Annotated in this window: 47 protein-coding genes and 1 pseudogene (2 of these 48 only partly in view); 29 read left to right on the top strand and 19 right to left on the bottom strand. The window is 47.9% G+C overall.

The window, feature by feature from the left end:
• Positions 1-785 carry the 5' portion of an NnrS family protein gene (locus MHN33_RS04530; protein WP_239396255.1) on the bottom strand. 433 nt of this gene lie to the left of the window's left edge, so the window shows 785 of its 1,218 coding nt (coding positions 1-785); its start codon is at positions 783-785; its stop codon lies beyond the left edge, outside the window.
• Positions 785-1,009, bottom strand: coding sequence for a hypothetical protein (locus tag MHN33_RS04525; RefSeq protein WP_239396246.1), 225 nt, complete (start codon positions 1,007-1,009; stop codon positions 785-787). Before MHN33_RS04525 ends, MHN33_RS04530 begins: the two co-directional genes overlap by 1 nt.
• Before the next feature lie 118 nt (positions 1,010-1,127).
• Between MHN33_RS04525 and norR the strand changes: the two genes are divergently transcribed.
• From norR to MHN33_RS04475, 10 genes are all read left to right on the top strand, one after another.
• Positions 1,128-2,756, top strand: a complete 1,629-nt coding sequence (norR, locus tag MHN33_RS04520) for a nitric oxide reductase transcriptional regulator NorR (RefSeq protein WP_239396244.1) — start codon at positions 1,128-1,130, stop codon at positions 2,754-2,756.
• Between the two features lie 198 nt (positions 2,757-2,954).
• Positions 2,955-3,425 carry a bacterioferritin gene (gene bfr, locus MHN33_RS04515; RefSeq protein WP_010380638.1) on the top strand — a complete coding sequence of 157 codons (471 nt, stop codon included), beginning with the start codon at positions 2,955-2,957 and terminating at the stop codon, positions 3,423-3,425.
• A gap of 3 nt (positions 3,426-3,428) precedes the next feature.
• The gene (gene bfr, locus MHN33_RS04510) at positions 3,429-3,914 is read left to right on the top strand and encodes a bacterioferritin (RefSeq protein WP_239396242.1); all 486 of its coding nucleotides are present in this window, start codon (positions 3,429-3,431) and stop codon (positions 3,912-3,914) included.
• A 151-nt stretch (positions 3,915-4,065) separates the two neighbouring features.
• On the top strand, positions 4,066-4,902 hold the full coding sequence (locus MHN33_RS04505) for an ATP-grasp domain-containing protein (RefSeq protein ID WP_239396233.1): 837 nt from the start codon (positions 4,066-4,068) through the stop codon (positions 4,900-4,902).
• 40 nt (positions 4,903-4,942) lie between these two features.
• The gene (locus tag MHN33_RS04500) at positions 4,943-6,199 is read left to right on the top strand and encodes an adenylate/guanylate cyclase domain-containing protein (RefSeq protein ID WP_239396231.1); all 1,257 of its coding nucleotides are present in this window, start codon (positions 4,943-4,945) and stop codon (positions 6,197-6,199) included.
• 78 nt (positions 6,200-6,277) lie between these two features.
• Positions 6,278-7,495, top strand: a complete 1,218-nt coding sequence (locus MHN33_RS04495; protein WP_239396229.1) for an ABC transporter substrate-binding protein — start codon at positions 6,278-6,280, stop codon at positions 7,493-7,495.
• Positions 7,495-10,818 carry a PAS domain-containing hybrid sensor histidine kinase/response regulator gene (locus MHN33_RS04490; RefSeq protein ID WP_239396227.1) on the top strand — a complete coding sequence of 1,108 codons (3,324 nt, stop codon included), beginning with the start codon at positions 7,495-7,497 and terminating at the stop codon, positions 10,816-10,818. Before MHN33_RS04495 ends, MHN33_RS04490 begins: the two co-directional genes overlap by 1 nt.
• A gap of 145 nt (positions 10,819-10,963) precedes the next feature.
• Positions 10,964-11,404, top strand: coding sequence for a phosphate-starvation-inducible PsiE family protein (locus MHN33_RS04485; protein ID WP_239396215.1), 441 nt, complete (start codon positions 10,964-10,966; stop codon positions 11,402-11,404).
• Positions 11,405-11,568: 164 nt separating this feature from the next.
• Positions 11,569-13,749 (top strand): exonuclease domain-containing protein, encoded by a 2,181-nt coding sequence (locus MHN33_RS04480; protein WP_239396213.1) that lies wholly within the window; start codon positions 11,569-11,571, stop codon positions 13,747-13,749.
• Positions 13,750-13,829: 80 nt separating this feature from the next.
• Positions 13,830-14,210 (top strand): DUF1294 domain-containing protein, encoded by a 381-nt coding sequence (locus MHN33_RS04475; RefSeq protein WP_239396201.1) that lies wholly within the window; start codon positions 13,830-13,832, stop codon positions 14,208-14,210.
• A 65-nt stretch (positions 14,211-14,275) separates the two neighbouring features.
• Here MHN33_RS04475 and MHN33_RS04470 read toward each other — a convergent pair whose 3' ends face one another.
• A complete protein-coding gene (locus MHN33_RS04470; RefSeq protein WP_239396199.1) occupies positions 14,276-16,450 on the bottom strand; it encodes a cation:dicarboxylase symporter family transporter in 2,175 nt (724 codons plus the stop codon).
• A gap of 280 nt (positions 16,451-16,730) precedes the next feature.
• Positions 16,731-17,222 (bottom strand): malate synthase, encoded by a 492-nt coding sequence (locus MHN33_RS04465; RefSeq protein ID WP_239396197.1) that lies wholly within the window; start codon positions 17,220-17,222, stop codon positions 16,731-16,733.
• A gap of 304 nt (positions 17,223-17,526) precedes the next feature.
• On the opposite strand from MHN33_RS04465, the gene MHN33_RS04460 reads away from it, so the two are divergent.
• Entirely contained in the window at positions 17,527-19,020 is a 1,494-nt protein-coding gene (locus tag MHN33_RS04460) for a DUF3612 domain-containing protein (protein WP_239396195.1), read from the top strand.
• Here MHN33_RS04460 and MHN33_RS04455 read toward each other — a convergent pair.
• The 4 genes from MHN33_RS04455 to soxR all read right to left on the bottom strand — a co-directional run bounded on the left by MHN33_RS04455 (position 19,017) and on the right by soxR (position 23,229).
• Positions 19,017-19,478 carry a GyrI-like domain-containing protein gene (locus MHN33_RS04455; protein WP_239396186.1) on the bottom strand — a complete coding sequence of 154 codons (462 nt, stop codon included), beginning with the start codon at positions 19,476-19,478 and terminating at the stop codon, positions 19,017-19,019. The two genes, MHN33_RS04460 and MHN33_RS04455, sit on opposite strands and share 4 nt — an antisense overlap.
• Positions 19,479-19,768: 290 nt before the next feature.
• On the bottom strand, positions 19,769-20,743 hold the full coding sequence (locus MHN33_RS04450; RefSeq protein WP_239396184.1) for a hypothetical protein: 975 nt from the start codon (positions 20,741-20,743) through the stop codon (positions 19,769-19,771).
• Between the two features lie 174 nt (positions 20,744-20,917).
• Positions 20,918-22,705, bottom strand: a complete 1,788-nt coding sequence (locus MHN33_RS04445) for a DUF885 domain-containing protein (protein ID WP_239396182.1) — start codon at positions 22,703-22,705, stop codon at positions 20,918-20,920.
• Positions 22,702-23,229 (bottom strand): redox-sensitive transcriptional activator SoxR, encoded by a 528-nt coding sequence (soxR, locus tag MHN33_RS04440; RefSeq protein WP_239396180.1) that lies wholly within the window; start codon positions 23,227-23,229, stop codon positions 22,702-22,704. Before soxR ends, MHN33_RS04445 begins: the two co-directional genes overlap by 4 nt.
• A 68-nt stretch (positions 23,230-23,297) precedes the next feature.
• On the opposite strand from soxR, the gene MHN33_RS04435 reads away from it, so the two are divergent.
• Both MHN33_RS04435 and MHN33_RS04430 read left to right on the top strand, forming a co-directional pair.
• Complete coding sequence (locus MHN33_RS04435) at positions 23,298-23,759, top strand: NAD(P)H-dependent oxidoreductase (protein ID WP_239396178.1); 462 nt, start codon at positions 23,298-23,300, stop codon at positions 23,757-23,759.
• A 137-nt stretch (positions 23,760-23,896) separates the two neighbouring features.
• Complete coding sequence (locus MHN33_RS04430) at positions 23,897-25,855, top strand: hypothetical protein (protein ID WP_239396169.1); 1,959 nt, start codon at positions 23,897-23,899, stop codon at positions 25,853-25,855.
• A gap of 116 nt (positions 25,856-25,971) precedes the next feature.
• Here MHN33_RS04430 and MHN33_RS04425 read toward each other — a convergent pair whose 3' ends face one another.
• Positions 25,972-26,490, bottom strand: coding sequence for a hypothetical protein (locus MHN33_RS04425; RefSeq protein WP_239396167.1), 519 nt, complete (start codon positions 26,488-26,490; stop codon positions 25,972-25,974).
• Positions 26,491-26,712: 222 nt separating this feature from the next.
• On the opposite strand from MHN33_RS04425, the gene MHN33_RS04420 reads away from it, so the two are divergent.
• The 5 genes from MHN33_RS04420 to MHN33_RS04400 all read left to right on the top strand — a co-directional run bounded on the left by MHN33_RS04420 (position 26,713) and on the right by MHN33_RS04400 (position 31,109).
• On the top strand, positions 26,713-27,171 hold the full coding sequence (locus tag MHN33_RS04420; RefSeq protein WP_239396165.1) for a DUF4920 domain-containing protein: 459 nt from the start codon (positions 26,713-26,715) through the stop codon (positions 27,169-27,171).
• Positions 27,172-27,253: 82 nt separating this feature from the next.
• A complete protein-coding gene (codB, locus tag MHN33_RS04415; RefSeq protein ID WP_239396163.1) occupies positions 27,254-28,468 on the top strand; it encodes a cytosine permease in 1,215 nt (404 codons plus the stop codon).
• 85 nt (positions 28,469-28,553) lie between these two features.
• Complete coding sequence (locus MHN33_RS04410) at positions 28,554-29,771, top strand: multidrug effflux MFS transporter (protein WP_239396161.1); 1,218 nt, start codon at positions 28,554-28,556, stop codon at positions 29,769-29,771.
• A 106-nt stretch (positions 29,772-29,877) separates the two neighbouring features.
• Positions 29,878-30,855, top strand: a complete 978-nt coding sequence (locus tag MHN33_RS04405; protein ID WP_239396159.1) for a sterol desaturase family protein — start codon at positions 29,878-29,880, stop codon at positions 30,853-30,855.
• Positions 30,852-31,109, top strand: coding sequence for a hypothetical protein (locus MHN33_RS04400; protein ID WP_239396157.1), 258 nt, complete (start codon positions 30,852-30,854; stop codon positions 31,107-31,109). Before MHN33_RS04405 ends, MHN33_RS04400 begins: the two co-directional genes overlap by 4 nt.
• A gap of 100 nt (positions 31,110-31,209) precedes the next feature.
• Here MHN33_RS04400 and MHN33_RS04395 read toward each other — a convergent pair whose 3' ends face one another.
• Complete coding sequence (locus MHN33_RS04395) at positions 31,210-31,896, bottom strand: LipL32 family surface lipoprotein (RefSeq protein WP_046004635.1); 687 nt, start codon at positions 31,894-31,896, stop codon at positions 31,210-31,212.
• A gap of 118 nt (positions 31,897-32,014) precedes the next feature.
• Here MHN33_RS04395 and MHN33_RS04390 point away from each other — a divergent pair.
• From MHN33_RS04390 to MHN33_RS04380, 3 genes and pseudogenes are all read left to right on the top strand, one after another.
• Positions 32,015-32,164 (top strand): annotated as a pseudogene (locus tag MHN33_RS04390) (IS110 family transposase); the annotation flags it as partial.
• A 192-nt stretch (positions 32,165-32,356) separates the two neighbouring features.
• Entirely contained in the window at positions 32,357-32,680 is a 324-nt protein-coding gene (locus MHN33_RS04385) for a hypothetical protein (protein WP_239396155.1), read from the top strand.
• A 690-nt stretch (positions 32,681-33,370) separates the two neighbouring features.
• A complete protein-coding gene (locus tag MHN33_RS04380) occupies positions 33,371-35,506 on the top strand; it encodes a TonB-dependent receptor (protein WP_239396153.1) in 2,136 nt (711 codons plus the stop codon).
• Between the two features lie 374 nt (positions 35,507-35,880).
• On the opposite strand, the gene MHN33_RS04375 is transcribed toward MHN33_RS04380, so the two are convergent.
• Positions 35,881-37,944, bottom strand: coding sequence for a S9 family peptidase (locus tag MHN33_RS04375; protein ID WP_239396151.1), 2,064 nt, complete (start codon positions 37,942-37,944; stop codon positions 35,881-35,883).
• A 175-nt stretch (positions 37,945-38,119) separates the two neighbouring features.
• Between MHN33_RS04375 and MHN33_RS04370 the strand changes: the two genes are divergently transcribed.
• Positions 38,120-38,599: an isoprenylcysteine carboxylmethyltransferase family protein gene (locus MHN33_RS04370; protein WP_239396140.1), complete on the top strand. Its 480-nt coding sequence runs from the start codon at positions 38,120-38,122 to the stop codon at positions 38,597-38,599.
• Between the two features lie 123 nt (positions 38,600-38,722).
• Positions 38,723-39,601: an ABC transporter substrate-binding protein gene (locus MHN33_RS04365; protein ID WP_239396138.1), complete on the top strand. Its 879-nt coding sequence runs from the start codon at positions 38,723-38,725 to the stop codon at positions 39,599-39,601.
• Here MHN33_RS04365 and MHN33_RS04360 read toward each other — a convergent pair.
• From MHN33_RS04360 to MHN33_RS04350, 3 genes are all read right to left on the bottom strand, one after another.
• Complete coding sequence (locus tag MHN33_RS04360) at positions 39,558-40,784, bottom strand: threonine/serine exporter family protein (RefSeq protein ID WP_125717829.1); 1,227 nt, start codon at positions 40,782-40,784, stop codon at positions 39,558-39,560. The two genes, MHN33_RS04365 and MHN33_RS04360, sit on opposite strands and share 44 nt — an antisense overlap.
• A 134-nt stretch (positions 40,785-40,918) precedes the next feature.
• Positions 40,919-42,154, bottom strand: a complete 1,236-nt coding sequence (locus tag MHN33_RS04355) for a glycosyltransferase (protein ID WP_239396136.1) — start codon at positions 42,152-42,154, stop codon at positions 40,919-40,921.
• The gene (locus tag MHN33_RS04350; protein WP_239396134.1) at positions 42,155-43,168 is read right to left on the bottom strand and encodes a LacI family DNA-binding transcriptional regulator; all 1,014 of its coding nucleotides are present in this window, start codon (positions 43,166-43,168) and stop codon (positions 42,155-42,157) included.
• 306 nt (positions 43,169-43,474) lie between these two features.
• Here MHN33_RS04350 and MHN33_RS24010 point away from each other — a divergent pair, with 306 nt between their 5' ends.
• A complete protein-coding gene (locus MHN33_RS24010) occupies positions 43,475-45,955 on the top strand; it encodes a prolyl oligopeptidase family serine peptidase (protein WP_239396132.1) in 2,481 nt (826 codons plus the stop codon).
• Positions 45,956-46,008: 53 nt separating this feature from the next.
• Here MHN33_RS24010 and MHN33_RS04340 read toward each other — a convergent pair whose 3' ends face one another.
• Positions 46,009-46,857, bottom strand: coding sequence for a DMT family transporter (locus MHN33_RS04340; RefSeq protein WP_239396130.1), 849 nt, complete (start codon positions 46,855-46,857; stop codon positions 46,009-46,011).
• A gap of 261 nt (positions 46,858-47,118) precedes the next feature.
• Between MHN33_RS04340 and MHN33_RS24005 the strand changes: the two genes are divergently transcribed.
• On the top strand, positions 47,119-47,850 hold the full coding sequence (locus MHN33_RS24005; RefSeq protein ID WP_239396128.1) for a metalloregulator ArsR/SmtB family transcription factor: 732 nt from the start codon (positions 47,119-47,121) through the stop codon (positions 47,848-47,850).
• Here MHN33_RS24005 and MHN33_RS04330 read toward each other — a convergent pair.
• The 4 genes from MHN33_RS04330 to MHN33_RS04310 form a co-directional block, all read right to left on the bottom strand.
• Positions 47,847-48,632 (bottom strand): class I SAM-dependent methyltransferase, encoded by a 786-nt coding sequence (locus tag MHN33_RS04330; protein ID WP_239396118.1) that lies wholly within the window; start codon positions 48,630-48,632, stop codon positions 47,847-47,849. The genes MHN33_RS24005 and MHN33_RS04330 overlap by 4 nt on opposite strands.
• A 97-nt stretch (positions 48,633-48,729) precedes the next feature.
• Entirely contained in the window at positions 48,730-49,812 is a 1,083-nt protein-coding gene (locus MHN33_RS23820) for a methyl-accepting chemotaxis protein (RefSeq protein WP_343224809.1), read from the bottom strand.
• 168 nt (positions 49,813-49,980) lie between these two features.
• Entirely contained in the window at positions 49,981-50,817 is an 837-nt protein-coding gene (locus MHN33_RS04315; RefSeq protein WP_239396116.1) for a GGDEF domain-containing protein, read from the bottom strand.
• Positions 50,818-50,879: 62 nt separating this feature from the next.
• Positions 50,880-51,302 (bottom strand): DUF3429 family protein, encoded by a 423-nt coding sequence (locus MHN33_RS04310; protein ID WP_239396114.1) that lies wholly within the window; start codon positions 51,300-51,302, stop codon positions 50,880-50,882.
• 218 nt (positions 51,303-51,520) lie between these two features.
• On the opposite strand from MHN33_RS04310, the gene ahpC reads away from it, so the two are divergent.
• From ahpC to MHN33_RS04290, 4 genes are all read left to right on the top strand, one after another.
• On the top strand, positions 51,521-52,090 hold the full coding sequence (gene ahpC / locus MHN33_RS04305; RefSeq protein ID WP_239396112.1) for an alkyl hydroperoxide reductase subunit C: 570 nt from the start codon (positions 51,521-51,523) through the stop codon (positions 52,088-52,090).
• A 112-nt stretch (positions 52,091-52,202) separates the two neighbouring features.
• Positions 52,203-53,771, top strand: a complete 1,569-nt coding sequence (gene ahpF, locus MHN33_RS04300) for an alkyl hydroperoxide reductase subunit F (protein ID WP_239396105.1) — start codon at positions 52,203-52,205, stop codon at positions 53,769-53,771.
• A 294-nt stretch (positions 53,772-54,065) separates the two neighbouring features.
• Positions 54,066-54,599 (top strand): hypothetical protein, encoded by a 534-nt coding sequence (locus MHN33_RS04295; RefSeq protein WP_239396104.1) that lies wholly within the window; start codon positions 54,066-54,068, stop codon positions 54,597-54,599.
• Between the two features lie 10 nt (positions 54,600-54,609).
• Positions 54,610-57,671, top strand: the 5' portion of a protein-coding gene (locus tag MHN33_RS04290; RefSeq protein ID WP_239396103.1) for a carboxypeptidase-like regulatory domain-containing protein. Its footprint extends 274 nt past the window's final position; the window shows 3,062 of its 3,336 coding nt (coding positions 1-3,062); the start codon lies at positions 54,610-54,612; its stop codon lies off the right edge, out of view.

Raw genomic sequence — 57,671 nt, 5'->3', positions numbered from 1 at the left:
TGTAATAGCCCGGCCAGGATCAACAGGTAACCGGGCATGACAGTAAGCTGCATAAAGTGATGAGCAAAAAATCCAGCCACACCTGTCAGCGAAACAAGCAGCAGTAGTTTATCGAGCCGGGGAGTACGTTGTTGCTGTGCCAGTCCCAGACCTCGGGAGATGAAAAAGGGTATCACGCGGCCACCCAGTATACTGATCAGTATGGTGAACCCCAGAACAGCCATCTGACTGAGCAGGCCCGCCAGTTCAAAAGCTTGCAGATCAAGCACGACGATAAACACGATATTCAGAGTTGCCAGAAGGGCCAATACAGGAACAAACAGGTAGTTTTTGCTGTTATGAACCTGGACAACCACCCAGGTGAAATGACAAATGGCAATTAACCAGAAGGCACCTTGCAGGACAATTAGCCACAGCAAAGGCTGGGCTGACCATACCCCGGCAATCCGGGCACTGCTCCAGACCACACAGAGCCCCAGTAATGGCCAGCCGTTTAACGTACTGACGCCCGTCCAGTTTTTTGCCGCAGTAAACAAAAAGCCAATGGCGATTGCGCTGGCAAAGCCAAATATCATCTCGTGTGCATGCCACAGGGTTGCCGGATAGGGGGCAGACCAGTTCAGATAGCCACTTAGTATTGCAAACCACACCAGCATCGCGCTGCAGGCCCAGAGGCTGCCCAGTAAAAACAGGGGTCGAAATGCCAGCATCAGCACAGGTGCATGGTGTAATTGATACCATTTGGCTACGCGTGGAATCGGTTCATCAAGATTGAGCAGAGTCATCAGCACACCTCCAGGCCAAGGTTATACTGGCAAAAGCACCTTGCTACGTAGCTAACTTTGAGTAGGGTGGCAAATACAATAGTACTGATGTGGGCCGCAATTTGTGTCGATAAAGACAGTGAGTGGTCAAAGACATAACTGGCCATAATGGCCAGCACAAAACCAATCAGGCTGAGTATCAGGCATTGGTTGGCATAGGGGAGTGCACGATGATAAAGCTTCATAATTACCCTTGTAAAACACAGTGAGTCGAACTCCTTAGATAAGGGCATGAAATATGCCAATGTTTTTATTTTTATAAAACAAGGTGATATGATTTTTTAATTGCCGGCATGAGTCATAATGACTTACACTAAATGTGTCTTAAAAACTTTAGTGGGTCATATTGACGTGGATCAACGAACGCTATCACACCTGCTCGGTATCAGCACTGAGCTGGCTCAACAACTGCCACATGTTAAAGCGGGCGATATCGGGGCGTTTAGTCAGGCCCTGGTTCGTGTTGTAAAAAGTGTGGTGACGGCAGATGCCATTGCAGTTTTGCGCTGCGAGCAGGGGATTGCCTATCCGCTTGCGTGCTCAGGCCTTGCGCCAGAAGCTATGGGGCGGCGATTTGTTATCAAGGACCATCCGAGACTGGCCGCTATTGCCAGTGCTCAGCAGCCGCAGGTATTCGCGGCGGATTGTTCGTTGCCGGATCCTTATGACGGGATGCTGCTGGCCACTGCCGGGGCATTACCTGTACACGCCTGCATGGGGTTTTCGTTATATCAGGACGAGCAGTTGCTTGGCATGGTTACTTTTGACAGTCTGACGCCCAGCGCCTTTGAAGGCGTTGCGTTGCCAATGTTAGCGATGCTGCAGTCACTCATTGCAGCACATTTTGCAACAGCACTGAACCTGGTGACCTTGTCTGAACAAGCCCGGCACGGTATGGCGATGCTCAGAGAGATCAGTCACCAGAGTTTTACTATGATAGGCGACAGTGAGGTGATGCAACGGCTTAAACAGGATATTGATCTGGTTGCCAACTCTGAACTGAGCGTGCTGATCCAGGGGGAAACAGGCACAGGTAAAGAGCTGGTGGCAAGACGTATTCATGAGCACTCCTCGCGCTGTCAGGGTCCGTTTGTCCAGGTCAACTGTGCGTCTTTAAGCGAAAACCTGGCTGAGAGTGAGTTTTTTGGCCATCGTAAAGGCGCGTTTACCGGTGCCGACAGGCATCGCGAAGGTAAATTCTTGGTTGCTCACGGTGGCACTTTGTTTCTTGATGAAATCGGTGAGCTGCCACTGAGCATGCAAAGTAAGCTGCTGCGGGCGCTACAAAGCGGCGAAATTCAGCCTGTCGGCACAGACAAGCCTCAATACGTAGATGTCAGGATAGTCGCTGCAACTAACCGGGATTTACGTCAGGAGGTCGAAACCGGTCGCTTTCGCGCCGATTTATTTCATCGCCTGAGTGTTTACCCGCTCCAGGTTCCGCCGTTGAAAAACCGGGCTCAGGATATCGTGCCGCTGGCGGGTTTTTTTGTTGAACAACTGCGCAAAAAACTGGGGGTACGCCAACTGGTCCTGTCAGATCCTTTTGTGAAACAACTGCAAGCACACGACTGGCCGGGTAATGTTCGCGAGCTGGAGCATGTGCTCAGCCGGGCGGCGCTAAAAGCAAAACATGCCGCCCGGGAGCAAGATATTGTGCTGGTTGATATCACCCATGGTGCTCAGTGGCGAACTGATGTCGCGAGTGAGCTGACAGCTAGCCCGAATAGCGATACTTTGTCCGTGTCATTGCCAGCAGAGCAAACATTAAAGGCGGCTACGGAAGCATTTCAGAAAAACCTGATCAAGACGCGGTTACAGAGCAATGGGCTGAACTGGGCTGCAACGGCGCGTGAACTGTCTGTTGACAGGGCAAATCTGGTGCGATTGGCAAAACGCTTAGGGATAGAAACGTGCAAAAAGCTAAATTGATTGCAACTGGCGTTTTGTAAAATGAAAGTAGTTAAACAAGGACTGTTATTCGCAATGAAAATTGTTCTTACTAAGTTTATAAGTTATTTATTTTAAAAGGATATATTAAGAAATTTATTAGTTTTAATCGGTCTTGCTAAGTTGCAATTTTGTTCTAGGTTTATAAGGCGTCTAACTATTTCTTATTGAGGGGGCCCTATGCAGGGTAGCAAGCAAGTAATAGCAGCATTAAATCAGGTGTTAACACTCGAGCTGACATCCATCAACCAATATTTTCTGCATGCTCGTATGTGGAAAAACTGGGGCATTGAAGAGCTCAACGAGAAAGCCTACAAGAAATCCATCAAAGACATGAAGCAGGCCGACGACTTAATTGAGCGTATCTTATTTCTGGAAGGCCTGCCAAACCTGCAACATCTTGAAAAATTGCGTATTGGTGAGCATACCGAAGAAATGCTTAGTTGCGACATGGCCTTCGAAATGGAGCAGTTGCCGGTACTACGTAGTGCCATTGAGCTGTGTGAAAAAGAGCAGGACTATGTCAGTCGCGAATTGCTCGAGGATATTCTGGAATATGAGGAAGACTATGTCGATTGGCTGGAAACCCAGCAATTCCTCATCAAAAACTGCGGTATAGAAAACTATCTGCAATCGCAAATTGAGGAGTAAGACATGCAAGGTTCTCAAAAAGTAATTGATTTACTCAACAAGCAGCTGACTCTGGAGCTATCGTCAATGGACCAGTATCTGGCTCACTCCAAAATGTACGAAGACTGGGGGCTGTCCAGATTGCACCATAAGCTGGCCCATGAATATGAAGAAGAGCTGGATCATGCCAAGCGGATCACTGAACGTATTTTGTTCCTTGAAGGCACACCTGATACGGCGTCCAGAGCGCCCATTAAAGTGGGAGAAAACGTTCAGGAGATGCTTGAAAACGACCTGGCAGCAGAGATCACAGTCAAAGATCACCTTAAGAAAGTAATTGCGGTCTGTGAGGAAGAGCAGGACTATGTATCGCGCGAGATGCTCGAAGCCCTGCTGGACGACACTGAAATGGACCATATTTACTGGCTGGAACAGCACCTTGGGCTGATTAAACTTGTCGGCTTGCCGAACTATATTCAAAGTCAGATGTCGGGTGGCGACCCCAGCTAAGCAACGGATAACAACCCAATCTAAGGAGGCCTGGCCTCCTTTTTTATGCCGGGTTAAACTTAATCTGCAGGCTTGCCAAACTGGCTATTCGCAGAGATACTTGCCGCCACGAAAGGTGGTGGCACAGTGCTGCCGAAAACGGAGAGTTAAATTGGAGAGACAGGTCGCCTGCCTGATAGAGGCATGTAAACAACTGGATTTAAGGTACGAGTGTATCGACCATGAACAAAACCTGGTGAGGGTATACTTTAACCATAGTGTTGAGTATTTTGAGCTCAATAAAACCCCCTTTAACTCTGAATCCATCTATGGTCTGTGTCGGGATAAAATGCACTCATACCAGGCATTTAATCAAGCTGTCACTATGCCCAAGACTCTTTCTTTCCTCGACCCCAATGTACCGGACGAGTACAAGCACTATTTGCAGTACCAAACCATGGACGAGATTGTGGCGGCGGTTGAGGGCACATTTGGCTATCCGGTGGTCATCAAAAGCAATAGCGGTGCACTGGGTGTGAATGTTCACTTATGCCAGGATAAACCATCACTTGTTGCTGCCTTTGGTGAGATATTTAACGGTCAGTCAAAGCACTATGATTATCTGGCGCTGGCGCAGGCTTATGTTGAAAACAAGGCTGAATATCGTCTGGTGTGCGGTTTTGGTGAACCTTTGCTGGCGTATAAAAGAGGGATGGCACAGACATTTAATGTACGCTACTGGGAGAAAAATGAAGTCGCCACACTGGAGCAGGATGAGGCTTTGCTCACGGCCTTGTTTGAGTTTGTTAAGCCGGTGTTTGAGTTGGCAAATATCGGTTTTGTTGGCTTTGATATTATTCTTGGTCAGGATGATCGTTATTATCTGATTGAACTGAATTCATCACCCAAGTTCAATCATCTGATCATAGATAACCCGGAGCTTGGGCCTGCGGCGGTAACCAGGATGTATAAAAACATGCTACAAAAGCTAAATATTAGCGCGACTTAGGGCTAAACTGTTGGAAACCCTGTGAGCTGGCTAACTGACGATGAAGTGGTTAAAGGACATAGACAGCAGTTTTGATAAACTGCTGACTGATTGTTATCAAAGGCGTGAAATGGACATGGAGCGTCATGTCAATAAATTACGCTTTTTTGGCCTGGTAGCCTTGTTTTTGACTGAGCTGGCCATTGGCTTATACAGTATTGGATGGGATACCACGCTGGTGGTCGTTGACCTGATCACCCTCGCCGTGGTGACTTGCTGGTGCGGGTTAGTCGCGCACTGGGCACGCTCAGAAGGCTATAAACCCTGGCTCAAATATGTCTCTATCTTATTTGATTACGCCATCATTCTGACAGTGTCTGTTGAAGTTGAGTCTCTGGACGTTTTTAAACACTTTTTACATGACCTGCATCAGACCGAATTTGAGCTCATGCTGGTGAGTGTCCTGTTGTTGTTCAATATAATGAGTGCGTTTCGCCAGGGCAAGTTAATCATTTACTATTCAACATTCTGTTGCGTGGTGACCGGGACCTTAGTACTGGAGCACAGTCACACAGCCAGAGCCATAGAGCTCCACGAACAGGTGATCATTATCTGCTCTGGTTTTTTAGCATGGTCTTTGTCCAGTTATATCACAGGCACCTATACCAAACTGCGTCATCGGGAGCGTCTGCTACGCTACTTACCTGAGCAACTGGTAAAAGCGGTTGAACGGGGCGAGGTCGATATTGAACCAGGCGGTGAAAGACGTGATGTCACTGTGCTGATGGCGGATATCCGGGGTTTTACCAGGCTCTGTGAGCAGCATGATCCTGAAGTGGTCACGCAATTACTGAACCGCTACTTTTCTCGTATGAGCAGCGTTATTTTTATCCACCAGGGCATGATTGATAAATTTATTGGTGATGCAATCATGGCAGTATTCGGGACACCTCAGAAAGAAGAAAACAATGCTAAAAATGCAATAGAAGCGGCCCGACAAATGCTTCAGGCGCTGGATGCGCTAAATCAGGAGTTCATCGCAGAGGGCTTGCCGAGCATCGCGATTGGGATTGGCATCCACAGCGGCGATGCAATCGCGGGTAACGTGGGTAGCAGCAGCTGTATGGACTACACTGTAATTGGCGACACCGTCAATGTCGCTGCACGGATTGAGAGTAAAACCAAAGAATTGAAATACCCGTTGCTGATCAGTGAGCAAAGTGTTCATCAGTCGCGGCTGACACAGCTTAAACGGGTTGCCATGGTTGAGCTCACTGGACGTAGCCAGCCTATCGAGGTGTATTATTATCCGGACTAGAAAAGATTAACAGAGTGTTGTGCTAAGCAATCTTTATGAAATAGTCTAACTTTAAGTAATCAGGTACTTAACGCGCTTATGAATATGGAACGGACACTGCTTGCTGTTTTTCTCTGCATTGTGACTTTCTGTGTGCTGGCAGATGCCGCAGAACGACCAGTGCTGCATATTTATCATGACTCTGATTACAGTAATCACAGTGCGTCGGCCGAAGCCATGAAAATGGGCTTTAATAGTGCGCTCAGTGAACGCAATTTTGAAGTTCAGGGGTTCAGGTTGCAACTGCTGGAAAAGGATCACAGGGGCAATAGTAATCGCAGTTTACTGACTATGAGACGCTTTTTGCAGGACGACAGTGCGTTATTGGTGCTGGGCGGATTACATTCACCGCCATACATAAAACATCGTGAGTTTATCAATCAGCAGGGCATTTTACTCTTAGTGCCTTGGGCCGCAGGCGGACCGGTAACACGGTATCCGGATGGCAACAATTGGGTGTTTAGACTCTCTATTGATGACACCAAAGCCGGGTTGAGACTGGTGGAATTCGCCGGACAAAAGCAATGTCGTTCGCTGCACCTGTTACTGGAGCGCACTCCCTGGGGTAAATCAAATTATCAGACCATCACCCGGGCTCTGGATAAACCCGAGGCCCCCGTGACCTGGTTTAACTGGAATATGAAAATGAACGCCACCAAAATCATGCTGCGAGAGATTGTCAGTAACGGCCATGATTGTGTGATTTTTGTGGGCAATGCACTGGAGGGCAAACAGCTGGTCAAGGCAGTTGCACAGATACCAGAGGCGCAGCGCCCGGCTATCATCAGTCACTGGGGCATAACGGGTGGCAACTTTTTCGCTCAGGTATCCGACGAGCTGCGTGCGGGCATAGACTTACATTTTCTGCAAAGTTGTTTTTCCTTTCAGAAACGGCCTCACAATGAATTTGCAGCCCAGGTGTGGCAGCAGCTGGTAACCGCTTACCCAGACAAAGTGGTTGATGGTCGCTTTATTCAGTCCCCCGCCGGGTTTATCCATGGCTATGATCTGGGCCGAGTCTTACTTGGTGCATTCGATCAAATATCCTTAAGTGGTGAGGTCAAACAAGACAGAGCCGCGTTGCGTACTGCGCTTGAAAACCTTAAGCAGCCGGTTCAGGGGCTGCTCAAAGTTTACAAGCAACCATTTTCACCCTGGTCAGAGTCGCAGCCGGATGCCCATGAAGCACTGGGCCTGGACGACATATGTATGGCCCGCTATAACGCTGACGGGAGCATCAAGGTGCTAAATAACTAATGAATAATAGAGCTGTGAATTCGCTATTTAAGATGAGCTCCGACAAAGCATTCTATGCATTCTTATTGTGTAGTCTGGTATTGTCTGTGTCCTTGAGTCTGGTGATGCTTAGCAATCACGCTGATACTGCCATTCGGCAAGTACAAACGGAAGTGCGTCAGACCGAAGCGCGATTGGGGGTCAGTAATCTGGGACAGTTTTTACGTACCCGGCTGGTACTGCTCAAAGATCTGGCGCAATACCCGGTTTTAGCCAACGGGGTTATGGGGTCAGATATTTCACGCGCTTCTTTGTCTGATTTCCTTGGGGAGTATCGGATTCTGGGGAAAAAAGAACCCTTGTCCTTGTACAATGTACTTGGCGAGCCGGTATATCGCAGTGGTCAGGTATCGCCAACTCTCGGCGAAGAAGGAGACTGGCTTGAGCTGCTGCTAGACGGGCGATTACCTCACGCAGTAATTTTACAACGTAATGCGCAGTTATTTAGTTTTGTCATTGCCGTACCCATAGAGTACAACGGATTTACAGAGGGCGTACTGGTTGCAGAGTTTGATACTGACTTGGCCAATCTCCTGGCACTGGATCTGAGTAATCAGGCCCTGGCAGTCGAATTGTCCGGACAGTGGGTTGATTACAGTAATGCAGCGCCCGGTGCTGAGTATGTTGTGCTGCACAATACACAAATGCCGGGCACAGATATTCATGTCAGTCTGATGATTAGCCAGTCAACCATTGACGACCGTGTCTTTGCGTTTATTGTTGAGCTAGGTCAGGCTATTTTTATTGGGCTTTCTTTATCTTTTCTGCTTCTGCTGTTTTTTGGTCGCCAGCTACTGCTTAACCCGTTCAAACGCCTTCAGACCTCAGAGCAAATGATCAAAAAAAGCGAAGAGCGTTTTAAATTGGCAATTGAAGGGAGCCATGATGGGATCTGGGATTGGGATATTGAAAGCGGAGATGTATTCTACTCGCCGAGATACCGAGAGTTACTAGGTTACAGTCCATCAGATCACACAGGCTTTCCAGATCGCTTTGAAGTGCTTGAACAGCATTTACACCCAAAAGACAGAAGTTCGACTTTCTCTGCGCTGCAGGATCATTTGAATGGTAAAGGCGGCTTTGACGTTGAGTTTCGTTTGCGTACCAAACAAAATGACTATCGATACTTTCGCTCAAAAGGGCTGGCACTGCGCGATGAGTCGGGAAAAGCGATTCGTATGTCCGGTTCTCTGACTGATATCACAGATCAAAAAATGTATCAGGAAGCATTAAGTCAGGCAAAAGAGCATAACGATTTACTTGCTTACGCAATCGAATCTTGTGATGTCGGTATTATAATTTCAGATGCCAAAGTTCAGGGTCTGCCACTGACTTTTATCAACAGTGCATTTACCACTATCACCGGCTATGGCGAAGAAGTACTGGGCACTAACTGTAAGTTCTTACAGGGGGAAGAAAGTGCCCCTGAAGCTGTCGCTAGTATGGTCGAGGCAATTAAAAGCCGCCAGGCGCACCGCACCGTTATTCTGAATTACACCAAGCATGGCAAGCCATTTTGGAACAATCTGCACATCGCCCCTGTGAGCAATGACAAGGGAGAGCTGGTTGCCTATGTAGGGATTATTCAGGATATTTCTGAAGAAATCGCGCAGGAACGAGCGCTGGCAGAGGCAAAAAGCCAGGCCGAGCAGGCCAGTCGGGCGAAAAGTGAGTTTCTGGCCTCCATGAGTCATGAGATACGTACACCCATGAATGGGGTATTAGGTATGCTGAACCTGTTGCTCAGTAATGAACTGGATGAGCAGCAAACACACAGGGTTAAACTTGCGATGAGTAGCGCCAACTCATTGCTTAACCTGATCAATGACATACTCGACTTTTCTAAGGTGGATGCAGGCAAGTTAGAGCTTGAAATGCTCGACTTTGACTTGCGAGGCATGTTTGAAGACTTTGCGGAGTCTGCGGCTTTACAGGCTCAGTGCAAGGGCCTTGAGCTGGTGTTGGACACCCTGGATATTGAAGAAAGTATGGCCAAAGGGGATCCAAGCAGGATCAGACAGATCCTTGCAAATCTGGTTGGCAATGCGATTAAATTTACTGAGCAGGGCGAAGTGATTATTCAGGGAAAACTGATCAGGCAGGAGGGTAATGTGCTGCGCCTGGAGTGTGCCATAACAGATACCGGTATAGGGATCCCCAAAGCCAAAAGCGCGGCCCTGTTCGACTCCTTCTCTCAGGTTGATTCGTCTACGACGCGAAAATATGGTGGCACTGGCCTGGGCCTGGCGATTGTCAGAAAGTTGTGTCAGCTGATGGGCGGCGATGTCTCGGTTCACAGCACTGAAGGTGAAGGGAGTACCTTTACATTTTCTGTGTTACTTGAGAAAAGTGCGCAATCAAAGCAGATACTGCCAGACTTGGATATGTCTCAGCTTGAGCTACTGGTCGTGGATGATAACCAGACGAACCGTACGGTATTGGGGCAACAGCTCAGACACTGGGGCGCTCAAGTGTTTGAATCGTCTTCTGGCATCGCCGCGCTGGCTGAGTGTGAAAAGCGCTATCACGATGGTCAACGCAAAATGTTTGATATTGCATTGCTGGATATGCAGATGCCCAATATGGATGGCGCGCAATTAGGCAAAACTATCAAAGAAGATAAGCGTTTTCAGGGAATAAAACTCATTATGATGACCTCAATTGGTCACCAGGGCGATGCCTCTTATTTCGCAGATTTGGGGTTCTCAGGGTACTTTCCCAAACCTGCAACAACAGAGGACTTGTTTAACGCCTTGTCTGTGGTTGCCGATGATGGTGAGGCGCTGGCAAATGCTAAACCACTGGTAACGACACATTATCTGAAGAGTATGAAAGACCCACATCAGGATACGAAAAAGGTTAAATGGGCACCCAAACCACGCATCTTATTGGCAGAAGACAATCAGGTTAACCAGATAGTGACAGTAAGCATGCTGCAAAAGCTCGACATTGAATACGTTGATGTCGTGAGCGATGGCAATGAGGCACTACGCAACCTGAGAGATTATCAACATTCAGAAGGCTATTCGCTGGTTCTGATGGATTGCCAGATGCCGGAAATGGACGGTTTTCATGCCACCAAAGCCATTCGTAAAGGACAGGCGGGTAAGTCAAACATGGACATTGCCATCGTGGCGCTCACCGCCAATGCCATGGTGGGCGATGAGAAAAAATGCCTTGAAGCCGGCATGAATGATTATCTGAGTAAACCTGTGTCGATTGAGGCGCTGCTGAGCTGCCTGAAAAAGCACCTGGAGTATGAGCATATCCTGGTCGAAGAATAACAGAATGAAGAGCAACAAAATAATGCTCGCTAATTGCTGCGCTTAGCTTTATTATCGCGCGGCTTTGCTCAGGGTGAGTGAAGTTTGTACAGTTTGGGCGCAGCCTGCACTGTGTAGTTAACCTTAAACTAAGTTAATTGACACCATGATAAGCAATAAAATAAAAGTGGTTTTTGATAAATCTGTTGATGCAATCTTCGCAGTCATCTTACTCTTTATTATCATTGGCATAGCCATTGGCACACTGCAACTCTTTGTGACCACCTGGAAGCTATTGGCGTTTAAAGGAATTACCGGGCATTACATCGATATCATTGCAGATGTTCTGACTCTGTATGTTCTGATTGAGCTGTCTCGCTCTTTGGTTGAGTACTTTAACACTCATCGCCTCAGGCTGACTTTTATTGTCGATGGCGCGATTGTGTTTGTGATCCGGGAGATCCTGATTGCATTGTTTAAGCATGACCTTAAACCAGACATGATCTACGCATTTTCGGTGTTTTTATTTGTACTGGGTGCATTGCGTATCGCTTCTGTGCTGGTATATCAGCGTGAGAAACACCTCTCAGAGCAGGAAAGTCACTAATCTTTACTTCGGGGCTGCGGCCCCGTTTTAAAACTCTGTCCTCTCAACCACCATACGCGCGTTTAACTAATATTGCATAACAACGGGCTTTGCTTTCATATCAGATTAGCTTAGGATTTTACTGTGATAGTATACAGTGTTTTGGTTTTCAGGGTTGGTTGTCTATGTTAAAAGCGTTACCAGAAAAGTATTACCTCGCCCATTTCAATGAGCTGCAGGGGTTTATCGCAAAAACCAGCCTTCATTTGCTGAGCCCAGCGCAGCAAACGTTGTTCAGAGAGCTTACCTCTCTGGATGAAGATTGCCTGTGTCTGTTGCTGCGGATCATTAATCGCAAGCGCGTATTTGTGACCCGGGCCCAGCTTAACTACGCAGAAATTAACGATATTGATACAGCGCTGCTTGCACTGGCGCGCAAGGGCCTGATTTGTGTGGCACAAGATGAGGATAGCGATGTACTGCTGGCTGAGCTTACAAAGGAGCAGTTGCAATCTATTGTCGCTGAGCTGATTTCGTCAGGCAACATTTCTGTGGCAGCGCCGGCGAAATCAGCGAAAAAAAACCTATGGGTTGAGTTTGTGTATACGCAAAGCAAAAGCGCCTCCCTGACGGATACATCAGTCTTTCGTGCGCACCTGTCAGCGCCAGTCAAAGCGGACTTTGAATACTGGTTGTTTTTGTTTTTTGGCAAACTGGGTGGCACCTTGCAGCAGTTTTCATTGCGCGACCTGGGTGTGATGCAGACGCGCCAGGGCGTTGCCACCGGTAATGCGCACTTTTCGGAACTGGCAGAGGCGCAAAGTGCTTACTTTTATCTTGTCCAGAGCAAAAACCTGAAAACTCGGGATTTGGCAGGCAAATTGTCATTGGCAAAGCAAATTTGCGAACAGCAGGTGCCAGTCGCTGAGGGACCCATGGCCCAGGCCTGGCGTGATGATTTAACGCATAAACTGGCTTGTCAGCTGGAGCAGGATGACGCCGAATTAGCAATGGCAATGCTTAAGCTCAGTAACCACCCAAAAGCTCAGGAAAAGTATATTCGTGCTTTATACGGAGCTGGGGAGTATGAAGCTTGCCAGGCGCAGCTGGATGCGGTGTTGGCCTGCCCACAAAATGAAGAGCTGCTGATATTTGCCGAAGATTTCTCAGCGCTGAAATTCACCACTAAGCGTACCTCAGTACTAACCGATATGCTGCGTCAAAGCGGCGCGCCGATTGCACTGGATGAGGCCTATGTTGGCTATCCTGAGCAGGGGGCAATTGCCTGGTATCACCGTCAGGGTTGTAACGCTTTTCATGGAGAAAATCAGTTCTGGCGTATGTTGTTTGTATTGGTTTTTTGGCCCGCGCTATATGAATCTAATGCCAGTGCACCCAGTAATGAATTTGACTTAACCCCCAAGAGCCTTAAATATAACCAGTTTTATGAAGTACATAGCGAACAAATTGAGCAAATCCTTGCTGCTATTACCGACAATCAAAGCCTGTTCGACTGGTTACTTCACCAGGCAGGCTCGCATTTTGGCAAACCGAATCGTTTGGTGTTTTGGCATCAGCCAACTATAGACTTGTTACTGAAGGTGGCCCGGCTTATCCCCATTGCGGCGTTAAAAGCGCATCTGTGCGCCATGTGTAAAGATTTTAAAATGCTCAAAGATGGTTATCCGGATCTGATCTGCATTAACGGCACCGACGTCTCATTTGTTGAAATTAAAGCGCCAGGCGACAGCCTTCGACGTAATCAGCTGGTGACCATAAGACGCCTGATGGAGTCGGGCTTTAAGGTGGATATTCAGCAAGTGTGCTGGCAAATAGCGCCGCAACAGGCCTATGTTGTCATAGATGTGGAAACGACTGGAGGCAAAAAGGAGTTTGACCGCATTACCGAAATCGCCATGCTCAGGGTGGTCGACGGCCAGGTGACGAAGCGCTGGCAAAGCTTAGTTAATCCGATGCGGCGGATCCCGAAATACATCACCGAATTAACGGGCATAAGTAATGAGATGGTGGCTGATGCACCGCGTTTTTCTGAGGTTGCACAGCAAGTGGAAGACTTTATGCAGGACGCCATTTTTGTTGCCCACAATGTGAATTTTGATATGGGCTTTATCAAGGCCGAGTTCGCGCGTCTGGAGCAAACCTTCCAAAAGCCTAAGCTGTGCACAGTTCAGCAGGCCAGAAAGTGGCTGCCCGGCCTGAAGTCTTATGCGTTAAACAAAGTGTGCCACGAGCTGGATATTACTCTGACCCAACATCACCGGGCGATGGCTGACGCGCAGGCAACGGCCGAGTTATTTATGATGATCAATATGCAAAGGCTCGCACATCAGCAACAGTCAGTGTAAAAACAAATATGCGTGGGGGATGTTTGTTTGAGGTGTTTAGTGTACATTCCTCACCATGTCCTGAGTGAACAGTCACTGCTGTGTATAAAAAGTATCTGGTTTATTCTTTGTTGCAGGTATCCTGGGGGTTGTCAGCGCTATTGCTGGTGTTTGCTATCATGCCCAGCCTGATAGCCCTGTCTGTTCCTGCCTGGTGCATTCCTGTGTATCTGCTGGTCTCTGGTGCCATTGTGTTTGGGGTGTATGGAAGAGATAAAGCATTGTCAAAAAAAGGTACTGAGCGACTCTCTGAGCGCCTGTTACTGACTGTCTCTGCGGTTTCACTACATATGGCTACTTTGCCGGCTATGTTGGTTTTCAGGCATAAAACAATCAAGTTGCCGTTTTTATTAAAACTACTGGCTCTGTATTTGGTTCAGCTCTTCGCCTTTGTCACTGTGCTGGTCGGTTATTTGATGTAATACCCAAGCGCCTGGCTTGCAGCTAGGGGAAGTTTGGTGACAGGCTGGCACCTGTCACTCGCTTATCACTCGAGTTTGAGTTCAAACTCATAGTCCAGCTCGTCCATTAAAGACCAGCGATGCTGCTTGTTTTGAGTGCCTTTGCCCAGGATCCAGTAATCATAACTCTTAGTGATTTGTCCCTGGCTTTTCGCAATGGTGAGCCAGGCGTTAACAAAACTCAGAATATCCAGGTTGCGTTTGGCAACGGCAAACCCAACCGGGTATTGCATCTCTGCACCTTTGGGCACAACGACGCCAAATTCCGGGTGGAACATACTCCAGGCAAATCCTGCCTCTGCGCTTATCACCATGGCATCGAATTGTCCGTCGGATTCAAAGAATGCCTGATGATTTGATAAAGCTGACACCTGGATATGTGGATATTTTTTTGCCAGGTCCTGCATCAGCGGGGTGTATTCCACGTGAACCAGGCGCAGATCACGGTAGCTGAGTACCTGTTCCCGGGTTGCCAGTTGCTTAAGGCGATGATCTTTCGCAATTAAGGCCAATTGTAATTCGAGTACAGGATCACTAAATCTGACCTGACTGAGGTCGGCAACATTGATTTCCAGCCCCGACATCGCAATGTCAAAGAAGCCCTTGTTCAGGTATTCAGCCAGCTGCGACTTTTTAAACGGAATAAACTCAACTTTCACATTCAGATCGGCAGCCAGTTTGTGTGCCAGACTGATGTCAAAGCCCACCAGTTCTCCTTTTTGGTTAAAGTAGCTAAATGGCACGTTGTCGACCAGATAGCCCACTCTGAGTAAGTTACGTTTTTTTATCACGTCTATGTTGGTCAGTGACAACTCTCCGCTTTGATAGGATTTGGGCACATGGTTCAGCACTTCTGCCGGCACCTTATCAGATACCGCCATATTGGCAATGATCTCATCGGCCGCCTGAGTATCACGAGCCAGATGATTATTGGCCGTAAAGCTGAGTAACATAAACGCGGGCAGCAGGGCGCTGAGTAAGGTCAGGTAATACACCGAACGGATCCGCTTAAGGTGCAGCTGACGCTTGGTATAGAAGATACATAACAGCACGAAAGAAAAAATATAAATCACCGTCGTTGGCGAGACTATTTTGGCAGTCAGTACCGACATTGACAGATACAGCTGATAGCTGTCTGCCGGGATCTTGAGGCTGTCCAGCAGGTAAGGAATAGCAATATGCACGTTGGCAAAATAGCTCAGCATGGCCGACAGAGTGACATTGGGGATCTGATCCAGCATAACCGGGCTGCCTGTCAGCCAGGCTGCAAAAGTCACAAACATCAGTGTTGTCAGTTTTCCTAAGCTAGGAAAAGTATAGGCGATAGGTACCAGCACTTCAGCGATGTGGTCCGACTCTTCATCACTGCGTTTGATTTTTGCCAGGTGAGTTTTTATGCCTTCTGTGATCACAGGTAAGACAATAAACACGTTGCCGGTACTGAACGCGGTGATCCACGCATTACGCATCACCATAATCAGGTCTCGATACTTAACCGGGGTTAATGCTGCAACCAGCATAGGTAGCAGGGCAAACATCAGGTAAGCTCCCAGACAGGTAACCAGCACCAGGTAAATTTGCAGGTTGTTGAGCTCTTCCATACTGATGGTGCCGGCGGTACTGGCGGTCATCGCAAAGATCCCAATCGGGAAGAGTTTAATGATTTTTTTCGAAATCAAAGATAATCCCTGACCGACAACTTCAAGGACATCTAACAGACTGTTCTTTTGTCCGTTAGAAATCAAAGAAAGCCCGAGTGCAATACAAAAAATCACCAGCGCGGGCACATTGCCTTCAGCCATCGAAGCAAAGGGGTTGGCGGGAATATACTGGCTGACAAAGTCCACTTCCGGGGCACTGGCGACCAGTGCAGGGGAGAAAAAGGTGCCTGCATCATGGCTTGGTAGCGTAAGTGAAAACGCCCAGATGGCAGCCAGGCCTACCAGCCACAGGCTGATCATGACCGTGGTTGCTTTGACTAAAATCGATTTAACCTGATCCGGGTTGAACTTGCCCAGCCCGACTATCAGGCTGACCACGATATAAGGGAAAATGGTGATCTGCATGAGTTTGACAAACCCTTCGCCGAGTGGTTTTAAAAACGCCACCCGTTCACCAAAAATAAGGCCACATGCAATACCGAGCAACAATGCCCAGAGCATCCAGTTCATGCTCTTTAACCAACCTAAAACGAGTTTCATAATCCCCATGTACGCAATAAAAAGAGCGAGATTATATTGAGGTTAGCTGAAATTAATCTGAATGCAGCGCAGGCAAGTAAAACTACAGGTGTATTTGCAAGCAAATGATGGAGATTGGCTTGTTGAGCGGGTTGTGTGCGCTGACGGCAAAGCCAACCATGCTCGGTTGTAATTTACTAAGGGCAGTTTATTTATTGTGCCGTGCTTTTGAATATTGAGCGCTTACACTGATGTGAGCACTCAACGTGTCTTTTGTATCGCCAGCAGCGCGATTTGTCCGTTACAGCTGGTAGTCCTCACCATTTTTTGCCCGGTAGCATTTACGATCTTGCTCGTTGACCAAGGCATGCTGCACGCCAGAAACAAAGCTCATCCACATACGGCTGAGTGCTTCCCCGGTGCCAGTAACCGGGCTGAGTGGCGTTTCGTACTGGACATCATTCAGGTGAGCGCGGTCATGGCGGCCAGGCTCGCAGCCTGTATCAAAGCTGAGTTCAATATGCATGCCGTCCGACTTTTTCAGCAAAATGGCACTGGGTGCTTCACGGTGGCCACATAATGCTACGAATTGCTTGCAGTTTTTGAGTCCGCAGTGCTGGCCGTCGGCGAAGAACACCATCAGGTGATTGTAGTAAACGACATAAGAGCTGACATCTTTGTGAGAGCCGAACTCCAAAGGACAGTGTTGATCCAGGTACTGCTTTGCGACGATCAGCTTTTGACATTCTGTGCTGGTGTTTTCTAGTTCTGTATGCTGAATTTGTGCTTTCATGTGTGTATTCCCAGTTACCAAGGTTACCCGATACCCGCTGCCTGTGTGGTGAGAGCTCGATGGCTCGTTAATTCACCCGTTGTCGTCACAAGGCAAAATATCGCTACTATTATTAACTTCCTGCAGTGTCCCGATGGGTGCAGAGTCTTCTGTTGACAAATTCAGTGTATGAAAAAAAATCGATAAATTTCACAAAAAGAATTTTACAGTGTAAATTTTACAAAAACTGGTCTGACCATGTGTTGTGGCATAGTAGTAAAGCACAGCGTTCAGGCGCCTTACAGACGTAAACAGGAATGAAACGGTGAAAAAAAATTCAGAACTCATGAGAAAGTCACACTTTCTGGGCACCAAAATTCGTAATTTACGCAAGCGAAATCACTTAACTCTTGAAGACTTATCTGCACGATGTATCCGGGTTGATCCGCAATCGGCACCTTCCGTGTCGTACCTGTCAATGATTGAGCGAGGTAAACGCACGCCCAGCAGCGACATGCTGGAGAACCTCGCCGAGGTGTTTCAGAAGCCGGTAGACTGGTTTTTGGACAATGAGCCCGAGGTGAACGAAATCACCCCACAAAAAGGGCGTCATGGTGGGATCAGCGGTATGGCACTGGAGCCCAACTTTTTGTTTGATAACGACATCTTACAAATTGCCATTCCGGAAATGCTGTCGCAGACGGGGATCAGCGGACGTCAGTTTGCACACTTGCTGATCCGCGCACATCAGGAACACCACCAGAATCACTTTCCGGATCTTGAACGCGCGGCGGAAGAAGTCGGTGGCAAAGACTTATATCTGAATGCTGAAGCCTTGTTGAGTATGCTTAAAGCCCAGGGCCTGGTGGTGCATTGGTTTGATGAGGCACCGGGGGAAGTCATAGATGAGAGCGGCCATATGTTTAAGCGTGTGATCACCTCTTACTTTGCGCCACCGAATGAGGTGCATATCAATCGCGTGTTGCAGCAAAACCAGCCCAGACTGAAGTACGATTTGGCCGTACACCTGGGCCACGCGGTTCTGCATAACAGAGATAGGTTGCAATGTGTACTGGGTTCCGGTGGAGTCAGCGGCGGTACAAACGCCGACGAGTCTGCTCCGAATGCTCAGGATATCCTGTCTGCCTGGCATGACTTTGAATCCAGTTTTTTTGCCGGCGCGCTATTGTGTCCCAAAGTCGCTTATCGTCAGCTGCTAGACTCGTATGGATATGAAACGCACATACACCAGGCACTAGGGATTTCGCCGTCGGTGGCCATGCGCAGAATGACAGTGGCATCGCCTTACCCACACTGGCACTATTTTGATGCCTATCTCCCGGGTAAGCTCAAAGCTGTGTATCGAGGCAATGGTATCCCCTTGCCCTGGGGAAATATGCGCAGTGTCGCTGATCCATGTCAGCACTGGGCAGTGTTTCGCAAGTTTCAGCAGCAGGCAATGCAGGCCAGCGCACAATTGTCAGTACTCAATGTCAATAATCAGCCACGACTTTACTGTTGCGAATCCATCAAAGTGAACGATGTCGCTGACAACCCGCATGTACTTTGTGCTGGGATAGATCTCAATCCGGCAATAGCTGCCCAGGGGTTAGATGCCAATGAAGTGGTACAGGAGCTACAGGCCTTGTGCATCAAGCAGGGTGGTGCCAGTGTGGTGCCCTGGCACTTGAAAAAGCAATTGCAAAGCGTAGCTAAAATTCTCAATATCAATTGGATTGAGCGGGGCATAGCGAATGATGTCCGTGTTATTTGTACACGTGGTAAAGCCTGCCCCCGGCAGCCAGGTTGTTATGACTAAAGGATAGAAATAGCAATCTCTACTTCATCGCTGTGGTGATAAATCTCTATATCCTGACAATAAGCGCGTTGGTATGGACAGTCACTTTGCTCGAAATAGCGCCAGACAAGCTCCCAAAGGCGGATCACAGTTTGCGGCATCTCACCCTGAGCGGCAAAGCTCAGGTAACGCCCACCGTCCAGCTGCAGAATCTGGAGTGACGGATCGTTGTCGGCCTGCACGATTAGTTCCGATGAATCGCTGGCTACGGTGGCATTAAAATCGCCATGGTGATCTGACTCGTAATGTGAGTAGATACCGTAGAGTGTGGTACCTTCATGCAGTAAAGGCACATAGTTTTGGTTAAATGTTTGCCATAATTGGATTATCTGACCTTCTCCCTCGGTCTGTTCAAGATGATTATTGGTGCGGGTAGTGATCCCCACAACCTGGCGTGAAGTGAACGTTTTTACTTCCATTGGATTCCCTGATTACTCGTCGTATGTCGCGAAATTGCTTTACTCCGAATATCTGTCCCTGTCTACTGACAAAGCCACAACATCTAATGTGTCTATAAGCCTTTCCCAAAAGAGGCGGAGATTGCAATTTTATATGTATATTAAATAATCACTTAGACTATTAATAAGGCGGCCGCATGGTAACATAGTGTGAGTTTTAGGCAAGTCGCTGGGTAGGAAAAGTTCCACGGCTTTAGTCTTAGAGTGGGCCACAGGGTGTGGTCCACAAATGATAATAGGGTGAATTGAGGTTATTGGCCACGCCAGTCCCAGTCGGGGTAAAAGATGCCGTTTACCGTTGCGTTGTGGCCTGAGATAATTGAATGCGGCTTATCCACGCTCTGCCATCCGGTTGCGATAGAGTGCTCCAGCTCAAAAACCACGTTGCCCCAGAGTCTGTAGGGTCCGGTGATACTCGATTGACGATACGCGGCAAACAAAGTCTGCCCGCCCATCATGATCTCTTTCACGGAACTTTGATTGTTTATTTCCGCCGCACCTTTGCTCCAGATCTTGAGCAGCTTAATGCTGGATTGATTGTCACCCAGAAAGTACCCATTGCCAGATACCTCGACCTCATCAAATTGATTGCTGCTGGTGGAGCGGGCCGTTGAGGTGTCGGTAACGTTGAGCGCAACCTGGCGATTGCCTTCCATCAGATCCGCAGCAGAGCTGCCGGATACTTTAAGCTGTAAGCCTTTGTGGTTCTTGACGTACACGGTACTGTTGTTGTGTACAGTAAAGGGATAATAAGGCGCCTTGGGGTCAAAAACATGAGATGTCGTCAGGCCATCAATGGTGACGGTGGCATTTGCTTCTACATGCAATGCCAGAGCGGTATCGGGTGTGTCGATTGTAAAGTTACTTAGTGTTGATACGGCCGATTGAACGTGTACGGCACTGTGGTGTTCATCTGCAATGCTGAGCTTTACCGACGCGGTTTGCCTATCCTGACCTGTTAATGTTATGCCATCTCGTGTGATGAGGATGGGACCCATGCATTGACCAGAAAACTCGACCGTTACGTCAATTGAAAGCGCGTGAAGATAGTCGAGCATGCGTCCCAGTGCCAAGGGGTCATGTTCACACTGTACAGTGATAGTATGGTAGCTGTTGCCCTGTTGCTGCATGATGATGTTATTGGCACTGAGTGGATGTGCAGCCACGGTACAAGCCGTGATACAAACAGGGAGCATACATCGGGTGAGTGTATTTACTGGTGTCATTTCTATTGGCCCTACATGTTGTTTTAATGAAAATAAAATGTAGCGTCGGTGATTTATTTGGTCAATTGATTTTACTAATTTAATAGGGCAGAGATGAGAAATGCAAGAAATTCAGAAAGTTTTAATTAGTTAAATCAGTAAGGTATGCCAGATTTTTCAATCCGGCATAGTAGGTTAGTTCATCAGTTGACGAATGTACTTAACGGGGGCGCTGCCATAGCTCAGGAATTCTTCGTGGAAGGCTTTGAGGTCAAAGTCTTCACCCCGTTGTTTCTTTTGCTCTTCACGTAGGTCGTAAATTTCGCGGAACCCACTGTAGTAACTGGTCAGCTGCACCTGGCTGAGTGTGGCCCGACGCCATTTTCCTTCTGCTTCAGCCTGTTCCTGGAATGCACCGTTCATGAGTAAGTCCAGGCCTTGCTCTTTGCTGATTCCCTTAACCTGGATGCCATAGTCTAAAATGGTGTTGCAAATGACACGCAGGTTCCACTTGTAATACATCAGCCACATTTCAGGTTCGAAATTACCATATCCCTCTTCCAGCATCATGCGCTCAGTGTAGACCGCCCAGCCTTCAATCATGGCCCCGTTACCAAAGATGCTTTTCACCAAAGAAGGGGAGGTATTGGAATACACCAGCTGCGTATAGTGACCAGGCACGGCTTCGTGGATATTCAGGATCTGCAAGATCCAGTGATTGTATTCACGCAACATAGAATCTGCCTGTGCATCCGTCAGACCATCTAGTGGTTCAACATTGTAATAGGTGTTTTCTTTTTTCTCATAAGGACCTGGTGCCGAGATAGAGGCCAGTGCAAAGCCCTGCATGTAATCTGGTGTTTGGCGAACAACCAGCGGTTTTTCCGGGTCGAGTGTCAGCAGGTCTTTTTCCATCACAAAGCGTTCCAGCTCCGGGATTTGGCGCTTAATCTCGTTTACAAACTGAGATTTTTCAACGTGACGCTGGGACAGGTGCTTGATAAGTGTTGCAATGGCTTGAGTATCATCGCCTGGGCGCATCGTATCGGGGAAATACTTGGGCCACAGTTGATCGGTCAGCGTGATCATTTCAGCAGTGACCCGGGCTTTGTCCGCGAGTGCTTTTTGGTACATTTGTTTCGCGGTGTATCCTGACTGTATATCAAAGGCAAACTTTTCTTCGTAAAGTGCCTCTCCAATCCTAAAACTCCGTGCATTACCAGTTTGTTGCAAATCCTGCTCAAGCGCGGTCAAAAAATCGATATAACCGTGGATTGCCGTTTTAGCATTGGCAAAGCGTTGCTTGAACGCGGCCTTTTCTTCGGCACTAAAAGTGCTGAGTGCATCCACACGTGTTAATAGATCGTCCGTCAACACACTGAATGCCCCTTTATTTTGCTGGATCCCGAGCTGAGTATATTCTAGTGTTGGCTGGTCAATGTTGGCCTGAGCGGCGCGGTAGTAATCAGGTACATACTTGAGTCGTTTAAATACCAGGCGGAACTTGTCATCTTCAGACTTGAAACGACTGTTCAAAATGCTGGCAAAGCCGTACGACACATTGTAGCTACTTGGGTTCCACTGCCAACTTTTGAACGTTTCCTGCTCCCATTTGGCACGCTTTAGCGTATTTTCAATCAGGTGATAATCAATTTTCAGGTGGTTGCTAAGTGTGGCCAAATCAAATGACTGTAGCTTTGCTAACTGTGTATCGATAAAGGCCCGGTTGGCTGCGCGATGAGCGGCGTTCGGGATAGTGATGATATCATCATATTTGCCGTAGCCAAAGTAAGCCGACAGTTCTGGATACTGTTGCCAGTATTGTTCGATAAATTGCTCTGAGAATGCGACGAAGGCCACATCATTTGATTGCTGGCTGGTCTGTGAGGTTGCCTGCTGCGGCTCTGATTGGGTCGTGGTCTGAGCACAACCTGCCAGCGTAAATATGGCTGCCAGAGAGAGGCTGAGTGCCGTTTTTTTCATTCGCTTGTTCCTTTTTTGTTATTCTCGTTATCATAACAAGATTTGACGGCGCTTGCCTGCTCGGGATTATCTATCAGTACCGCCCCGTTACCTGCTTGTGCCACCACATCATCTGGGTTGTACATAGGGCAGCGGCTCATAGACAAACAGCCACAGCCAATGCAGCCGTCAACCATACTGCGCACTCTTTCCATATAAGCAATTTTTTCATCCAGTTGTGCGCGCCATACACTGGACATTCGGGCCCAGTCTTCTTTGCTCGGGGTGTTGCTGTGTGGCAAAGACATCAGAGTTTGTTTTATCTGGGCCAGCGTGATCCCCATTTTCTGGCCGGCCTTAATGATAGCAATACGGCGCAATACGTCTTTTTTGTAGCGTCTTTGATTGCCGCTGTTGCGCCAACTACGGATCAGTCCCTTGTTTTCGTAAAAATGGAGTGCGGAGACTGCGACATCAGCACGTTTTGCTACTTGCCCAACACTGAGTTTGGGGTCGTCTCGTTCTGTCATGTTAGATAGGGTCATTTTTGCACTTTACCTCAATCTTGGTTGAGGTTTTATGCTAGCAGCAAATAACACAAAGGAGAACCACAATGAAGTCGATCATTCTGTATTCAAGCTCAAATAAGCAGGGCAATACCGCGCAGTCCGCTCAACAGCTGGCACAACTGCTTCAGGCCGAAACCCTTTATCTCGATGATTATGAGATTAAAGACTATTGTTATAATCACAGTAATTCGGAGGATGACTTTCGTGCACTATTTCGTTCATTGCTGGACTATGATCATCTTGTTTTTGCTTCCCCGGTATACTGGTATGCGATAACGCCGAGGATGAAAGCGTTTTTCGATCGAATTACCGACTTTATGGATGATGAAACACTCAAGCCGGAACTGAGGAAGCTGCGTACTAAAGAGTTTTCGATATTATCAAATTCGATTCACGAAACCGCACCAACTTGTTTCACAGAGATGATCCAAAAAACCTGTGAATACCTGGGCATGACCTGTCGTGAGCGTATTCACCATCAGTACCCCTGTGAGGACAATAAATAAAAAATGCGATTCTTGGTTAAAAAATAGGCGATAATTGTTTCGTTAAACTAAACTGTGTTTGCTGTGGCATGGCGATGGGGTTGGTCAGTTGCTGTGCCGGAGTAACGATCAGTAACCGTCTAAAACCAGGAATTACCATGAAGAGATACAAGCTGCGCAACTGGCTTGTCATATTGTCTGTTTTCATACTTGCCTCCTGCCTGGGAGATGATGACGACGACAATACCAACATGCCAGATCAAACCGCACAAACCACAGAAGTCAAAGTGAGCCCGGCATTGGGATTAACCAAGAATGCAAATGTCAGGCTCATTTTACTTGCCAATAACACGCCTGTTGAGGGCGCAACAGGCAATACCGGTGAAACCGGTGTTGCAACCATCACACTGACATCTGCTATTAACGAGCCCTTTATTGTCGAAGTATTAGGGGGGGGAGACGCCGAATACTTTGATGAAGCCAAAGGTGTTTTCCTGGCCTTTACGGCCGACGCGACGCTTCGCGCCGTATTGAGCTCTTTTCAGGCTGAAGTGGGAGTAACAACGCTGACCGAAATTGCCGCAACGGCAATACTGAACACAGGCGCTACGAGTGCAGAGGCTGTTAACCTCGTCAACGAACAGGTCCGTGTTGCACTGGCACCTGCTTTGACGGATATCACGGCGCCGCCACAATTGATTGATGCAGCCAGCGGTGTTGCTGCAAGTAACGATCAGGCCGGTATCTATGCTGTTTCTCTGGCTGCGCTGGCACAAATGGGCAGCTCCTCCAGTTCACCGGCTCTTGCCATGGTCGATGCATTACGTGCCGACTTTTTAGATCTCACCATAGATGGCAAGGTTGGCGACAAAGCTTTTGAGTCACCTCTGTATAATGCCAGTACTTTCATCAGTGAATATACCAGCGCCATTGAGGCCTATGCACAGCAGGTGGGTTTAACCGCGGACTTAAACACCACGTTTTCACTGGATAACATCAAAAAAACCTTAGAAGGACTGGACGACCTTTTTGCCAGCCTGGATCTGGGGTCTCTAAATCTGGACTTTGTTCCTGGCGGTCTATCCTCAGGATCAGGTGACGATTCCGGCGATAACAATGACGGCAATGATGGTGAAGGCAACACTCTGACCATCACTGGCACTTCGACTGTAGCGGGTGTCACCACCGAAATACCAAAAATCACGATCAATAATGTACCTGCGCCTGACCCCAGTGACCTTGAAACCATCAAAAAGCAGATTGAAGATTCGTTTGTTCAACAAAATCTGACTGTAAATGATCTGGCCTTTGAACTGGTAAGCAGCTCAGACACCAAAATTGTGGTTTCTGTGCGCTACTCTGTAACTACCCAAGGAGTCACGGTTTCATCAGACCTGCTTTATACCTGGACGCTGACCGGCAAAGACAATGACGACATGGACGACGATGTGATGTTACCGGACGTACTCAAAAGCAAGTCGTTTATGATGGTGTTTAATTTGGCGCAAAGTGGCAGCAGCTACGCTGACGGGCAAAAAGTGAAATTTACTTTCTCTGGCTCTGGTATGCTGTTTATTGACACTGATCCCGAAGCAAATAACGGGGATGAAATGTCGCTGGATGATGTCATGATGGAAGGCACTGAGTACGTCTATAAAGATGAACAGAAAGGGTTTGTTTACCGAGTGTCAGTGACCCCAACCGGACTCAATGAAATTAACCTGTTCACGATGGAAAAGGTGTTGCTTGGCTCGTTTGTTGCTGACGAGGTCACTAATCTGACTCTATTGACGGCAAAAGCAGGAGAATACAAAGTTGTGGGTGAAGGTCATTCTCGCGGCACTGTGGTGATAGGCTCTGATGGTGCTATCGACTTTGACACCGGCATAAGTTATACACCCAGTGATATTACGGGGATCGATGACCGTACTGGCCCTCAACTTGAGGAACCGAGAATTCAGGTAAATTATGGTAAAGATAATGACGGGCCATTGATTAATCTGTTCCTGTCTCAAGATCGAGCTCAAATAACCAGTATTCAATATAAAAACACGGCGGAAAACGCGGATGTAATGGTGACGGTTGAAGGCACGGTTACGGGCGGAGGTGGCGGTTAACGAAAAATATCTTGTCTTGTACTCAGACAGAGCGGGCATGGCAGCCCGCTTTGCCTGATATTATCTATCCCCTCAGATGGGGTAACGTTGAGCTGTATCAGTAGTGGCTTGTTCATTTACCACTTAAACAGTTTACACCTTTGCTGTGTGTTGCCCTGGTAGCTGGATACGACAAACTGACCAACCTTGGATTCACGGATTGGATCGACACTGAAGGTATTGATGTTAACGTCGATGCTGCCATTGCTATCAAGTTTATAGGAAGCCTGTAGCTTGGTGCTGCCTACTTCAAACAAGCTCAGAAATTCATCTTTAAGCAGGTATTGATCGATCACGACTCCGTTGTTTTCATCCACTGCATAATGGCCCAGGTTTTCATTAAGCGTTAACAAGCTGTAGTTGCGAACACTTTTACGCTCTCCCTCTCCATAAACAATGATCCAGTCGGCTTTGTTATCGACCGCAGCACCAATTTCAAGTGACATTGGAAACTGATATAAGGTCCCGCGAGCAGGGGAGATAACCTCACACTGGCCTTTATAATATCCCTGCCATTCCTGAGGCGCGGCCTGTGCCGTTGTATTCAGCATCGCGAATGTTGTCATTGCCAAAGCGGATTTGATCATCTTATTCATACTATTTTCCTTTGTGATAGTGTTTACCCATTTAAGGTAAGTAGTTCTTATCCGTGTTGCAAGGCTGTATGTAATGGTTTGTAAATGAAGTGTACTTTTAGTGTTTTTCATGCTGAACATGTATATTACCTGTCTGTTTATAGTTTAAAATCAGCAAGCGTTTGTTATAGCTGTCTTATCTGTAATAATGACGAACAGAAAATGCAATGTAAGGAAAATAAGATGTTAATAAGAACAATGTTGAGTGTGTTTGCCATGGTGTGCACCGTGTCTGCTCTTGCTCAGCCAATGGAGTTCGGCGGCGGTGCCGACAAAACCAATGTCATTGATGCATCAACCTTGCTGGCAAAGGCGGATCAGTATCATCAAACTCAGGTCACAGTGAAAGGGGTGGTTACAAAGGTGTGCAAAAAGCGCGGTTGCTGGATGACGCTGGATGTAGAAAAGGGTGAGCAGATCACCGTGAAGGTACGTGATGGAGACATGGTTTTTCCTATGTCCGCGGTTGGCAAAACAGCCTTGGCCACTGGTCAATTTGAAGTGTTTGAGCTGAGTCTGGAAAAATCACGTCGTTACCTTGCTCATAAAGCTGAGGAAAACGGCGAAGCTTTTGATCCCGGCACACTGGAAAATCCGATCACGATATATCGGCTTAAACCCAGCGCGGTGACCATTCTCTGATAAAAGCGACAGTAAGCTCCATATTGTTTCCACTGTTTTGTGCTCTACTGGTGCCATTGTGTGATACATAAAAGGCCAACACGTGACCGAAGATAACAACCATGGACTTAAACCTGTTCCAGGGTCGGCAAGAAAAGGCGGGGTCGCTTTATCTTTGCTGATGCTGGGGCTGACTTTTTTCTCTGCAAGCATGTGGACTGGCGGGACGCTGGGTACTGGCCTCTCATTTAACGATTTTTTCCTGGCGGTCTTAGTTGGTAACTTATTACTCGGTTTATATACCGCGGCACTAGGTTACATTGGTGCTTCTACCGGATTGTCTACACATTTGCTGGCGCGATTTTCATTTGGCGTGAAAGGTTCCTGGCTGCCTTCGTTATTATTAGGAGGCACTCAGGTAGGTTGGTTTGGTGTTGGGGTGGCGATGTTTGCCATTCCTGTCCACAAAGCGACCGGGATTGATACCAATGTGCTGATCATTGTGGCGGGTCTGGCGATGACGACGACGGTTTACTTCGGTATCTCTGCACTAATGGCTCTGTCTGTGGTTGCTGTTCCTGCCATTGCATTACTGGGTGGGTACTCTGTGTGGCTCGCGATACAAGAAATTGGAGGGGTAGTCCAGTTACAATCTGTGGTACCTGAAACGCCTTTGCCTATGAGCGCTGCAATTGCGCTGGTGGTGGGATCCTTTATTTCTGCAGGTACCCTAACTGCGGACTTCGTACGTTTTGCACGCAGACCAGCCAGTGCCGTGCTGATCACGCTTATTGCATTTTTCCTTGGCAATAGCCTGATGTTTATCTTTGGTGCAGCGGGGGGCGCGGCAACGGGGGAGTCTGATATCGCCCAGGTACTGATGCTGCAGGGCTTACTCATACCGGCAATTGTGGTGCTTGGCCTGAATATCTGGACCACCAATGACAATGCACTGTATGCATCCGGCCTCGGATTTGCCAATATCACCGGCTGGTCTAGTCGTAACCTGGCCGTGATCAATGGTGTCATTGGTACACTCAGTGCGTTATGGCTGTATAACCATTTTGTTGGCTGGCTGACTTTTTTGTCGGCTGCGATTCCACCCATAGGTGGTGTGCTGATAGCCGATTATGTGTTTAACCGACAACGTTATCATGCATTTGAGAAAATGCATTGGCAAACAGTGCGCTACAGCGCCCTTGCGGCTGTTGCTATGGGCGTGTTTGCTGGCCATTTTCTGCCCGGGATTGTGCCGTTAAATGCAGTGTTGGGTGCAGCTCTGTGTTACTGGGCTTTCTCGCGCTGGGAGAGATACTGAGCGCGTAAAGTGCAATGGAGGCGGGGTGCGGATTGATACATAAACTGATATAATTGACGTCTCTCAACTTTGTATTTGGTATTCAATGGACGATACTGCACGCGCTTTTAACACCCGTATATTACTTCCTCTGCTGGCCAGTATTGTGGCAATAACGCCGCTGGCAATTGATATGTATTTACCAGCAATGCTAGTGATCGCCAGTCGCTTAGGCACGGAGATGCCGCAGGTGCAATTATCTTTGAGTATTTACCTTGCCGGTTACGCACTTGGTATGATGGTGTATGGTCCACTGGCCGATCAGCTTGGCCGGCGCAAACTGGCCTTGTTTGGGCTTGGTGGGTTCGCATTGAGTTCATTTCTGCTGGCATTTAGCAGTGATATTTTACACCTATGGGTACTCAGGGCCGCTCAGGCGTTTACCGGCGCGGCAGCAACGGTCGTCGTGCCAGGTATTATTCGTCATATTTATCAGGCAAATACCGCCAAAGGTATGTCCTATGTTTCGATGATAATGATGCTGGCTCCCCTGGTTGCGCCCAGTGTGGGATCTGCCATTCTGGGGCTAGCCAGCTGGCAATGGATTTTCCTCACCCTGGCGAGCTATGCGGTTGTGGTCATGGTCCTTGCTTACTTCTATCTAGTGGAAGTACCGATCTATAAGAGTGATAAGCACGGGCTCCACCTGTTTTTTGATAGTTACGCGACAGTGCTTGGCAATCGGGCAGCATTACCAGATATTGCCAGCTCAATGTTGGTTTCATTTGCCTTTTTCTGTTTCCTGACTTCTGTGTCTTTTATCTATCTTGATTACTTTGCGGTCTCTGAACGGCTTTTTGGCGTTCTTTTTGCCTTTAATGTGGTTGCCCTGATGCTGGGGAACTTTCTCAACACTCGCCTGGTCCCCAAGCTGGGCTCTAGAAAAATGTTATACATAGGGCTGTTTCTCGGCCTGGCCAGTGCCAGCACGTTGTTATTGTTTAGCCTGTTTGACTTGTCTTTGTACTATATCGTATTTAGCATCGCGCCATTGATGATGAGTCTTGGGGTCAGTGCGGCAAACGCTGATGCGTTGATTTTACTGGAATTTGAAAAGAACACGGGGACAGCAACGGCGGTTATAGGCACCTTACGGTTTGGTAGTGGGGCGCTGGTTGGGCCTCTACTTGCATTCTTACATGCCGATAATACGTTGCCATTTTCTGGCATGATGTTTGTGGCTGTCTTGCTGACTGCATTTGTACAATATGGCCGTGCTCGTCAGTGCAAAAATGAAAAGGCAACCCGGAGCGAGACAGCATAAACCGTGCTGAGCAAGGAGCTTAGCTTACCTTAATACGATTATTGTGGACATTCCGGTATTTTGTGTGTAACGTTTTGCTCATGCTTTTGCCAAAAAAATAATAAAAATGCAATACGCAGCAGAGCTGATATTTGAGCTTGTTCGGGTTATTGAGCTGCTGGTTATTTACCCCGTAGCCGAAATTCTTTCTAATGAGAGTGTCTTTATTGCAACCAATTTGCTTATTGCGGTTGTGTTCTTACATTATAAAAAACGCAAGCAAAGTAAACGCGTTAACTGGAAAACCCTGAAAGGTGCGTTTCTTTCAACCCGCATCTGGTGGAGCAAGTCCAGCCGTATTGATTACCTTTCTCTGATCATCAATTCTTTTTGTCTGGCAAGTGCTGCGTTACTGATAGACAGGTATCTGAGTGGAGGGGCAGTAAAAGACAGTTTGTTTGTCTCCAATTGGCTGGAGTCGATTGCTGGCCCCAGTGAATCAGATCTGCCAGCACAGACGTCGGTGGCAGTGACCACTATCATTGCGTTTGTGGTGTTCGACTTTTTCAACTACTGGTATCACAGAGTTCTGCATCAGCATCCATACTTGTGGCGCATTCACAACCGCCATCACAGTGCGACTAATTTGACGCCTTTTACCAATTTTCGAGCTCATCCACTTGAGGCGATATTACGTTTACCTGTCACATATTTTGCCAGCATGCTGATCGCAGGCCTGTGCAGCTATTCGCTGGGACAACAAGCATCCGAAATGTTGATCCTGGGAACCAATCTATTTACCTTTGGCGTGTTACTGCTGGGTGGTACTTTGGTTCATTCACATATTTTTCTGCGATTTCCTCGTTGGCTTAGCTACCTTATCGTTAGTCCGGCAATGCATCAGGTACATCATAGCTGCAAGCCAGCGCATCGAAACAAAAACTATGGCAGTAATCTGGCCATCTGGGACTGGATGTTCGGCACTTTATATCTGCCTGACAGTGAGGAGTCTGTGTTGTTCGGGTTGTCACAGAGCAATCGGGCGCAACCGAGCTCTCGGGCTTTTTTCTTTGGTAAAAATACAATTAAACAGGAGGAAAGATGAAAAAGATCTTGATTGGGACAGCCATAGTTGCAGCGTTAGGGGTGATGTTAAGTGGCAAACTTGAGCGCAGTACTGACAGTTTTGTGAGTACACAAAACGTTGCGGAAAATTATGGTGTCGAAAGCTTGAGTGCAGGCCGTTCCCGTGCAAACGGCAACCGGGCTGCCGCAAGTTCACTGGTCAAACAGGGAAGCTGCTCGGCTGTCTTACGTCATGTCGACGGCTGGTTCGGTTTGAGTAAGTGTCAGGCCTGATTGTAGAAGTTATACAACAAGACTGGCTAAACAAACATGCCAGCCCTGATAGAACTAATCAGCGGCTGGCATGACTTAATTGGATTGGGGTAGATCTGGATTACAGCTTATTGTTTACCAAAGCATCCAGCTCAGACAGCGAAGCGGCGATTTTAACGCCCGGGACGTTGGTGCCAATAGTTGCTTCAAATGAGCCTTCAACAGAAGAGCGGAACGAGGTAAATCCAATGCGATAAACGCCACGAACCAAAGCTTCGGTCGGATTGTTCATTGACGTAGTTTTACGCAGCAAAGAGTTGTAGCTTGCGCCGCTTGGATTTGCCGGTAGCTCACTGCTGTCGTCATTACGGCCAAGGTTTTGTAGAACTTTGCCGCCATCTGCAATGCTGTTGCTGTCGATGATGTTCATGCGGTCCAGCACGATATAAGTGTCGAAAAACTTATTGGCATCCTTGTCCATGCCTGGTTTAAAGTTTGCGTGAACAAAGTCTTTGTCACCAGGTGTTGCAACAGCAGGTGAGATCATAGAAACGCCAATTTCATCGACCGCTGCAGGCACCCAGACATACAGATAGTAGGTATCTTTGCCTTTATACTTACCTTCTGGCACAACTGATTTATCTACATAACCAAAGTAGTTGCTGTAATTGGCATAAGGCAACCGTGCTTCGATGCCAGCAACGCCTTCAGAGACAGAGCTTTTAAGATGTGGGCCTGTGCTCATACAGCCTGCAAGCGTTGTGAGTGCAATCAGAGGGAGGATCTTTCCGGATAACTTCATTTTCATTGTGTTGACTCCATGTCACCATTTTAAAATTCGCTCGAATTATAGGCATGTACTGCGAAAAGTAAAACAATTTTTTACATATTTACCTGATGCCAAATGAATAAACGTCTTCAAACGGGCCAGTCAGCGGCCTTACATTCGCTTTGTGCCTGTGAAATCAGAAGCACAGCAAGCCGTATTACTACTGCACCGGATGAGAGAAAGGTTAATTAAGGCGCGTACCGCATGCCTGAATCAGACCCGGAGTTTTTTGCTTGAATTTGGCATTGAAACACCTAAAAGTTATTGCACTTATTATCTGAAATCAGGGAAATCTAGGTGTAATAAAGTGTAATAGTTTTCCCTGGTTATTACCATATCATTTGAAATGTGCTCAGTGAAACTTCAACGGCACAATTTAAATACTTAGATAGTCATATTGGCCTTATGAATAACCAAAGATTTTATTAAAGGATGAGTCATGTCTGATTTAAAAAATGGTTGTAGCTACAGAAATAATGGTGTTGGATTTAATAACATTTGGAACGGAAAGATAACAGACGAAAAAGTACTGGGGTCTATAGGTATAATTCCTGAAGATAATAGTGAAGTCAACCAAATCATAATGTTATTCGTTCCCGGTGGTACAGACTTAAAACCTAATTTAGATAATGCAAAACAGTTATGGGTATATTTACCCTATGAAATGATGCCTCAATTTTTAGAGTTATATCGCCTCGAAGGTGGTTATGTCTTGTATAACAATGGTAATTTTGACTTCTATACCACCCGGTACGCAAACTAACACCTTACCCTAAATAAGCACCAGGGTGAGAGCATACCTCGTTAACTACCATTAACCAAAGATAAGCTCTACCCTGTATTCTTCGTCAAAATTGTCCCAAACATATTTTCCACGTACTAAATCTTCGCCAGCAAAGAGCAGCAGGATAAACAGCTGACACCCGAATTAACAAGCGCCCTATAAATCACACAAACAGCACAAAGTTTTCGCGCCATTCCCTCACACTGAAAGAAAATGCCCCGTTGCTCGACACTAATGGAGTGATTCGTAGCTATCAGACATAGACATTCGCATAAACAGGCTCAATAAAGCCACTTAATTGACCAAGCCAACGGAATGTTGCCTGAAAAAAGAAGGGTATTACTAAGAGGAACTAAGCCAGCAGACGATCACATTGTGTCAGATCAGCACGCCGCCTTTCTTGAAATGTTCACAGTAGTTGGTTATTGCCTGATTGCAGCCGACGGCACCGTGAGACATTTTGGCTACAGCGTCATCGTGAGAAGAAGTAACCAACATTCCTCTAAGTTACTGTTATGTATATATAATTGCAAAAAATGGCGCAGTGCAAAATCTTTATAAGCAAATGAAAATGCAAATAGTTATCACTGGCCTTGTTTTTGCTGTGATTTGGCAATACCATATTGCCGCTTTTACATCATTATTATTCTAAATCCAGCAAGGATAACCATGTTAAAAACTACTCTCAGTATGGTAGCGTTGGCTGTTAGCGCAGCAGCCATTGCAGACGATACCAATGTTCAAGATCTTCAAGCTGCAGATATGGAGCATATCGTGGTCTCGGGCAGCCGTGTTTTTGAAAGCATTGATGAAGTGCCTGCCTCTATTACGATAATTAATCAAAAGCAAATTGAAGATCATTTAAAAGTAAATCCAGAACTACAAAGTTTGTTATCTCAAATCGTTCCTGGTCTTGCTCCGGATACGGGTAGTTCAAGCAATACAGGGCAATCGTTGCGTGGACGTGCGCCACTTGTGATGATTGACGGTGTACCTCAGTCTACACCACTGCGAAATGGTTCTTTGGGTGTAAAAACACTCGATCCAAGCGCCATCGCGCGTATAGAAGTGATCAAAGGGGCAACCTCAATTTATGGTAATGGTGCTTCAGGCGGGATCATTAACTACATTACCAAGCAGGCCAATAGCGACGGTAAACCAGAAGGTGAAATTAGCCTGTCCAGCCGCTTTAGCGCAGTAAAGCTTGCTGAGAGTGCGGGGGCTCGAATTGCGGGGGCGATTAATGGCCGCGTTGATCAGTTTAGTTATTTAGTCACGGCAAGCTATGAAGAAAACGGTGTTCAGCGTGATGCCCAAGGTGATATTCTGGGTTTACAGTATGGCCTGTCGGATACCGTGACAGAAAACTACTTCACTAAGCTTGGCTATGACTTTGATGAAGACAAGCAACTGCAATTTAGCTACAACTTCTACAGCTCACAGCAAAAAACTGATCTGGGTGATGTGTTTGGCAACATTAATTTAGGTGAAAAATCTTACGCTATTCACGTGCCACCAGCTCAGCAAAAACAAGGTAAGCCACAAGGCCCTGAAGGCAACGAAAATATTACAGTCAAATATACCGATTTTGCGATCTTTGCTAATACACAAATGACGCTTGATGCATATATGCAAGACATTGAGAACGTGTTTTTCTTCTCACCAAGCTTAGCAAACCCGGATGAAGGGTACAGTGGCGGACAATCTGTCATTCGCTCTGAAAAAAAGGGCGCACGCGCGACATTTAATACCTTAATTGATTTTGACAATATCCAGGCTACCTTCATTTATGGTATCGATGCGTTGAATGATGTGACCTCACAGCCACTCGTCGATGGTCGTATTTGGGTGCCAGAGATGGACATGGAAAGCATCGCAGGTTACCTACAGACCAAGTGGATTGTTGCCGATGACCTAGTGTTAAAAGCAGGAGTGAGGCAAGAAAGTATTGATCTTGCGGTAGCTGATTACCAAACCCTAAAACTTTGCCGTTCAGTGGATCAGTGCTCTGTTCCCCTCAACGTGAAAGGTGACACCATTGACTATGACGCCACAACTTACAATGTGGGTATTAAATATAACGCGAATGAAAAGTTCAGCCCATTTGCCAGTTATTCGCAGGGGTCTGATATCTCGGATATTGGCCGTCTGCTGCGCAGTGCAACGGTAGAAGATATTGGTCAAATTCAAACAGAAGCGTCGATTGTTGATAACTACGAAATCGGTTTTAACTCTCAATTTGAGGCGTTACGATTTGAATTCGCGGCATATAGAAGTACGTCTGAGTTTGGTACAACGAATAAATTCAATGAAGTAACCGGAGTGTATGAGCCTGTTCGAGCACCACAAAAAATATGGGGTTATGAGGCGCTTGTCGATTACAAGATCAACGACACGCTAAAACTCATTACGACATATAGCTATGTAGAGGGTAAAGATACCGAAGCGGATACGTATCTTGGCTCAAGGCAAATTAGTCCACCAAAGCTTACTGCAAACCTAAACTGGCAGCCAGTTGACGCGTTATCAATGACGTTAAGCTGGTTACATGTGGGCGACCGTAAACGTTTTGAGCGGAATGATAAAGGTAACTATGTTGGAGATCAGGGTCCAATTGACAGCTATAACGTGGTTAACTTTAGTGGTCAATATCAATTCGGCCAAAGCTGGCAAGCGTTTGTTGGTATTGAGAACTTATTTAACTCAGACTACTACCCGGCTCGCGCGCAAGCCTATACGTACGGTGGCTACAATATTAAAGGCCTTGGCACAACGGCAACTGTTGGCGTGAAGTATCGCTTCTAAGCCAACTCCCGGCTTTATAATGTAACGCCAAGTGGGTTTGCTGGTCACCAAGTTCAGCAAACCCTAACACAATGAAAGGTGTATCTGGACTGATACTTAATCTATTGGCAAAACAGGAATGTAGTTACAGTATCCTCGTTTCTTTTACCCGTTTTGCCATTCCTGATGTTTGGTCCAGTCCACATGTAAATGTGTTGCTCTGACCGAAATCCGGGCTTAATTGATCACAGAAATGCACTGACCCCCAGCGTTGCTTGACCCTTTTATGAGGGATTTACATTATCGCAGAGTAGTTAGGGTTGTGTTGTTTTGCATAGAAAAAGGCTTGCCAGTCTGGCAAGCCTTTTGTCTTTTTAAACCATAACAACAGCAGTTTACTTATTCTGCTCTTTTACCGCTTCCAATTTGGCAGCATGGTCAATTTCATACGCTGGCATGTCTTTGTTGCCGTGGATCAGGTAGTTGTCCATCCAGCGCATTAAGCGCAGGCTGTAGTCATACTGAGCAGCAACTTTGCGGTTACCATGGCCTTCACCCGGGTAGTAAACCAGACGTACGTCTTTGTCTTGTACCTTCATGTAGCGGTACAATTCCATAGACTGAGCCGGGTGAACGCGCGGGTCGTCTTTACCATGCATGATCAACAGTGGGGTTTTCGACTGGCCAGCCCAGTAAATCGGGCTGCGCTCAAGGTACCACTGCCACTTCTGCCACGGGTAAGAGCGAGCATGAACCAGGAACATTTCGTTCGAGATATCAGTAGTACCAAACTTAGACAGCTGGTTGGTCACACCTACAAACATCACACTGGCTGCAAAGTGCTCGGTTAGTTTAGTTGCGCCCCAGGCAGACGCGTAACCACCGTAAGAGCCACCTGTGATACCAACGCGCTTGGTGTCAACCAGGCCCATATTAACCAGGTATTCTTTCATGTCGACCAGATCGTCAAACTCTTTGCCGGCATAGTCGCCCTGACCCAGTTTAGAGTAGTCAACGCCTTTGCCCGTTGAACCACGGTAGTTCGGGTAGAATACCGCATAGCCACGTGCTGCACCCATTTGACCCGGATCTGAGTAGCTGGTCAGCCAGCCGTTTCGGTCATGGCTTTCAGGACCACCGTGTACCGCCATGATCAGAGGGTAACGTTTGCCTTCCTGATAATCCAGTGGGTAGATAAGTACACCACCAATCTCAACGCCGTCACGGGCTTTGAATCTAATCGCTTCTTGTTTCGCCAGGCGCTTGTCGTTCAACCAGGGGTTTGAATCGGTTAAGCGGGTTGGCTTTTTAGAGCGCACCATAAACACTTCGCTTGGGTGTTTCGGGCTTTCTGCACGCACGCCAATGGTCTTGTCAGAATCAGAAACTGACAGGCTGTGCGCAATAAACTTGCCTTCTTTAACCAGCTTTTTGTATTTGCTTGAGCCTACTTTAACTTGACCAATGAAAGTCTCAACGCCTACATCGGCAATAAAGTTCAGTACGTTTTTACGGTTTGACCACTCAAAGTCTTTGAAGTGACCCATAAAGTTCGGGATCCACTCTTCTACTTTACCGGTTTTGGCATTGGCCAGATACAAACGGCCCTTAGCCGGGTCGTGTTTGTCTTCGGCACCTAAAATGGCAATGTATTTACCATCGTGTGAGAATTCGGCTTCACCCAGTTTACCTTCGGTTTTAAACGAGGTGGTGATTTTCTGCGTTGCCACATCCATCACATGCCACTGAGACTTCATATACTGATCATCAATCAGCGCTGTTGGCTGGGTTTTTACCAATAACTTGCTGGCATCATCAGACCAGTTGATGTCGCTCACATAACCTTCAACAGGCACCACGGCAGGCGTCAGAGGTTTGTTGGTCTGTGCCAGGTCGACCAAATGTAGCTGCTTGTTTTTCAGGCCCAGCTCATATACTTCAGCCATAAAGCCAAGCTTTTTAAGCTCTTTTTCGCTTGCATCTTTGGCAGGCATAGCCAGGATAGCCACCTGCTTACCGTTCGGGCTCAGGCGATACTTGCTGATAGAGGTGCCTTTCAGCGACAGTACTTTTTGTGCTTCACCACCATCGACTGCGATACGGTAAAGTGACGTGAGTTTGTCTTCTTTTTTCTTGGCTGTGAAGTAAATGAATTTGCCATCTGCTGACCATTCAATCTTACCGACGTTGATCTTACCTGTGATGAAAGGTACTTCATTGCCCTCATCATCAACAACATACAGTTCGCTGTAGTTTTTACCGTTGCTGTCTACATACAGCTCACGGGGTACGGAGCGACGAAATGCAACCGACTCGCCATCCGGGCTCACTGCGGTTTGAATAACGCGTTGAATAGTTGGAATATCTTCAACTGTGATTGTGTCTGTTGCCGATGCGGCAAAGGTGCTGGCACTGGCAAGACCAATGGCAAGCGCGAGCGAGGTTTTAATTAGTTTCATAAATGTTCTCTGGGATTACGTTTTCTTATAGACTAGACCGCAAGCTGCAGTGCTGAGTAGGCGATATTTTACTTCAGCATTGGCTGAAAACCAGTGTTTGCGATTAACCGTCTGCTTTATGGGATAAATAATTGCGACATATCAACTAAGTGACATATTTTATTGTTAAGGAGTTATGATGTCAGAGTCACAGACGCACCTTTTGGAGACTAGGGTTCCACCATTGGTCGTGTTATTGCTTCATATGTTAGTGAGCTGGGGACTGGTGCGGATAACCGGATATGTTACTGTGGACGGGGTTCTCAAAGTTGGCGGTGCGGTGGCGCTGAGTGCGCTGGGTGTTGCCGTGGCCATGGCGGGGGTTTTGGCGTTTCGTAGTCATAATACCAGCGTTGATCCGGTGCATGTAAATAAAGCATCGACACTGGTGACTGGTGGTATCTATCGCTTTACCCGCAACCCAATGTATGTCGGGTTTCTTTGCTTACTGGTTGCACAAAACTGGTATCTGGCATCCCCTGCTGGCGCGCTGGTTGCCCTGAGTTTTATTGGTTATATGACCCGCTTTCAGATCAAACCTGAGGAACGCTTTTTACTTAAAACTTACGGACAGGCCTATCGCGACTTCCTGAGTACAACTCGTCGCTGGGTTTAGCCTGTTTGCTTTGTGTTGGTCTGCCTGAACTGTACTTCCATACCCTCAACACTTTACCTCCTGTCGATAATTTCTACACTTAGGATAAGAGTGTGTCAGCGGTTCGGGGAAGTACGTGTAATCATGTCAGGTGCTCAGAGTACTCAAGCGCGAGTTTTTAAGCGGATAAGCAATGCGCTTGCTGTGCTTTTATTGGTGAGCACACATGTCTGTTTTTCCTCATTAAATCAGACACTTGAACTGGTCAGCAGTGAAGGGCCACCCCATACAATTAACCACCCAGAACACAGTGGCATAGATCTGGACATTACCAAAGTCGTACTGGCACAGCTTGGGTACACCGTACGTCTGGAGTTTGTTGCGCTGGGGCGTGCTGAAAAGTTGGTGCGCACGGGCCAGTATGATCTTATGGCCCCGATTTTTTCTACGCAGGACAGCAAAAACTTTTATATCAGTGATCCGATTGTCACTTATAAACCTATGGTGTTTTCACTGGCTAACAGGAATCTGACGCCTCGGTCGATTGACGAACTGGCGAACCATTCAGTGATCACTTTTCAGGGCGCGCCCGGATACTTTGGGGAGGCGTTCAGAAAAATGTCTGAGCAGGCTGTTTATAGAGAGTCTCCCGACATGTCCGTGATCCCGCAAATGCTGGTCAAGTCACGCTATGATTATGCGGTGCTTGACCAGTATATTTTCTATTACTTTTACCGGCTTAAAGACAAACGACGACCACTGACGCTGTTCCGGCATCATTATCTGATCCCCCCGGTGCCAGCGAGTGTGGCGTTTAAAGAAAAATCACTCAGGGACAGATTTAATCGTGCGTTAGCGCAATTTAAGCGAGGTGACGGTTATCAGCAGATCATAGAAGCTTATATTGGGAAAGTTGAAAAGATGATGTTTGCAGTTAACGGCACGAATGTCTCCTGGCAAAACCAGGAGACAGGCAAGATCACAGACTTTTCTTCGGTGGCAGCGCCACATTGGCAAAGATAAGGCCGGCGATTAAAGACATAAAGATCAAAAAGGTTTGCTGGCCAATGTGATCGGCAGCAACAAAGCTCTGACCTTCAATCAGTGAATTCAGACCGATATAGGTTTTTGACCCGGGTACCAGCACAATCAACCCCTGCATGGCGACAATCGAAGCGGGCGCGTTAACAGTACGGTTAAACACATTACTAAACACGCCCACGGCAAATGCGCCGACAAAGGTGCCCAGTGAATAATCCAGATAGACCGCTGAACCGATACTGGCGGCGTAGGCGATAAAGCCTGATGCAATCGACCAGCTGGCGTGCTTGAGCTTAGTGCGGAAAATCACAATCAGGCTGCTACACAGCAGCAAAATTGCCATCCAGGCTGTCCATTTGGGAAGCGGATCGGGTTGCACATAATCGCTCTGTCCAAACAGGAAAAAGCCAATACTGATCCCCAAAAAAGCACCAAAATACAGCTTAAACAGCAACATAATGGCATCCATAACCCGCGCGGTGCCCGACACCAGATGGCGTGCAGACAGCTCTGCAAACCCCAGTGCTAATGCCAGCCCCGGTATAAAAACAATGATGGCCGACAACACCACCAGGCGAATATTGACCATAGGATCAAGGTACGACGAAATCGCACAGGCTGCCAGCGCAGAAACGATGGCCACTACCGGCTCCAGCATATGGGTGACCCGCTTTGAGCGCGTGGACCACAGCACAAAGATAAAGACCAGGATAGACAACACCGCAGACCACAGCACATCATTCCAGCTGGTTCCCATCAACATGGCAAACGCGCCACCCGACACCGCAAACGCGATACCCGTTAGTAATCGGCCATACGGGTCTTTGGCCTGGGTGATGGCATCCAGGTTTTGATCCGCCTGCTCTATGCTGAGTTCGCCTGCCAGCATGCGATTCACCACATCATCGGTATCGGCAAGCGATCCCAGATTGTGATCGCCGGGCTCTACGCGGGCAACATGGGTGTATTCATCCTCATGTCCTTCTGTCCAGATCACAAAAGTGACCGACGTTGGAGACATAACAAAGGACGACTTAAGGCCCAGGTGGGTGGCAACTTCCATCAGATGGGCTTCCAGGCGATAAGCCGGGGTTCCGTATTGATGAAGCATTTTGCCTAATTTAACAATAAACTTGCGTTTTTGTGTAAAGGTGGCTGAATTCAACGGCGTGTAACCTAATTATAAGTAAAAATCGACAGCAACTTTGCAGTATGGAAGCTAACAGCTTGTTTCGCCTCCACACTCAGTTTAGGCAATAACCTAAATTGCCGCGAATTCTAACCGCTTTTCACGCAAATTCAACGCATTTTATTTGCATTTTTTGCTTCAATCCACTGTGACATATATTGGGTACTACGAAGTGTGTGGTGTCGCAACATGCTGCCGGTGAAATTGGCTCGCCTGTGCGCAGTTAAATTAGTCAGTATCTCGCTAATCTTTTGTTTTAACTGAACCTCCAGAGTGCGCTTGTTATACCTTGCCTGGAGCAAAGCCCGTCCGTATTGCTGGGCCTGGTGATAGCGTGCTTCATTCTGGTACAAGTCGATCGCCTCGGCAGCAAATGCTTCAGCACAGTCGCTTATTGCGCCGTGCCAGGGTAATTCGCCATGCATGCCTTCGGCACCGATCTGCGTGGTTACACACGGGGTTTGCGTGATCATGGCTTCGAGCAGCTTGCCTTTAATCCCGGCACCAAAGCGCAGCGGCGCCAGACACACTCTACTTTGTGCCATCACGTTCAGTGCATCTTTTGCCCAGCCTTTGATTAAGAAGCCTGTTTTGGGATTATGCAGAGCGGTCGCTTTGGGTGGCGGGTAAGAGCCATAAATATGCAGCTGTGCGTCCGGCAGCTGCTTGCGGATCATCGGCCAGATCTGTTGCAGATAAAGTACGGCATCCCAGTTAGGGGCATGGCGAAAATTACCTATGGTCATAAAGTGCTGCCGGGCGTGATAGTCAGGGACATCGTGGCTGATTGCGTCCAGGTCGACCATAAATGGCAGGTGATGGAGTAAGTCTTCGGACACGCCAAACTGAGACGTCAGTAACTGATGTTCATAATCAGAAATAATCAGCGACAGGTCGCAGCGTAAAATGGCGGCGATTTCGCGTTTGGCTAAGTCACTGTCCAGTAAGTTATCTAATGCAAAAGCTTGCTGCGCTTTGTGCGCGTCATGACGAGCATTACGCAGGCATTGCAAATCTTCTGTATCGAGGATCTTGAGTGCATCGGGCGCAAACTTATCGACCCGCCAGCCAAACTGCTCTTCCATCATAAAGCGGTCAAACATCACGATATTTGGCCTGAGCTGAGTGATATAGTCGTCAAAGCTACTGCAATTAAGCGTGATCGGCGTGCAGGTGATCTGCTCCTGGCTTAAATCGGCCATATGCTCGGTTTGCTGGGCAGGGCTGGCAAATTCAACCTGCCAGTTCTGAGCGCGGAAAAAGCGCAGTAAGGACATCATATGACTGCCGGCGGCCGAGGAATTCGGCTCCGGCCAGACATAACCAATTACTAAAACTTGTGTCATTTAAATGGAAGATTCTCTGAGTTGCAGCGATACATCCACCAGGGTGCGTACCGCAGGTTGCGATTTATTCATAATTTCTGCCAGTGCCTGACAGGTGCGTTTGCCAATGTCATCGGCGTCGATACGCACAGAAGACAAAGCCGGTTTCATTAACCTGGAATCGGCCAGGTCATCGAAGCCGACTACTTTGATGTCTTTGCCCGGTACCAGTCCATGCTCCCGCATAGCCTCCATTGCGCCATATGCGATGACGTCACTAAAGCAGACTACGGCCTGAGTATCCGGGGCCTGAGCGTATAGTGTATTAAATGCCTCACGGCCTCCCTGGCGATTAGTTTGATTAGTAATTTCGGGCATAGGCTGAGTCATCTGGCGCAGTGTCAGTGCGCTGCGAAAGCCTGCCAGACGTTCGTGGTAATCCGAGATATCAGGTGTTCCCCCCAAAAAAGCAAGCCGCTCTAGCCCCTGGTCGAGCAAATGCAGCGTTGCCAGATGGGTGCCTTTTTGGTTGTCGGGCAGAATACAGGGGGCGTTGCTGTAGGGGATTTCCCGCATGATGTTAATAACCGGAAAGCCTGAGTCGACCAACTGATTGACCCATTCCATAGTTGTGCCCGGTGCCGGCACCATCACAAAGGCGCTGACATTATATTCTTTCAGAGTGTTGACGACTTGCTGCTGGCGTGTCAGGTCCTCACTGGTATTCACCAGCATCGGTACCAGACCTAACGCATAAATATGTTTCTCAAGGCCCACCGCCAGTTGTGCGGAATAGGGGTTGGTCAGGTCATTGATCACCAAAGCGACCAGGTTGGAACGTTTACTGCGCAGTGCAGCGGCATCGCGGTTGTAAACATATCCCAGTTTGTCGATGGCGGCGAGGACCTTTTCCCGGCTTTTATCGCTGACTTTGTCTGAATGGGTGAGTACCAAAGAGACGGTCGATTTAGACACCTGCGCTTCTCTGGCGACATCGAATATGGTCACTTTGTCTGGCTTTTTATTGTTGTTCATAATGGCCTGAATAGCTGATCAATCGGTTGATGAACGTTTAGTTTACCGTAACTTTGCGCCCGGATGCACCTTAATACCAATCAACATTAATACATAACCAACCTGAGGGATTAAATTCGCCGCTCACTTTGTTAGAAAATTTTCATTTAGAACAAAAGAATATTAAATTTCCAGCCGTGTTATCGACGGCATTTACTTGGTTCATGATTAACTGCCTAAATTATACAGATTGCTATGAAACTAGTGCACATTTGAGGAATTTCGTTATATCATGAGAGGTTAAGATACGAATTCAAGGGTAGAAAAGTGGTGAATAAAAGCCCGGCTTTGCTGTTTTTTTTAGCTTGTTGTATGTGGGGACATGCTGCGGTGGCATCAGGTGGTTATCAGGTGCCCAGAGAAGAAATTGCCCAACTGGTTGGCGTAGCGCCTATGCCCGAAGTGTTGCTCAATGAGCAGCATGTCTGGATGGCCTTGCTGACCAAGCAAGAAAAGACAGAGCAGGCGAGCGAGCAGGGTGTGCGTTACGGCGATTTACACTTTAATCCTATCACCTTTATGCGCCTGGGTCTGACAACCTACTCGGGCCTGAGCTTTAAGCATGTGGCAACCGGCGCTGAAGTTGCAGTGAACAACCTGCCCCCGGGCAAAGTACTTGCACCGCGCTGGAGTGCCGATGGCCGCTATTTGGCTTTTATTCTGCTTAACGAGCAGGATGGCCGCTTATGGGTGTACGACATCAAGCAGCGTGAGTTGCGCGCCGTGTCGCGTTTTCCGCTCAACGGTGTTACCAGTGAAGTGCCTTACCATTGGCTGCCCGACAGCTCTGCGCTGGTGATTAACAGTGCCGTCAATCATACCGGAGAGCAGCAACAGCCATTGCAACAGTCGCATGTGATTGGGCCGGTGGTGGCGCAATCACATGGGTCTCTGAGCCTGGTGAGTAAAACTGCTGAATCACTTTCAACGCAAGCCTTTGCTCATTATGCGCAGGGGCAGTTGATCAAAGTGCCGTTGCAGGGGCGGCCAACGGCCATTGGCGGGCCGGCTTATTTCCATTATTTTTCGCCCTCACCGGACGCCACTAACCTGTTGGTAGCAATGGCCATGCTCGAAGCACCGCAGCAGTCACAAACAGCCCAGCGTACACTGGCAGAGCATCCCAGTGTCTGGCAGGTCTGGGGCATGACAGGATTTGCCTTGTATGAGCTGTACCGGCCTGTGGTGCAGCCTGTATTGCCTGCGCCTCAAACGGAAGAACAAAACGTACTGGCTGCCATCTCACAGCCCAGCGCTGCACCAATGCGCAGTCACTTTCAGTGGCGAGCAGACAAGGGCGCCACTGTGGTCTGGGTACAGGCAGGTGATAGTGAGCGCGACTATGGTTTGTACCATATTGCATCGCCCTTTAAACGAGAGCCCCGGTTATTTATGGCCTTGCAGGAACCTTTTGTCGGGATGCAGTGGGGTGATTCAAACATCGCCTTGCTGACCACGGCAGAGAACGAACGCTTCTGGCGCACCTCGGTGATCAATCCACTGGCGTCGCAACGCAATCCTCTGGAAGTAACCCGGTATAAAGTATCGGACGCAAACTCTGAGCAGTGGCTGACATCACGCAATGATCTCGGTGCACAGGTTGTAAAAGTGGTGGGCAGCCGCTACTTGTTTATTCGCGGTACAGAGCAGGTGCAGGGAGAGGAACTGCCGTTTCTGGACCGGTTTGACGCCAGAACCAACACCCGCACCCGAATATGGCAATCTCAAGCGCCGTATTTTGAACAGTTTGTTGCACTGCTGGACGATGAGGGCATGCGCTTTATTACGCTCAGGCAGTCTAAACAGGAGCAGCCGAATTACTTTGTGCACGACCGGACATTCAGTTCAGTCGAGCAGATCACGCATTTCAGGCATCCATATCCGGCTTTGCGGGGGTTGTCGCGTGAAGTGCTGAGCTTTGATAGTGGTAATGGCACACAAATGTCAGGTGCGCTGTATCTGCCGGTTAATTATGACCCCAGTCTAGGCCGAATACCTGTGCTGATGTGGGTGAAATCACCCGAACAGAGCTCGCAGGCAGTCCGTTCTCCTCATTACTTTGTGCCGCTGGATCATCTTGGTCCCTTGCCACATCTGGCACAGGGCTATGCCGTATTTGAAGTAGATGGCTTTACTTTGCCAGGTGAGCAGGGCACCCCTGCACAGCTCAGGGCGCGGTGGCTTTCCATCGCCAAAGGCGCTGTGGCAGTACTTGCACAACAGGGTATTGCGGATGTCAGTAAAGTGGCCATTGGCGGTCACGGTGCTGGCGCCACGGTGGTGGTTGACTTGTTAGCGAATTCGGATTTGTTTGTGACTGGTATTGCACGCAGTGGCACTTATAACTTTACGCTGGCGCCGTTTATGTTTGAGCAGAGTATTGGGACTTTGTGGCAAGAACCGCAAGCTTATCTGACGAGCTCATCGCTGGCTTCTGCAGATAGTATTTCTGCGTCCTTGTTGCTAATTCATGGTTATCAGGATCGTCAGCCAGGCAGTTTCACGGTGCAAAGTGAGCGCCTGTTCAGCGCGTTAAATGATTTAGGTAAGCGGGCGCGCCTGGTGCTACTGCCCGAAAGTGAACACCAGTATACTAATCGTCAGGATGTACTGCATATGTTGTGGGAGCAGCAGATCTGGTTGCATCGCCACTTCGAACCATTGCCCCTGATCGAAGAGATTAGCCAGATACCAGAGGCGTTACGGTTTGAATTGGTGCCAAAGCCTGCCACACCCTGGCCGATGTAAATGGAATAATTCATGGATTATTCCACGGATTATTCCACGGATTATTCCATGGATTATTCCTTTGCAGACATTGAACTACCCAGTGATGCGGCGATCACCATAAAGATCGCCAGCCACTGCCAGGCGCTCAGTAACTCACCTAAGATCATCAAACCGGCCAGCGCTGCGATGGCGGGCTCCATACTCATCATAATGCTAAAGCCCTGAGCAGGCATTTTTTTTAACGCCACCATCTCAAGGCTGTAGGGCAGTGCACTGGACAATAAACCAATGGCGATACCTAAAGGGATTAACGACCAGTCAAGTAATGCGGCGCCCTGCGATACAACGCCTACCGGGACAACGGCAACAGCCGCAACACTCATACCAATCGCGACCGTTGCGCCGCCAGAGCCATGACCACCACTTTTTTTGCCAAACAGGATATATCCAGCCCAACAGGCACCGGCGGTCAGTGCGAGCAATACGCCAATGGGATCCAGGCCATCTACTTCGCCCATTTGCGGTAGCAGTAACAATATGCCGGCCAGGGCCAGAGCCACCCACAGGTAATCTCGTTTACGTCGGGACGAAAATAACGCCACCGCGAGAGGTCCCGTAAACTCCAGTGCCACGCCGATACCGAGCGGGATCCGCTCTATCGCATAATAGAAAGTCAGATTCATAATACCCAGGCTGAGGCCGTACAACATCACCGGGCGCCAGTTTTTGGGTAAATGTCGCCAGGGTCGAAACACCAGGCATAAGATCAGAGCTGAAAACCCCAGACGGTAAGCAGTTGTGCCCTCAGGGCCAACATGAGGGAATAGCTGTTTGGCAATCGAGGCGCCAGACTGAATGGTGACCATTGCCAGTAACAGGCATGCGATGGCATACACAAAGCTTTTGTTTAAAACATGCATCGAGAAGTCTCGCCATAAATGAGGCCGCCAGTCTACTTATCAATCTGATACTGCTCAATAGTTTTGTATACATTATTCCGTAATTTTCGATATTTCGGTAAAATTAGCGAATTTCATTTAAATTTTATTATCATTATGTATTAATTTCCTTTCAAATGACCGGGTTATTTAACGTTCTAATTGGCCGTATTTCTGTATCTGGATATTAACTGTGCCCTATTTTCATTATATAATCTAATTCGTATATAGGAGAGCTATGCAGTGAAAAGTATCTATGTGACAGGTGAAAACCCAGACCTGGTTTGGTTGGTTGTTTCATTACTTAATCATCACAATCCGAACATCCAGGTGTGTCATACTGTGAATGCCAATCATCAAATAAGTCGTCAGGCCGTGCAGGCGCTTTCAGAGTTTGGCCTGGCTCACGGCATAGACCGCCGTCACATTGAGTTAAGTGAACATCACTGCGATATGCGCATCCATATCGGCAACCCTGGCACTGCTGAAAAAACCGCCAGTACACACATGTGGCACATTGAATTAGAGCAAGTGTTTGATCTTTTTAACCCGTATCGCAAGGCTTTGTACGAATTAAACTGCAAAGTACGTGTACTCTTAGCTGAGTTCGAGCAAGCCGACCCCATTACACCCATGGCGTTCTACAAAGCCATGAGTGATGAGCTGAGGCTGAAAACCTTACTGCTAATTTTACAAGAGCAGGAGCTTTGTGTGTGTGAGTTAATGGTTGCGCTGGACGAACCCAGCCAGCCCAAAGTCTCCAGGCATCTGGCACAGCTGAGAAAAGCGGGCATACTTACGGTGCGCAAGCAAAGCCAGTGGGTGTATTACGCATTAAATGCGCAGTTGCCCGGCTGGATGCAGCAGGTATTGCAGCGAACCTTGCTTGGCGAACCCGACTGTATTGCGATGGAGCTGGCCAGACTGGCTCAGATGGGAGACCGTCCTGCGCGTCAGCAAAGTTGCTGTGTCTAGTTTTTTTTAAGGTAGTCGAGCCAGTCGTTTTCATGCCTTAGCATCATAGCATGCTTTTTTGATCCCCGATGTGCCTGCTTGTCCTGCTCGCTCAGAAATGGGCCTGCACGACACATGGTGCAATGGTTGTGTGTTAAATAGGGGGGACGGTAAAGTAACTGACGCACAGATGCATGCGGTTTTGCTGACCAGTAGTAGGTAATACCACTGGTGTCTTTCACATGTTTATCTCTGTCGACATTGCGGATCCGATAGCCGTCAAACGTGTCAATGTTAAAATCAGACTGGCCCAGATACCGGTAGTCCAGGCCGTCACACAGGGACCCTTCCAGATTCCATTCACAATAGGGCTTCACATCTTTCGAGGTGACAAGCGCCAGCATTGGGCCGCTAGGGTCCAGTGCAAACTGATGGCTAAAATCAACAAAGTTGCGTAATAATCGCCGATTGAGCGTGTTGGTCGACAGCGTCTGCGCATCAAATGCCTGTTTGCTGGTAAACGCAGGGATCAAAGGGAACTGGAAGATCACAACATCAAATTGGCGACCGGGCAGGGCCGCCCAGCAGCGCTGATTGTTTACATCAAACTCTGTCAGTACCGGCACATTCAGCGCACGTAACTCATCTAACGCGTGAAGCTTATATTTGCCTCTCAGCGTTGCTTCATCGTCGTAGATACTGGCACACAAATGGCCTGGTTTTAACTGCTTGCTCAGTGATAAGGAAAAGCTCAGATCACCATCGCCAACGGTTAATACGCGCCAGTCAGGCTCTATCAGCATATCATTACTGCTCAGGAAAATAACAAAGGCGCGATGATAACAGATGCACAAGAGGGGATAAACCGGGCGACGCCAAACAGAGCCGCCCTGAGCAGGGTTAGTGCGTTACTTCATCCAGCAACCTGAGCACATCGCGGCTGGCTTGTTCCATGCGATTAAGCTCGCCGATGGCTTTTTGCTTTTCACCCGCAACAAATAGCGTCATAGCTTCGACACCTGCGCGATGGACTTCTTTGTGTGGACCATCGATGCGATTGATAATGCCTGACTTGTTCATGATTTTGCTTGCTTCGCCACTGAGCCATTTACCCAAACGACAGCTTGTGTGGTCGGCAAATTCAGTGATCCGCTTATTACTGTTGCCAGCAATAACGCCGTACACTTCACCTTTCCAAACCACATGATCGAGCTTGGCAGTCTGTACAAAAGTTTGTAGTGAAGCCGAGACGATGGTTTTTTTCATCGAGCCGCAACAGCTGACAATATTACCGTATTCGTCATTAAGGTGAGCAATGCTTGAGGACAGGTCGTTGTTGGAGTTTTGGATCACATTCACCCCATCGACAGTAAGCTGGGTGGTGTCTATGATCTTTTTGACCAGATCTGACACTTCGTTTGCCGACTCGTTGGTATTATTCGCCAAGGCGCGCACTTCATCAGCAACCACACTAAAGCCCCGGCCTGCTTCACCAGCACGGGCCGCTTCAATGGCTGCGTTCAGTGCCAACAGGTTAGTCTGATCAGAGATTTTTGAAATTGTAGTGACGAAGGTATTGATGTTGTCAGCCATGTGAGAAAGGCCCGAGATATTGTCGGTCATACTGGCCATATTGGTCGACAGGCTGGACATCCCTGAGAGGATCTTTTCCAGCGAGGATTCGGAGGTTTCGAACGATGCACTGACCTGAGAAATGGAGCTGCTTTCTTCTTCTATCTGGTGCAGGCTGCGCAGTACCGCATCACGTACTTCGTGAATTTGACCCAGCCCGGACAGGGCACATTGTAGTAGCTGATTGTCCGTGTTGTCGTTTAGCTGCTGTTGTGCTTCCACCAGCTCGCTTTGCATCGCGTGCTTTTCTGCTTCTAGTTGCTCATAAGCCTGTCGTTGAGCGGCCAGTTCGGCTTTTAACTGCTGAATTTCCGATTGTTGGCTGGCATTAGCAAAAAGATTCTTTAACACTGGGGTTTCCTCGACTATCAAAACTGTCAGCAGCATAACAGCGAAGCCACTAAAGTGCTAGATTTATGTAAATAAACAATGATCTACATAAAAAATAAGTAAAAAGAACTGATTTTAACCTAGCTAAAAGATCAGCAAGTACGCACGATACGATGACATTAAACAATGCTATCTGACAGATGTTCGGATACTCTTGTTAGCTTTATTTTCATACATGCCCAGATCGGCCTGATGCAGCAGCACATCCGGATCCAAAGTGGGATCGGCCTCAGTCCGGCCAATACTGACCCCAACCCCATATTCAAAGACCTCCTCCATCAAAACTGCCCGCAGATCCTCTTCCTGTAAACGGGTATCCGGGGTGAAAGCCACAAACTCATCACCCCCAATACGAAAGCAAGCATCAGCGCTAAATTGTCGGATCATGGCTTGTGCCACTTTTTGCAGTATTTTATCGCCAATATGGTGACCATAGTGATCATTGGCCTGTTTAAAATTATCGAGATCGAAGTAATAGAGATACGCACTGGCAGTACACAAATGCTCAAACTGCTCAAAGCATGCACGGCGGTTTCCCAGCCCGGTCAGCTCATCATGTGTAGCGTCAAATTTAAGTTTTTGCTCCAGTTTGTGGCGCTGCGCAATTTCATGGTTGAGCGCAGTAATGGTGTCACGTTTTTGCTGAATAATGGTGTGCAGGCCATAACAAACAAGCATAAAACCCAGATGTTTTAATGACGTATCAAAGGTATTGACGGGAAAAAGCTCAATGGTCATCAAGTCATCAAAGAGATCCAGCAACAGTCCAAAACAATAAATTATCCAGGCGTACAATATGAGCTGGTGTTTGAGGTGTGGCAGACTAAACACCAGTACGGTCAATGCAATGGCAAACCAGATCAGCTCTTCTACTGTGGCGCCGAAGGATTCATGGGTGCCATAAAGTATGAAGATGGTAATAGTCGTTGCCAACCAGATCAGAGCAAGTAATAGTTTTTGTCGCATACCGAACCCTCAGTAATTCCCTTAGTTATAGCAGGTTTTACAAAGGTCGTGGTTTCCTGTTTTCACCCTGCCAGTTCCACCGCTTGCGCAATCATGAATAAGTGACTTACGAAGACAACGGAAGTCAGGGTAAAACGCATTTTCTGATAGTCCTGGTGGGTTTCTTTCCAACTGGTGGCGCTTCGCTCGAATATCAATACCAGCCAGTAAGCAACAGATAAGTAGGTTAATAATATGACCTGAGAGGCTAAAGCGAGTAATGGAAATGGAATGATCACCAGGATAGCAACGACGGCGCGTTGCTGCGACTGCTCCCCCGGACGCCACAGGCTGCCAGTTAAAAATGCCAGAACGCCCAGACTATAGTAGCTGAACGCATCAATCACGGCTGAAGAGCTGCCTACCATTAGAGTGAGAGCGACACACAGTAAAAAAGGAATAAAGCCGATGTAGGCCAGCATGATATGGTTAAGATAAGGGTGCATTCAGGTCTCTTAAAAGTTTGTTCTGACTGATGTTTTAATTATATCTGATATACGCATAAACTTTGCCAAAGTTTCATCAATTTTTTGGATTACAGTAATTCAAACAATCTGTTTTAATAAAAAACCAATCCCCTCTATCTTAGTTAACACACAGAGACACTCGGGCTGATACAGCATTAGGCCCGCATTTTTTAACCTGAAAACTGAGAGAGAAACAAATGACTACCTCTTTGATTAACACCAAGGTACAACCTTTTAATGCCACTGCTTTCCATCATGGTGAATTTGTTGATGTCAGTGAACAAGACCTGCTTGGCAAATGGTCCATTGTCTTCTTCTATCCAGCGGATTTTACTTTTGTCTGTCCTACCGAGTTAGGCGACCTGGCTGACCATTATGCTCAGCTGCAAGATATGGACGTAGAGGTTTACTCTGTTTCAACAGACACGCACTTTACCCACAAAGCCTGGCACGATGCCTCTGAAACCATCAAGAAAATTCAATTCCCAATGATTGGAGACCCGACAGGTAAAATTACTCGCAATTTCGGTGTGATGATTGAAGAAGAAGGTCTGGCGCTGCGCGGTACTTTTGTGATTAACCCTGAAGGTGAAATCAAAGTGGTTGAAACCCACGACCTGGGTATTGGCCGCAGTGCAAAAGAATTAGTCCGTAAAGTACAGGCCGCTCAGTATATTGCTTCACACGATGGCGAAGTATGTCCGGCTTCATGGCAGCCAGGTGAAGAAACGCTGGCGCCGTCTTTAGACTTAGTCGGTAAATTGTAATAAGACACTGTGTTCGGGCCTGCATGGCCCGAACCGTCACTTTCCCTGCAAGCTCGCCCATTTGAGGGTCGAATCAATCGGTTTATTGGCGTAAATTTCGAGGATGTACAGAATGTTAGATAAGCAAATTAAAAGTCAGCTGCAAACCCACTTTGAGGCGCTGACCGATCCCATTGAGCTGATCCTGGCGTTGGACGACAGTGCCAAATCAGCTGAGGTAGCGTCGCTGGCGGAGGAATTGGCGTTGCTCAGTGACTTGATCACTCTGGGTCAGGCTCACAATAGTGAACGCACCCCCAGCATGACGGTTTACTCATCCAAGCGAGATACCCGCATAGAGTTTGCTGGCGTACCTATGGGGCATGAGTTTACCAGCCTGGTATTGGCGTTGCTGCACAGCGGGGGACACGCTGCCAAAGTATCTGAGCAGGAACTGGGTGTGATCCGCTCACTGCAAGATGAACTGAATTTTGAAATTTATATCTCACTGAGCTGTCAAACGTGTCCGCAGGTTGTGCAGGCACTTAATCTGATGGCTGCGCACAACCCCAAAGTGAAAACCACTATGATAGACGGCGCGCTTTTCCCGGATGAAGTTGCGCAGCGTAACGTGTTAGCGGTGCCCAGTGTTTACCTTAACGGTGAGCTATTCAGTCAGGGGGCAATCACTTTGAGTGACGTACTTGCTAAGCTGGACAGCACGCTCAGTGAGCAACAGGCCGAGTTACTGGCGCAAAAATCTGAATTTGATGTATTGGTTGTTGGCGGTGGCCCGGCAGGCGCAGCGGCTGCCATTTATGCAGCGCGAAAAGGCCTTAATACCGGCGTTGTGGCCGAGCGCTTTGGCGGTCAGGTTGCCGATACTATGAGCATCGAGAACTTTATTTCCGTCTCAGCCACCGAAGGGCCAAAGCTGGTTGCCCAGTTAGAAGAGCACGTTAACGACTATCAGGTCGACGTGATGAAAAACCAGCGCGCAAGCGCTTTGACTCAGGGCGACAAGCTAGAGCTGACGCTGGAAAATGGCGCAACCCTTAAAGCCAAATCTCTGGTTATCGCAACGGGCGCGCGCTGGCGCACCATGAATGTGCCCGGAGAACAGGAGTACAAGGGACGCGGCGTTGCTTATTGTCCTCATTGCGATGGTCCCTTGTTTAAAGGGAAATCCGTTGCGGTCATTGGCAGTGGCAACTCGGGAATTGAAGCGGCCATTGACCTGGCGAACCTGGTTGAGCACGTTACTGTGCTGGAGTTTGCCGATTCCCTGAAAGCCGATGATGTACTACTTAAAAAGGCACACAGCCTGAGTAATGTGACCTTGATTACAAACGCGCAAACAACCGAAGTCGTGGGCGATGGCAACAAGGTCACGGGGCTGACCTATATCGACAGGCAAAGCAATCAGCAACACCAGCTTGCGCTTGCGGGTATCTTTGTACAGATAGGCCTGATCCCCAACACGGAATGGCTCGAAGGCAGCGGCATCGCATTGACGCCGTTTGGTGAAATAGCCATAGATGCCAAAGGCGCAACCAGTATACCCGGCGTATTTGCTGCCGGAGACGTGACTACTGAACCCTATAAACAAATTATAATTGCGATTGGCGGCGGGGCAACAGCCAGCCTGGGTGCATTTGACTATCTGATCAGGCAGCAACCGGGGGCTGAACAGGCGGCCTGATAAACAGGCGTATGCACCAGTTTACACCCAAGCCTGTACTCATCTGAGTACAGTTAAGCCGCAGCCGGATTCGCACTGGTTGCGGCTTTTTTGCGTTTGCGCTTTGTACCTTTGTTGTTCGTCTATACTTGCGGGTGTACTTCTATGTGCTGACGAAGGGTCACTTTGATTATTGGGCTTTTGCAGGTAGGACAGTATGCAGTAAAAGTGAGCACAGCACCCGAAGAACACGGTGATATAGCAAGGTAAATTACACTGCTGTATCAGTCTGCATACGTACATAAGGCTGCAACAATGAAAACCTCAATCGCGTCTGGTGCCGCGCGAAACACCTTAGGTCTGGTTTTTTGCTCGTCACTGTTGTTTGCGCTGGCTGGCTGTGGGGTTGATTCTCCCAGTGCAACGACTACCAATACTCCCCCAACTCAATCTGAACCACCACCGGCAGATCCGCCTCAATCAGATGCGCCTGCTACCAAAGGATATAAAGTCGAATTGACTTCGACTCAGCCAATATCGGCATATGAATTAAAATTAAACTTTAGTATTGCCCCTAATGAAGGGTCGATGTCCACCAGTAATAGCTTTATTGTATCCGACGGTACTTTGGTTGCTCTGGGTCCTGTGTCGGCGGAGCAAGGGAAGTCGCTGCATTTCGGTGCGCTCACCTATGGTAATAGCACAGGATTTAGCGGCTCTGCAGAGGTGCTGAGATTTGAAGTCAGTGCCGACTCAGATACTACGCCGACCGTTTCCAGCAGCAAAACACTTTGCATGAATCGTCTTGCGCAACAAGTGAGTTGCAGCATTTCGGTCAGCGAACAGTGAGGGCGTGACGATGAAATATTTAATGATGACAGCGCTACTGAGTTTGCTGAGCGTGCCCGCACTGGCTCTGGAAGGCTCGACCGCCGGTGATAACTACGACAAGTCACTGGCAAGACCGGTGCCTGCTCAACAAGCTGCGGCGGTGGGCATGACACCGATTACCTTCAGTGAATTTCCAAATGGTACAGCAATTACCGATCAATATGCCGACAGAGGGATTATATTTGGCGGTGATGCGCCATTCATTACATCAGACAGTGCTAATCCAACTACCCCGGTACTAACTGGATCACCCAGGTTTAATGGCGCCATTGAAGGGCGCTTTGTTGACCCGCAAACCGGTGAGCCCACGACGGTTAACAGTTTTTCTCTGGATGCCGGGTATTTTGATAATTTAAGCTCGACCCGGCTTCAGTGGTTTAACCCTGAAGGTCAGCTGATCAGGGAAGTACTGGATTCACAATTTGGCATTGAGCATTTTGCCATTCGAGATGAAAACATAGCTTCATTTCGGATAGAAATTATTGCGCAAGAAGATGCAGGCTATGCCATTGATAATGTAGCATTTAACCTCATGGAAGCGGCGTTTGACCACACCTTTAACCTCGATAAAGTGATCCTCTCACCGGGAGCGCTCACAGCGAACCAATTCTCTATTTATTTTAAAGATTTGGAAGCACTTAATGGCGCGACACTCGAGGATGTTTGTAGTTATCAGTTTCATGCCGAAGACAGCAGCCAGAAAGTCACGGCTTTGAACTGTGATGTCAGCACGGATAAGAGAACATTTCGGATTGATTTCTCCTTGGCTCAGGCCCCTTACAATCTCAGTGGGGCAGAGGTATCTGTGTGTAAAGAGCAAGAATGTCAGACCATTGATGACGTCAACAACCTGAACGTTTATACCACGGCGTTTAACGTTGCCACGGATGGTTTTTCCTTCCAAAATGGTGACTGGAACCGGTTTATGCTGACCGAAGTCAAAGACGTCTCACTGTCCTCTTTCCTATGCTGGAAATTTGACCGGTGTACACCCGACCAGCTATCTTATCTGGGCTTTATGCGCAAAGTGGCCAGGTCTTTTGCAAACTTTCTGGCACCTGCAAACAGGCGTAAAGCCTATGATGTGATTGGCTATTATCGGCTGAAAGATTATACTCAGGGCCTGAACAGGCTGGACCGGCGTTTTCTGGGCGTATGTCATGGTATGGCAGCATCTGCGATTGCTAATTATAACAACGCCAGTGAAGGCGTTGCCTGGGGCGCTAATATTGACGCCACACTGACACGTGCTCAGCTCATTTCTACCTTCCAGAGCCACTGGGACAACCGCAACAGTGAGTCACCTAAGCCTTATGTTAAAGCCGTAGGCAGTTACGATGTGAAGGCTGATGCTGCGGATGCCTTTCATGGCCTGTCTAAAATCGGTTACTACTATCTGTCGCAGTCTGCGTTTAAGGGCAGCGCCTGGATAGGTTCTCACCCCAGGACGATTTTCCCGGGCATATCTGCCATGAACGCATTTTACTCACCGCATTTTATGGAAAACAAAATTGCCAGTCTGCGCTTTACTATTAACCGTCCGAAAAGACGAGGTGGTCATTCTATTCTGGCTGCGGGGTTGATCCAATACAACGAGGTGTCTTTGTATATCACCCATGACAACAACTTTCCTGGTGAATATACCATGATGGAATTTACTAATGCACTGACACTGAAGCACTTTATATTCTCTGGTGCGCCTTCCAGTGACAGCGAAATGTATGACCAGCATGGTGATTTTAGATTGACTAACTACTACAGTGCATCGAGTTATGCGCAGTTTGGTGCTTATACTGATTTAACGGATCAGTTGCGTATTTATGGTCAGCCCGGTGCCAGTGAGCGCATTGATGATGTTCAGAATGCAGAAGGTGATGAGGCGGGTTCTGTAGTTGAACTGGAGCATCCGCAGCACATCACTGTACTTATTGCCGGCGGCAGGTTAGTGGGGGTGAACAAGGTGAGTGACCAAAGTGCGGTGATCTTATCGCCCATTCTGGATGAACCGGATATATCTCAAGCCTATCTGAAGAACGCAGAACTGGTTACTGAGTTTATTTTGCCTTTATCCGATACTTATTCCATTGCGGTAGAGAAGTACCCTCAGTATCCTGAAGTTGAAGTATATGTCACCATCCCACAAACCAACGGAAAGGTATTGGTACTGAATTATGAAGATGTGTTGACTCAGGGTGACGAAAACAGTGCCACTGTACAGCTAACCGTCGGCCAGCAAAATGACAATGCCAATATCAGTATCAATGGTGTGGCTCAGGCGCCCTCGTACGCTGAGGAAAATAGCTTTGTGGTGGCTCCGGTGTCAGCACTGAAGGCCATTGTAAATGAGCGAGTGGTGTCCTTGAGCTGGCAAAATCCGCGGGGTGACAACCTCAAAGAAGTGGTGGTAACAAGAACCGTTAATGACTTACCCACGTCCATAGATGACGGCGTCAGGGTGTTTGCTGGGCTTGACTCAGAGTATGTTGACAGCGCATCTGCAAATACGCGCTACTACTACAATGTCTACTCAATTGCTGACGATTCGACTTCTGAACCGAACAGCATTTATGTGGATACGCACCAGGCTACCTTGCACGGCAAAGTAGAGGATGCCAGTGAAACGGGCATTGCCAGTGTTGAAGTTGTGCTAACCAATGGGGTGGGCCTGAGTCAGGTAGAAGTTGCACGTCAGCTTACTGATGCTAACGGTGTATTTAGCTTCGCGAACCTGGCGAAAGGGCTATACAAACTTAGCTATAGTCATGATTCTTACCGTTTTGATGTATCAGATGAGGCGGTCAATTTATCTGAGCCTAGTCAGCAGGTAAAACAGCTGGGTGTAGCAGTCCCTGTTCTGTTAGTTAATGTGGAAAACGCCGTTAGTACTGAACAACAAGTCAGTATAAATTGGTCGGGATTACATATCGCAGAAACCGCGACTGTAGATATCGTCTATCAGGTCGGGGAGCAAACAACTGAAATTGCCACTGGGGTTGCGTTCTCTCTGGGTCGTTATTTATGGGACGTCTC

It is taken from the genome of Pseudoalteromonas sp. OOF1S-7, assembly GCF_022347765.1.
GTDB lineage: Bacteria > Pseudomonadota > Gammaproteobacteria > Enterobacterales > Alteromonadaceae > Pseudoalteromonas.
Note: the sequence above shows the minus strand (reverse complement) of the source record. Positions and strands in the feature narration are given on the sequence as shown.

Bases quoted from the DNA above. Each gene is read 5' to 3' on its own strand.
- MHN33_RS04525 (WP_239396246.1), bottom strand. From the start codon at position 1,009: ATGAAGCTTTATCATCGTGCACTCCCCTATGCCAACCAATGCCTGATA.
- norR (WP_239396244.1), top strand. From the start codon at position 1,128: ATGACTTACACTAAATGTGTCTTAAAAACTTTAGTGGGTCATATTGAC.
- bfr (WP_010380638.1), top strand. From the start codon at position 2,955: ATGCAGGGTAGCAAGCAAGTAATAGCAGCATTAAATCAGGTGTTAACA.
- bfr (WP_239396242.1), top strand. From the start codon at position 3,429: ATGCAAGGTTCTCAAAAAGTAATTGATTTACTCAACAAGCAGCTGACT.
- MHN33_RS04500 (WP_239396231.1), top strand. From the start codon at position 4,943: ATGAAGTGGTTAAAGGACATAGACAGCAGTTTTGATAAACTGCTGACT.
- MHN33_RS04495 (WP_239396229.1), top strand. From the start codon at position 6,278: ATGAATATGGAACGGACACTGCTTGCTGTTTTTCTCTGCATTGTGACT.
- MHN33_RS04490 (WP_239396227.1), top strand. From the start codon at position 7,495: ATGAATAATAGAGCTGTGAATTCGCTATTTAAGATGAGCTCCGACAAA.
- MHN33_RS04485 (WP_239396215.1), top strand. From the start codon at position 10,964: ATGATAAGCAATAAAATAAAAGTGGTTTTTGATAAATCTGTTGATGCA.
- MHN33_RS04480 (WP_239396213.1), top strand. From the start codon at position 11,569: ATGTTAAAAGCGTTACCAGAAAAGTATTACCTCGCCCATTTCAATGAG.
- MHN33_RS04470 (WP_239396199.1), bottom strand. From the start codon at position 16,450: ATGAAACTCGTTTTAGGTTGGTTAAAGAGCATGAACTGGATGCTCTGG.
- MHN33_RS04465 (WP_239396197.1), bottom strand. From the start codon at position 17,222: ATGAAAGCACAAATTCAGCATACAGAACTAGAAAACACCAGCACAGAA.
- MHN33_RS04455 (WP_239396186.1), bottom strand. From the start codon at position 19,478: ATGGAAGTAAAAACGTTCACTTCACGCCAGGTTGTGGGGATCACTACC.
- MHN33_RS04450 (WP_239396184.1), bottom strand. From the start codon at position 20,743: ATGACACCAGTAAATACACTCACCCGATGTATGCTCCCTGTTTGTATC.
- MHN33_RS04445 (WP_239396182.1), bottom strand. From the start codon at position 22,705: ATGAAAAAAACGGCACTCAGCCTCTCTCTGGCAGCCATATTTACGCTG.
- soxR (WP_239396180.1), bottom strand. From the start codon at position 23,229: ATGACCCTATCTAACATGACAGAACGAGACGACCCCAAACTCAGTGTT.
- MHN33_RS04435 (WP_239396178.1), top strand. From the start codon at position 23,298: ATGAAGTCGATCATTCTGTATTCAAGCTCAAATAAGCAGGGCAATACC.
- MHN33_RS04430 (WP_239396169.1), top strand. From the start codon at position 23,897: ATGAAGAGATACAAGCTGCGCAACTGGCTTGTCATATTGTCTGTTTTC.
- MHN33_RS04425 (WP_239396167.1), bottom strand. From the start codon at position 26,490: ATGAATAAGATGATCAAATCCGCTTTGGCAATGACAACATTCGCGATG.
- MHN33_RS04420 (WP_239396165.1), top strand. From the start codon at position 26,713: ATGTTAATAAGAACAATGTTGAGTGTGTTTGCCATGGTGTGCACCGTG.
- MHN33_RS04410 (WP_239396161.1), top strand. From the start codon at position 28,554: ATGGACGATACTGCACGCGCTTTTAACACCCGTATATTACTTCCTCTG.
- MHN33_RS04405 (WP_239396159.1), top strand. From the start codon at position 29,878: ATGCAATACGCAGCAGAGCTGATATTTGAGCTTGTTCGGGTTATTGAG.
- MHN33_RS04400 (WP_239396157.1), top strand. From the start codon at position 30,852: ATGAAAAAGATCTTGATTGGGACAGCCATAGTTGCAGCGTTAGGGGTG.
- MHN33_RS04395 (WP_046004635.1), bottom strand. From the start codon at position 31,896: ATGAAAATGAAGTTATCCGGAAAGATCCTCCCTCTGATTGCACTCACA.
- MHN33_RS04385 (WP_239396155.1), top strand. From the start codon at position 32,357: ATGTCTGATTTAAAAAATGGTTGTAGCTACAGAAATAATGGTGTTGGA.
- MHN33_RS04380 (WP_239396153.1), top strand. From the start codon at position 33,371: ATGTTAAAAACTACTCTCAGTATGGTAGCGTTGGCTGTTAGCGCAGCA.
- MHN33_RS04375 (WP_239396151.1), bottom strand. From the start codon at position 37,944: ATGAAACTAATTAAAACCTCGCTCGCGCTTGCCATTGGTCTTGCCAGT.
- MHN33_RS04370 (WP_239396140.1), top strand. From the start codon at position 38,120: ATGATGTCAGAGTCACAGACGCACCTTTTGGAGACTAGGGTTCCACCA.
- MHN33_RS04365 (WP_239396138.1), top strand. From the start codon at position 38,723: ATGTCAGGTGCTCAGAGTACTCAAGCGCGAGTTTTTAAGCGGATAAGC.
- MHN33_RS04355 (WP_239396136.1), bottom strand. From the start codon at position 42,154: ATGACACAAGTTTTAGTAATTGGTTATGTCTGGCCGGAGCCGAATTCC.
- MHN33_RS04350 (WP_239396134.1), bottom strand. From the start codon at position 43,168: ATGAACAACAATAAAAAGCCAGACAAAGTGACCATATTCGATGTCGCC.
- MHN33_RS04340 (WP_239396130.1), bottom strand. From the start codon at position 46,857: ATGCATGTTTTAAACAAAAGCTTTGTGTATGCCATCGCATGCCTGTTA.
- MHN33_RS04330 (WP_239396118.1), bottom strand. From the start codon at position 48,632: ATGCTGATAGAGCCTGACTGGCGCGTATTAACCGTTGGCGATGGTGAT.
- MHN33_RS04315 (WP_239396116.1), bottom strand. From the start codon at position 50,817: ATGCGACAAAAACTATTACTTGCTCTGATCTGGTTGGCAACGACTATT.
- MHN33_RS04310 (WP_239396114.1), bottom strand. From the start codon at position 51,302: ATGCACCCTTATCTTAACCATATCATGCTGGCCTACATCGGCTTTATT.
- ahpC (WP_239396112.1), top strand. From the start codon at position 51,521: ATGACTACCTCTTTGATTAACACCAAGGTACAACCTTTTAATGCCACT.
- ahpF (WP_239396105.1), top strand. From the start codon at position 52,203: ATGTTAGATAAGCAAATTAAAAGTCAGCTGCAAACCCACTTTGAGGCG.
- MHN33_RS04295 (WP_239396104.1), top strand. From the start codon at position 54,066: ATGAAAACCTCAATCGCGTCTGGTGCCGCGCGAAACACCTTAGGTCTG.